At 70.2% G+C, this 57,671-nt stretch carries 40 protein-coding genes and 3 pseudogenes (1 of these 43 running past the window's edge); 22 read left to right on the top strand and 21 right to left on the bottom strand.

Annotation, left to right across the window (positions count from 1 at the left end; translation table 11 throughout):
• A protein-coding gene (locus ACTWQC_RS18835) for an SDR family NAD(P)-dependent oxidoreductase (RefSeq protein WP_443316885.1) crosses the window boundary here: on the bottom strand, positions 1-3,278 show its 5' portion. 2,185 nt of this gene lie to the left of the window's left edge; only the first 3,278 of its 5,463 coding nucleotides appear in the window; its start codon is at positions 3,276-3,278; its stop codon lies off the left edge, out of view.
• Between the two features lie 315 nt (positions 3,279-3,593).
• On the opposite strand from ACTWQC_RS18835, the gene ACTWQC_RS18830 reads away from it, so the two are divergent.
• From ACTWQC_RS18830 to ACTWQC_RS18820, 3 genes are all read left to right on the top strand, one after another.
• Positions 3,594-3,974, top strand: a complete 381-nt coding sequence (locus ACTWQC_RS18830) for a YybH family protein (RefSeq protein ID WP_443316884.1) — start codon at positions 3,594-3,596, stop codon at positions 3,972-3,974.
• 143 nt (positions 3,975-4,117) lie between these two features.
• Positions 4,118-5,293, top strand: a complete 1,176-nt coding sequence (locus ACTWQC_RS18825; RefSeq protein ID WP_443316883.1) for an acyl-CoA dehydrogenase family protein — start codon at positions 4,118-4,120, stop codon at positions 5,291-5,293.
• Positions 5,294-5,761: 468 nt separating this feature from the next.
• Positions 5,762-7,186: a flavin monoamine oxidase family protein gene (locus ACTWQC_RS18820; RefSeq protein ID WP_443316882.1), complete on the top strand. Its 1,425-nt coding sequence runs from the start codon at positions 5,762-5,764 to the stop codon at positions 7,184-7,186.
• A 158-nt stretch (positions 7,187-7,344) separates the two neighbouring features.
• On the opposite strand, the gene ACTWQC_RS18815 is transcribed toward ACTWQC_RS18820, so the two are convergent.
• Positions 7,345-8,217 carry an NAD(P)-dependent oxidoreductase gene (locus ACTWQC_RS18815; protein WP_443316881.1) on the bottom strand — a complete coding sequence of 291 codons (873 nt, stop codon included), beginning with the start codon at positions 8,215-8,217 and terminating at the stop codon, positions 7,345-7,347.
• Positions 8,218-8,358: 141 nt separating this feature from the next.
• On the opposite strand from ACTWQC_RS18815, the gene ACTWQC_RS18810 reads away from it, so the two are divergent.
• From ACTWQC_RS18810 to ACTWQC_RS18795, 4 genes are all read left to right on the top strand, one after another.
• Positions 8,359-8,988 carry a TetR/AcrR family transcriptional regulator gene (locus ACTWQC_RS18810; RefSeq protein WP_443316880.1) on the top strand — a complete coding sequence of 210 codons (630 nt, stop codon included), beginning with the start codon at positions 8,359-8,361 and terminating at the stop codon, positions 8,986-8,988.
• A gap of 64 nt (positions 8,989-9,052) precedes the next feature.
• Positions 9,053-9,406: an MmcQ/YjbR family DNA-binding protein gene (locus tag ACTWQC_RS18805; protein WP_443316879.1), complete on the top strand. Its 354-nt coding sequence runs from the start codon at positions 9,053-9,055 to the stop codon at positions 9,404-9,406.
• A 286-nt stretch (positions 9,407-9,692) separates the two neighbouring features.
• On the top strand, positions 9,693-10,103 hold the full coding sequence (locus ACTWQC_RS18800; protein ID WP_443316878.1) for a YybH family protein: 411 nt from the start codon (positions 9,693-9,695) through the stop codon (positions 10,101-10,103).
• 366 nt (positions 10,104-10,469) lie between these two features.
• Entirely contained in the window at positions 10,470-10,769 is a 300-nt protein-coding gene (locus tag ACTWQC_RS18795; protein ID WP_443316975.1) for a winged helix-turn-helix transcriptional regulator, read from the top strand.
• A 261-nt stretch (positions 10,770-11,030) separates the two neighbouring features.
• On the opposite strand, the gene ACTWQC_RS18790 is transcribed toward ACTWQC_RS18795, so the two are convergent.
• Positions 11,031-12,641, bottom strand: a complete 1,611-nt coding sequence (locus tag ACTWQC_RS18790) for an aspartate aminotransferase family protein (protein WP_443316877.1) — start codon at positions 12,639-12,641, stop codon at positions 11,031-11,033.
• A gap of 218 nt (positions 12,642-12,859) precedes the next feature.
• On the opposite strand from ACTWQC_RS18790, the gene ACTWQC_RS18785 reads away from it, so the two are divergent.
• Both ACTWQC_RS18785 and ACTWQC_RS18780 read left to right on the top strand, forming a co-directional pair.
• A complete protein-coding gene (locus ACTWQC_RS18785; protein WP_443316876.1) occupies positions 12,860-13,405 on the top strand; it encodes a flavin reductase family protein in 546 nt (181 codons plus the stop codon).
• Entirely contained in the window at positions 13,405-14,139 is a 735-nt protein-coding gene (locus ACTWQC_RS18780; protein ID WP_443316874.1) for a hypothetical protein, read from the top strand. Before ACTWQC_RS18785 ends, ACTWQC_RS18780 begins: the two co-directional genes overlap by 1 nt.
• 123 nt (positions 14,140-14,262) lie before the next feature.
• Here ACTWQC_RS18780 and ACTWQC_RS18775 read toward each other — a convergent pair whose 3' ends face one another.
• The 3 genes and pseudogenes from ACTWQC_RS18775 to ACTWQC_RS18765 all read right to left on the bottom strand — a co-directional run.
• Positions 14,263-15,033: a thioesterase II family protein gene (locus tag ACTWQC_RS18775; protein WP_443316873.1), complete on the bottom strand. Its 771-nt coding sequence runs from the start codon at positions 15,031-15,033 to the stop codon at positions 14,263-14,265.
• 62 nt (positions 15,034-15,095) lie between these two features.
• Complete coding sequence (locus ACTWQC_RS18770) at positions 15,096-29,021, bottom strand: SDR family NAD(P)-dependent oxidoreductase (RefSeq protein ID WP_443316872.1); 13,926 nt, start codon at positions 29,019-29,021, stop codon at positions 15,096-15,098.
• A gap of 794 nt (positions 29,022-29,815) precedes the next feature.
• Positions 29,816-30,012 (bottom strand): annotated as a pseudogene (locus tag ACTWQC_RS18765) (transposase); the annotation flags it as partial.
• A gap of 621 nt (positions 30,013-30,633) precedes the next feature.
• Here ACTWQC_RS18765 and ACTWQC_RS18760 point away from each other — a divergent pair.
• The 3 genes from ACTWQC_RS18760 to ACTWQC_RS18750 all read left to right on the top strand — a co-directional run bounded on the left by ACTWQC_RS18760 (position 30,634) and on the right by ACTWQC_RS18750 (position 34,340).
• On the top strand, positions 30,634-32,379 hold the full coding sequence (locus ACTWQC_RS18760) for a protein kinase domain-containing protein (protein WP_443316871.1): 1,746 nt from the start codon (positions 30,634-30,636) through the stop codon (positions 32,377-32,379).
• A gap of 316 nt (positions 32,380-32,695) precedes the next feature.
• Complete coding sequence (locus ACTWQC_RS18755) at positions 32,696-33,286, top strand: hypothetical protein (protein WP_443316870.1); 591 nt, start codon at positions 32,696-32,698, stop codon at positions 33,284-33,286.
• Entirely contained in the window at positions 33,243-34,340 is a 1,098-nt protein-coding gene (locus ACTWQC_RS18750; protein ID WP_443316869.1) for a tyrosinase family protein, read from the top strand. The genes ACTWQC_RS18755 and ACTWQC_RS18750 overlap by 44 nt, the downstream gene beginning before the upstream one ends.
• Before the next feature lie 278 nt (positions 34,341-34,618).
• Here the strand turns inward: ACTWQC_RS18750 and ACTWQC_RS18745 are convergent, their stop codons facing one another.
• A complete protein-coding gene (locus ACTWQC_RS18745) occupies positions 34,619-35,608 on the bottom strand; it encodes a hypothetical protein (RefSeq protein ID WP_443316868.1) in 990 nt (329 codons plus the stop codon).
• Positions 35,609-35,798: 190 nt separating this feature from the next.
• On the opposite strand from ACTWQC_RS18745, the gene ACTWQC_RS18740 reads away from it, so the two are divergent.
• Positions 35,799-36,083: a heavy-metal-associated domain-containing protein gene (locus ACTWQC_RS18740; RefSeq protein ID WP_443316867.1), complete on the top strand. Its 285-nt coding sequence runs from the start codon at positions 35,799-35,801 to the stop codon at positions 36,081-36,083.
• 75 nt (positions 36,084-36,158) lie between these two features.
• Positions 36,159-38,420 carry a heavy metal translocating P-type ATPase gene (locus ACTWQC_RS18735; RefSeq protein ID WP_443316866.1) on the top strand — a complete coding sequence of 754 codons (2,262 nt, stop codon included), beginning with the start codon at positions 36,159-36,161 and terminating at the stop codon, positions 38,418-38,420.
• A 105-nt stretch (positions 38,421-38,525) separates the two neighbouring features.
• Here ACTWQC_RS18735 and ACTWQC_RS18730 read toward each other — a convergent pair whose 3' ends face one another.
• The 3 genes from ACTWQC_RS18730 to ACTWQC_RS18720 form a co-directional block, all read right to left on the bottom strand.
• The gene (locus tag ACTWQC_RS18730; RefSeq protein ID WP_443316974.1) at positions 38,526-39,824 is read right to left on the bottom strand and encodes an MFS transporter; all 1,299 of its coding nucleotides are present in this window, start codon (positions 39,822-39,824) and stop codon (positions 38,526-38,528) included.
• Between the two features lie 17 nt (positions 39,825-39,841).
• Positions 39,842-40,963: a PLP-dependent cysteine synthase family protein gene (locus ACTWQC_RS18725; protein ID WP_443316973.1), complete on the bottom strand. Its 1,122-nt coding sequence runs from the start codon at positions 40,961-40,963 to the stop codon at positions 39,842-39,844.
• Positions 40,964-41,847: 884 nt separating this feature from the next.
• Positions 41,848-42,315, bottom strand: coding sequence for a DUF6153 family protein (locus ACTWQC_RS18720; protein WP_443316865.1), 468 nt, complete (start codon positions 42,313-42,315; stop codon positions 41,848-41,850).
• A 460-nt stretch (positions 42,316-42,775) separates the two neighbouring features.
• Here ACTWQC_RS18720 and ACTWQC_RS18715 point away from each other — a divergent pair.
• Positions 42,776-43,566 (top strand): annotated as a pseudogene (locus ACTWQC_RS18715) (IS5 family transposase).
• 182 nt (positions 43,567-43,748) lie between these two features.
• Here ACTWQC_RS18715 and ACTWQC_RS18710 read toward each other — a convergent pair.
• Entirely contained in the window at positions 43,749-44,231 is a 483-nt protein-coding gene (locus ACTWQC_RS18710; RefSeq protein WP_443316864.1) for a hypothetical protein, read from the bottom strand.
• 315 nt (positions 44,232-44,546) lie between these two features.
• Between ACTWQC_RS18710 and ACTWQC_RS18705 the strand changes: the two genes are divergently transcribed.
• The 4 genes from ACTWQC_RS18705 to ACTWQC_RS18690 all read left to right on the top strand — a co-directional run bounded on the left by ACTWQC_RS18705 (position 44,547) and on the right by ACTWQC_RS18690 (position 48,010).
• Positions 44,547-44,810 carry a proton-conducting transporter transmembrane domain-containing protein gene (locus ACTWQC_RS18705; RefSeq protein ID WP_443316863.1) on the top strand — a complete coding sequence of 88 codons (264 nt, stop codon included), beginning with the start codon at positions 44,547-44,549 and terminating at the stop codon, positions 44,808-44,810.
• 379 nt (positions 44,811-45,189) lie between these two features.
• Positions 45,190-45,921, top strand: coding sequence for a hypothetical protein (locus ACTWQC_RS18700; protein WP_443316862.1), 732 nt, complete (start codon positions 45,190-45,192; stop codon positions 45,919-45,921).
• A 659-nt stretch (positions 45,922-46,580) separates the two neighbouring features.
• Complete coding sequence (locus ACTWQC_RS18695) at positions 46,581-47,744, top strand: urease accessory protein UreH domain-containing protein (protein ID WP_443316861.1); 1,164 nt, start codon at positions 46,581-46,583, stop codon at positions 47,742-47,744.
• Positions 47,741-48,010 (top strand): heavy-metal-associated domain-containing protein, encoded by a 270-nt coding sequence (locus ACTWQC_RS18690; protein ID WP_443316860.1) that lies wholly within the window; start codon positions 47,741-47,743, stop codon positions 48,008-48,010. Before ACTWQC_RS18695 ends, ACTWQC_RS18690 begins: the two co-directional genes overlap by 4 nt.
• A gap of 236 nt (positions 48,011-48,246) precedes the next feature.
• Here ACTWQC_RS18690 and ACTWQC_RS18685 read toward each other — a convergent pair whose 3' ends face one another.
• The 4 genes from ACTWQC_RS18685 to ACTWQC_RS18670 all read right to left on the bottom strand — a co-directional run bounded on the left by ACTWQC_RS18685 (position 48,247) and on the right by ACTWQC_RS18670 (position 51,239).
• Positions 48,247-48,411 carry a hypothetical protein gene (locus tag ACTWQC_RS18685; RefSeq protein WP_443316859.1) on the bottom strand — a complete coding sequence of 55 codons (165 nt, stop codon included), beginning with the start codon at positions 48,409-48,411 and terminating at the stop codon, positions 48,247-48,249.
• 73 nt (positions 48,412-48,484) lie between these two features.
• Positions 48,485-50,767: a heavy metal translocating P-type ATPase gene (locus ACTWQC_RS18680; protein ID WP_443316972.1), complete on the bottom strand. Its 2,283-nt coding sequence runs from the start codon at positions 50,765-50,767 to the stop codon at positions 48,485-48,487.
• Positions 50,768-50,814: 47 nt separating this feature from the next.
• A complete protein-coding gene (locus tag ACTWQC_RS18675) occupies positions 50,815-51,021 on the bottom strand; it encodes a hypothetical protein (RefSeq protein ID WP_443316858.1) in 207 nt (68 codons plus the stop codon).
• Positions 51,018-51,239: a heavy-metal-associated domain-containing protein gene (locus ACTWQC_RS18670; protein WP_443316857.1), complete on the bottom strand. Its 222-nt coding sequence runs from the start codon at positions 51,237-51,239 to the stop codon at positions 51,018-51,020. The genes ACTWQC_RS18675 and ACTWQC_RS18670 overlap by 4 nt, the downstream gene beginning before the upstream one ends.
• 266 nt (positions 51,240-51,505) lie before the next feature.
• Between ACTWQC_RS18670 and ACTWQC_RS18665 the strand changes: the two genes are divergently transcribed.
• A complete protein-coding gene (locus ACTWQC_RS18665; protein WP_443316856.1) occupies positions 51,506-51,787 on the top strand; it encodes a metal-sensitive transcriptional regulator in 282 nt (93 codons plus the stop codon).
• A gap of 523 nt (positions 51,788-52,310) precedes the next feature.
• Positions 52,311-52,847: a DUF4396 domain-containing protein gene (locus ACTWQC_RS18660; RefSeq protein ID WP_443316855.1), complete on the top strand. Its 537-nt coding sequence runs from the start codon at positions 52,311-52,313 to the stop codon at positions 52,845-52,847.
• A gap of 41 nt (positions 52,848-52,888) precedes the next feature.
• Here ACTWQC_RS18660 and ACTWQC_RS18655 read toward each other — a convergent pair.
• From ACTWQC_RS18655 to ACTWQC_RS18640, 4 genes and pseudogenes are all read right to left on the bottom strand, one after another.
• A pseudogene (locus tag ACTWQC_RS18655) lies at positions 52,889-53,115 on the bottom strand (thioredoxin-disulfide reductase); the annotation flags it as partial.
• Positions 53,116-53,335: 220 nt separating this feature from the next.
• A complete protein-coding gene (locus ACTWQC_RS18650) occupies positions 53,336-54,070 on the bottom strand; it encodes a hypothetical protein (RefSeq protein WP_443316854.1) in 735 nt (244 codons plus the stop codon).
• Positions 54,071-54,425: 355 nt separating this feature from the next.
• Positions 54,426-54,968 (bottom strand): hypothetical protein, encoded by a 543-nt coding sequence (locus tag ACTWQC_RS18645; RefSeq protein WP_443316853.1) that lies wholly within the window; start codon positions 54,966-54,968, stop codon positions 54,426-54,428.
• 6 nt (positions 54,969-54,974) lie between these two features.
• Positions 54,975-55,244 carry a hypothetical protein gene (locus ACTWQC_RS18640; RefSeq protein ID WP_443316852.1) on the bottom strand — a complete coding sequence of 90 codons (270 nt, stop codon included), beginning with the start codon at positions 55,242-55,244 and terminating at the stop codon, positions 54,975-54,977.
• Between the two features lie 124 nt (positions 55,245-55,368).
• On the opposite strand from ACTWQC_RS18640, the gene ACTWQC_RS18635 reads away from it, so the two are divergent.
• Positions 55,369-55,944, top strand: a complete 576-nt coding sequence (locus tag ACTWQC_RS18635) for a TetR/AcrR family transcriptional regulator (protein ID WP_443316851.1) — start codon at positions 55,369-55,371, stop codon at positions 55,942-55,944.
• A gap of 155 nt (positions 55,945-56,099) precedes the next feature.
• On the opposite strand, the gene ACTWQC_RS18630 is transcribed toward ACTWQC_RS18635, so the two are convergent.
• On the bottom strand, positions 56,100-56,573 hold the full coding sequence (locus ACTWQC_RS18630; RefSeq protein ID WP_443316850.1) for a GNAT family N-acetyltransferase: 474 nt from the start codon (positions 56,571-56,573) through the stop codon (positions 56,100-56,102).
• Positions 56,574-56,625: 52 nt separating this feature from the next.
• Positions 56,626-57,500 (bottom strand): IS5 family transposase gene (locus ACTWQC_RS18625; protein WP_443316849.1). Its coding sequence is split into 2 segments (ribosomal slippage): positions 56,626-57,119 and positions 57,119-57,500, totalling 876 coding nucleotides; the frame shifts between segments, so codons are not numbered across the junction.
• Positions 57,501-57,671: the final 171 nt, after the last annotated feature.

Raw genomic sequence — 57,671 nt, 5'->3', positions numbered from 1 at the left:
GCGTCCAGAAGCGCGGGGTGCAGGCCATACCGTGCAGCGTCTTCCCGGAGAGCCTCGGGCAGGACCACCTCGGCCGAGTCTCCGGATCCGTCCGTCTCCACCTCCAGCCCGGCGTGCCCGCTGCCGGCGCCGAGAAGCCCCCGTGCGTGGAGCGTCCAGGGCATGTCTTCGGTGGCCGGCCGGACGTGGATGGTGAACTCCCTTCTCGACGACGGATCGGGCGCGCCCACGCCTACCTGGATCTGTACGCCGCCGTGCTCGGGCAGAACCACGGGCCGGTCCAGGGAGAGTTCGTCCAGCGCGGTGCAGCCGAACGCGTCACCGGCTCGGATCGCCAGCTCCACCAGCGCGGAGGCCGGTAGAACGGCCTGGCCCAGCACGGTGTGGTCGGCCAGCCATGGGTGGTCCTGAGCCGATACATGGCTGGTGAAGAGCACCTGTTCGGTGCCGGCGGCGCTGACCGCGGCGCCGAGCAGCGGATGGTCCGAGGTGCCCGTACCGGTGCGCAGGGTTTCGGCGGCGGGCCTGGTTTCCAGCCAGTGGCGTTGGTGTTGGAAGGCGTAGGTGGGCAGGTCGGTACGGTGTGCTCCGCTGCCCGCGAAGAAGCCGGCCCAGTCCACCGGAACTCCCCGCACATGCAACCGCCCCAGCGCCGTGACCGCACCCTCGACCTCATCCCGGCCACGCGAGAGCACCGGAACCGCCGCAACACCCCCCGGATCCCGCACTCCACCGGCGACCAGGGCCGACAACACCCCCTCCGGACCCAACTCCAGGACCGTATCCACCCCCTGGTCCTCCAACGTGCGCACCGCATCGAAGAACCGCACCGGCCGCCGCACCTGACCAACCCAGTACTCCGCCGACCCCAACTCCTCCCCCGAAGCCAACCGGCCACTGACCGTCGACACCACCGGAATCCGCGCCGCCCGGAACGAAACCCCCTCCGCCACCCGACGGAACTCCTCCAGCATCGGATCCATATGCGCCGAGTGAAAAGCATGCGAGACCGCCAACCGCTTGGCCACCACACCCCCAGCCGCCAACCGCGACACCACCTCCCCCACCACACCCTCATCCCCCGAAAGCACCACCGCCGACGGACCATTGACCGCCGCCACCGACACCCCATCACCCAACCCCGCCAACAGCGGAACAACCTCCCCCTCCGGCGCCCCCACCGCCACCATCACCCCACCACCGGGCAACGCCGCCATCAAACCCGCCCGCGCAGCCACCAAACGCACCGCATCCGACAGCGACATCACCCCCGCCACATACGCCGCCACCAACTCCCCCAACGAATGCCCCGCCACAAAATCCGGCCGCACCCCCCAGGACTCCACCAACCGAAACAGCGCCACCTCCACCGCGAACAACCCCGGCTGCGCAAACCCCGTACCCTCCAACACCCCCGCATCCACCGAACCTGCAGCCGCAAACACCACCGACTTCAACGACCTGCCCAACAACGGCTCGAACTCCGCACACACCTCATCAAACGCACCCGCAAACACCGGGAACGACGCATACAACTCCCGCCCCATCCCCACACGCTGCGCACCCTGACCGGTAAACACCACACCCAACAAACCCCGGCCCCGCACCCCCCGCACCACACCCGGACCCACCCCACCCGAGGCCACCGAACGCAACCCCGCCACCAACTCCCCCCGATCACGCCCCACCACCACCGCACGCTCCTCCAACGCAGCACGCCCCGTCGCCAGCGAAAACCCCACATCCGCCACCGACGGCCCATCCACCCCCTCCACAGCCGAGACCAACCGCCCCGCCTGACCCGCCAAACCCTCCACCGACCGAGCCGACACCACCCACGGCACCACCGAAAGACCCGCCCCCACCACCTCCACAGACGACTCCCCCACCACCGGAGCCCCCTCCACAATCACGTGAGCATTCGTACCGCCGAAGCCGAAGGAGGACACGGCGGCACGGCGGGGCCGGTGGTCCGTCTCGGGCCATGCCCTGGGCTCACGCAGCAGTTCCACTGCGCCCGAGGACCAGTCGACCATCGGGGTCGGCTCGTTCACATGCAACGTCTGCGGCAACACCCCGTGCCGCATCGCCTCGATCATCTTGATCACGCCACCGACGCCCGCCGCGGCCTGGGCATGCCCGATGTTGGACTTCAGCGAACCGAGATACAACGGCCGGTCCACCGGCCGGTCCTGGCCATACGTCGCCAGCAACGCCTGCGCCTCGATCGGATCGCCCAACGACGTACCCGTCCCATGCGCCTCCACCACATCAACCTCAGCCGCCGACAACCCCGCATCCACCAACGCCTGCCGGATCACCCGCTCCTGCGACGGACCATTCGGCGCCGTCAACCCATTCGACGCACCATCCTGATTCACCGCAGAACCCCGCAACACCGCCAACACCCGATGCCCACGACGCCGCGCATCCGACAACCGCTCCACCAACAACAACCCCACACCCTCCGACCACGACGTCCCATCCGCCCCAGCCGCAAACGACTTACACCGACCATCCACCGCCAACCCACGCAACCGCGAGAATTCGATGAAGGCGACCGGGGTGGACATCACCGTCACCCCACCGGCCAGCGCCAGGTCGCACTCACCCCGGCGGAGCGCGTTGGCGGCCAGGTGCAGCGCCACCAGCGACGACGAACAGGCCGTGTCGACGGCGACGGCAGGCCCCTCCAGGCCGTACGTGTACGCCAACCGTCCCGAGGCGATGCTGCCCGCGCTGCCGCTGAACAGGTAGCCCTCGTGTCCATCGGCGGGAAGGTTCGGCCGTGAGCCGTAGTCGTTGTACATGACGCCCGTGAACACGCCGGTTCGGCTGCCCCTCAACGACGACGGGTCCAGGCCGGCACGCTCGAACGCCTCCCAGGCGGCCTCCAGCAGCAGCCGCTGCTGCGGATCCATCGACAGCGCCTCGCGCGGGGAGATACCGAAGAGCCCGGAGTCGAACAGGTCGGCGTCGTGCAGGAACCCGCCCTCGCGGGCGTACGACGTTCCGGTCCTGTCGGGGTCCGGGTCGTACAACGTCTCCAGATCCCAACCGCGGTTGGCAGGAAACTCCGAAACCGCGTCCACGCCGTCCGAGACCAGCTGCCACAGATCCTCCGGCGAGCGCACCCCGCCCGGAAAACGGCAGGCCATTCCGACGACGGCGACCGGCTCGTGCTGCTTCTCCTCCGCCTCGCGCAGGCGCTTGCGGGCATCGCGGGCATCGGCAATGGCCCGCTTGAGGTAATCACGGAGTTGTTCTTCGTCGGCCACGTGAACTCAGCTCTCCCGGTCGGGTGGACAGTTGGGGTGCGGTGCTCAATTTCTGCCGGCTGTTTCCGGCATCGAATTCCTACGATCCGCCCCCCGACGATCCTAAGGACGGCCGCCCAACCGAGCCCCAACCGCCAGTCACAGCGCGGTAACCGCTCCGCCGCGCCGATTCATGAACGGCCCGTTACTCGGCGGTGAGCCGCTGCAGGAAGAGGCCGGATATGTTCAGCGCACAACGGATCAGGAACACCACATGCATGGCCGATGTCGGCCCCTGAAGAAATCCGCACTGAAGAAAACGGGAGCAGTATCAACATGACGCAGCTCACCAGCGAAGTGGACGAGCACACCGCCCTTTATGTCAAGGCTTTCAACGCCGGTGACGCCGACGCGGTCAACGCGATGTACACCCCGGACGCCGTCGCCGTCTGGGAGCCGGGGGTGCCCCTCACCGGTCAGGCCCGGATCGATTCCGTCCGGGATTTCCTGGCCCGCGGGCCGAAGATGACGGCCAAGCCGCGGCAGTCCTTCGTGACCGGTGACACAGCGCTGCTGATCGTGGACTGGAGCATCGACACCACGAGCGAGAACGGCGAGCCGGAGCACCTGGAGGGCGTTGGCGTGGACGTTCTGCGGCTCGGTCCGGACGGTAATTGGCGCTACGCCATCGACGACCCGTACGGCGAGAAGCAGTAGCGGACTTGGGGAGCTTGGAAACCGTGCGCTCCTACCGGCCCGCCCGACCGGGGGCGTCGGCGGGAGCGCACGACCCGCCGGGGCCTTGCCCCCGGCAGCTTGAACCGGTGATCGGGTGACGGAAACAGCGAAGGAAGGACTTCATGAGCGCGTCTGAGAGTTCCTACACCGATGTCCTGGAGGCAGTCCGGGGCATCTCTCCCGTACTGCAGGGCAACGCCTCCCTGGCCGAGGAGCGGCGGTGGATAGCAGAGGAGAACATCGAACTACTGGAAAAGGCCGGTGTCTTCCGTATCGCCGTCCCGCAGCGGTTCGGAGGCCTCGACCTCCCGGTGGCGCAGCAGGCGAAGATCCTGACCGAGATCGCCCGTAGCTGTGGATCGACGAGCTGGACCTCCATGGTGTGGATTTCCACGGCCTGGATTGCGAGCCTTTACCCGGACAAGGCGCAGGAGGAAGTCTTCTCGGAAGGCTCTGTGCGGATCTCGGGTGGGTTCACGCCATCCGGAACCCTGGTGCCCACCGAGGGCGGCTACATCCTCAACGGCACCTGGCGCTTCAACACCGGTGTGCGAGGTGCACAGTGGAACGTCTGCGCGGCGATTCTGGAGCGGCCGGACGGAACACACGAGGAACTGTTCCCGATGGTGCCGATCGAGGACGTCGAGGTGGGCGACGACTGGGACGTCTTCGGCGCCGCCGGCACCGGCAGTGCGACCTCCACGGTCAAGGACGTCTTCGTGCCCGCCCACCGGGTTGTCGACGCCTCGGTGTACGACGCTTCGACGCGGGACCGGTGGAACGCCGACCTTCCCGGCCGCAACTACAACTTGACCAGCTACATCCTGGCGACGTGCGCCCCCGTCTACATCGGGCTGGCGGCGAGCGCGCTGGAGCTGTTCGTGAAGCGCCTGCCCGGCAAGGGCATCACCTACACGAGCTGGGCCGAGCAGCGTGAGCACCCCTACACGCAGGTGCAGTTGGCCGTCGCGGCCAACAAGATCGCGTCCTGCGAAGCGCTGGAGCAGACCTGGCTGGCGACCATTCAGGACCGGGAGGACAACGGCGAGAAGCTGACGCTTGAGGAGAAGGCAACGATCCGCGGCCAGGTCGGCTATGTCGTACAGACCACGAAAGAGGCGGTGGAGACGCTGTACAACATCAGTTCCGCCTCGACGATCATGCGCAACACCCCCTTTCAGCGGGTCTTCCGGGACATCGCGGCCCTGTCCCTGCATGGCCTGCTGACACCCGTCAGCTCCCTGGAGGCGCAGGGGCGTGTGATGGTCGGTCTGGAGCCGGGGACGGACTACATCTGACCGAACGACTCGCTTCGCCGGAGCCGGGGTCCCCCCGGCTCCTCTTCTTTTCCACGGCAAGCATGGCCGGAAAGCCACCTTCCGGGCCTCAGTGAGCACTCGAGGACCGCGCGGTGACCGGATCGAGGAAAGGTGCCGCTGCCGGACCGCTATGGTCTTTGCCGAAGCCAAGGAGCGGCAAGGCACTTTCGGGCCGAAGCTCTTTGCGGAGGAGCGGAATTCAGATCCATAGCGCGCCGAGTGTTCAGTGAAAACTTTGCAGAGCGCGTCATGTCCGCACATGCCGCGCAAGGGCCCTTCCCGTCGGCGTCGGCCGATGCAGGCGCACTCCTGACCTTCGGAATTCGCTTCCGTACCGGCTGGACGCCGTATGCCCGATGATGCTGCATATGGCTCCGGTCCCATCGAACAGCACGCTGGGCAGACAGCGGGCTGGTACGCACTCAGTAAGGGAACCAGGACGCACCCATGTCTCGTCATGCCAAGAATTCTTCGTCATCCGGCCGCACCTTCACCAGGCGTCGCCTCATCAAATCCGCGGGTGCCGCTGCCGCCGCAGCGTCGGTCGGCGCGGTCGCGCTCAGCAGGGCACAGGCCGCCCAAGAGGCGGTACCGGCGGACGCCATCATCATCGGAGCTGGTTACGCGGGTGCCACGGTGGCACGCGAGTTGGCCGAACGTGGACTGAAGCCGGTGGTACTCGAGGCACGTGACCGTGTCGGCGGGCGGGTCTGGACCAACACCTGGGCCGGAGAGGAGATTGAGATCGGCGGGAGCTGGCTCGGCCCGCAACAGGAACTCGCGCACGCCGAACTCAGCCGCTACAACATCGGAACGTTCCAGGACGTCGCTGCCGAGCGGGTGGTGATGCCCGGCAACAACGGCCTCGTGACAGTGAGCCCCGCGGACGCCGCGGCCACCGTGGACCCTCTGTGGGAGTCCTTCTACGAGGGGTCCGCGCAGTACTTCGAGCGCCCGCACGAGCCGCTGTACCGATCGGACCTGCTCGCCGACGTCGATCCGCTTTCGCTCCAGGACCGCTTGGACCAGTTGTCACTCTCGCCCACGGAGCTGGAGATCCTGAACGGCGAGACTTCCATCTACTCGGGCGGGCCAAGCACGATCGGCTCGCTGACAGGGATGGCGCAGTGGATCCAGCTTGCCGGAGGTACCTACCAGGATTACCTCACCACCATGAGCCTGCGGCCCGAGGGCGGGATGATCGCGATCCTGAACGCCATGCTGGACGAGGCACAGGCCAACGTCCGGCTCAACACGGCCGTAACCGGCATCACCGAGCAGAACGGGAAGGTCACCGTCACATGCAGCGGCGGTGGACAGTTCACCGCGCCGGTGGTGGTGGTTGCCGTACCCGTCAATACCTGGAAATCCATCACCTTCAATCCCGGTCTTCCCACAGCCCATGCCCGGGCCTCCTCGGAAGGCATCGGGGTACCGCACGCCACGAAGGTCTGGCTGCAGATCAAGGGCAATGTGCCCGCCACCCAGGGCATGGCCCGTGAGGGGACACCGCTGCCCATGCTCATACCCCAGCAGCAGACCGCGGAGGGGAGGCTCATGATCGGGTTCGCCGGCCCGTCCCTCAACGTCAACGACGCCTCAGCCGTGCAGGACGCCGTGCGCACATACCTGCCGAACGCGACCCTCGTCCGCTATCGCGCCATGGAGTGGGCCAAGCAGCAGTACACCAAGGGTGGGTGGGGCCTACGCAGGCCCAACCAATTGCTGAGTCTGTTCCCCGCCATCGAGGAACCCCACGGACGTATCGTCTTCGCCGGCGCCGACATCGCTCGAGGGTGGCACGGCGCCTTCATCGAAGGAGCCATCGAGTCCGGTCTGCGCGCGGCCGGTCAGGCGGCAGAACTCGCCTGACCGGGCCGCCTTGAGCATGCCCCGGACCCGAGCCGGACTGCTCGTCGCGCCGCACGGCCGGCCCGCCGGGTCGGCCCGGCGGGCCCTGCGACTCCCATGACGGGCGCGGTGCACGCCCACCGCACGGCAGGGCCCGGCAGCCCGCTGGCTGACCGCCGTCAGTCAGCGGGCTTCTTCAGGACCTCGATCAGGCTGGAGAAGCTGTTGTCGGCGAAGCCCGCACTCACACCCTTGTGGAAGATCTGAGAGACCAGGGCGGGCAGAGCGGTGTTGACGCCGGCGTCCTTGTGCGTGTGGAGGACGTGGTCGACGCTGGCCACGCCCATGGAGAGCCTGTCCACGTCACCGGGGTACTCGCCTGCGTCGACGTGCTGGGCGTAGAGCTCCAGGAAGTGCGGCATCATCGACGTCATCATGGACGCGTACGGCAGCAGCTCCTTGGCCGTCACGCCGTTCGCCTGACCGAGGGCCAACGTCTGGTAGTAGCTCAGCATCGTGGTCCAGAAGATGGTCATCTGGGCCTGGTAGTACATCGCGGCCAGCCCCGGGTCCTCACCGCGGAAGTCAGTTCCCGTCAGAACCCTCAGAGTGGCCTCGTGGGCGTCGAAGGCGTCCTTGGGGCCGCTGTAGTAGGTGGAGGACTCCGGCTTGCCGATCATGGGCGGGGGAACCTGCACACCGCCCGTGATGTGCGTGGCGCCGTGCTCCGCCGCCCACTTGGCCGCAGCGCGAGCCCGTTCGGGCGTGTCCGAGCTCAGGTTGGCGATGACCTTCCCCGCCAGCGCGTCCGCCACCGGCTCCAGGATGGCGTACACCGCGTCATAGTCGGTGAGGCTGAGGACCACCAGCTCATTGGCCGCGAGGCCGTCACGCACCGTGGGGGCAAGCTTGGCGCCCTTGGCGACCAGTGCTTCCGCCTTGCTCGCGGTCCTGTTCCACACGGTTACGTCGTGCCCGTTCTCCAGGAAGGCACCCACCATCGCCTGGCCCATGGGGCCCAGACCGATGACCGTCACCGCTTGCTTGCCCATCGCTTCTCCTTGGATTGTCCGGCTGCCCCGCACCACCAGGGGGTGGCCAGAGGGAGTGTCGGCTGACACGTCTAGAAAGAACGCTCTAATTAGAGAGTAGCAGAAGCCTGGAACGATCGCTCTATCCAGTACTCTGGGCCCATGCCTCACAAGTTGCAGCTCGCAGACGGCACCGAGACGGATCCCGGTGGAACCCGCGAGCGCATCGTCCGTTCCGCTTCACGGCTCCTGCAGCGCCAGGGGTACGAAGGCACGGGGATCAAGCTGATCGCCCAGCAGGCGGGGGCCACGCTCGGCTCCGTCTACCACTTCTTCCCGGGCGGAAAGCAGCAGCTGGCCGTTGCCGCCATCCAGCACGGGAATCGGGAGTTCGCCGACATGCTCAGCCTCAGCCTGGAGGGAGAGGACAGCGTCGCGCGGGCAATGGAGAACTGCGGCCGCCGTCTCGCCGCGGCCCTGCGGGACTCCGACTGGGCCGACGGCTGCCCGGTCTCCGTCACGGCCCTGGAAACAGCCGGCCGGATACCCGTCATCGAGGAGGCGTGCGTCCAGGCCCTCGGCCACTGGCAGGACTTGGTCGCGGCCCGGCTCCGCCGGGCGGGTTTCGGCGACACCGAGGCCGCGGAACTGGCCTCCACCGTCCTCAGCACGCTGGAGGGCGCGGAGACCCTGAGCCAGGTGCAGCGCAGCGAGCAGCCGCTGTTGACCGCGGGACGCCATCTGGCCGCCCTGATCGAGTGCCGAATGCCCAAGTCGCGGGCCGACCGCTGAGCGGAGCCGCAGAAACGACGAAACGACAAGGCTCCTCGGGGCCGTCGTGTCGTACGGTCTGGCCATGATCACATCCGAGGACGTCCGGAGGACCGCGCTGTCCCTCCCGGAGACGACCGAGAAGACCGCCTGGGACATGCCCACGTTCCGGGTGGCCGGGAAGATGTTCGCCACGCTGCCCGAGGACGAGACCTCGATGGCCGTCAGATGTCCCAAGCTGGAGCGGGACGAACTGGTACTCGCGGAGCCGGACAAGTTCTGGGTCGCCGCGCACGAGGCCGACTTCGCATGGGTCCGCGTGCGCCTGGCGGCGCTGGACGACATGGACGAACTGAGCGACATCCTCACTGACTCGTGGCGGCAGGCCGCACCCCCGAGGCTGGCCGGCACCGAGCCGGGAACACCCCGCTCGGCCTGATTCCGTGCCATGCCCGACCACCGGCGCCCTGGCGCCTCAACTGTGGTGGCTTCCCGGCTTCATGCAGCACCGCGATGGGTGTCCGACCGTTTTGCCGGTGACCAACTGCTCCGGCCCCGCGGAATGGGCCCGCGGTGACCCGGCGGTGGGCGATCAGTGTCATGGCTGCGATTAGCGTGCGGATGGGCAGCCGTAATCACGGAACAGCATGTACCGGCTGCCCCGGCGAATTCCGGATCAAGCCACCGCCAAAGACCAGAGAAAGTGGGGCTGTTACTCCATGCCCATGACCGTGGACATCGACTTCGACAACCCGGACCTGACAGACGACACCGACATGCAGAATGAGATATTTCTGCAGGTCTTCAACTCCGGCGACGGGGAGCTGTTCGACCGACTGTACCGCGAGGACGCGATCTCGAACTTCTCGGGCGCTCCCCTCACCGGCGAGAAGCGGCGAGAGTTCTTCAAGGAGTTCCTGGCGACGAAGCCTGTCCTGCAGGCCAGCGTCACTCACTCGTACGTCGCCGGTGATGTGGCGCTGATCGGCGTGGAGTACTCCATCGACGGCACCGGGCCCGACGGCGGGCCCATGCACCTCGAAGGCCGGTGCACCGACGTCCTGCGGCGCGGTGAGGACGGGCGGTGGCTCATGGCCGTCGACCGCCCGGTCGCGGGTTCCCTCGTGGCCGAGTAGACCATGTCCGGCCGATCGTGAAAGCCCGGTGGCCGCCCGCCGCGCACCCCTTTGCGCAGGCGGACGGCCCGGGTGCCGCACGGCGCCGGGCACAACTCGGCGCCGAGCGGGGAGCGTTACTCGGCGACGGACCGACAGTACTCTTACCACCCGAGGTTGGAGCCGGCCTGCCTTCCGTCCTCTGTCACCCTCGGTGACCGGCCGGATCAGGCCGTGTTGCGCGCGGGCCTCGATGCCCCCCACGCCGCATGCCGTACTTTTTGCTGTACTCGCCGGTACTCGCCTGAGAGTGCGAGTACCGGCCCACTCGACAGCGAGGAGAGGGCTTTGGCACAGCGCACATACATCTGCGGTCTGGACGCCGCGATGGACGTGGTCGGAGGCAAGTGGAAGGCCCTGATCCTCTGGGAGCTGCGCGACCGGGCACACCGCTTCGGGCAGTTACGGCAGGCGCTGCCGGGGGTGAGCGAGAAGGTGCTCATCCAGCAGTTGCGGGAGCTGGAAACGGACGGGATCGTCCACCGCGAGGTCTACCAACAGGTTCCGCCCAAGGTGGAGTACTCGCTTACCGAACTCGGCCGGGCGCTCGGCGAGAACCTGCAGCCGCTCGCCATGTGGGGCGAGGCATACGTGGCACACATCGAGGCCACCCACTTGCCGGCGTAGCGGCGAAGCCGACGACCGCGGGCGTGCGCAGCGAAGCCGCGGCCCCGGACCGTTGAACGGACCAGGACCGCCGTAGAGCACGCCTGTCACAGCGTCGGGCTAGCCGGACGGCGCCGCGCCCTCGTCGGTCCGGCCCGCGCAAGCCGATACGAACGCGGTCAGGCCTGGATCTTTCATGTGACGCAGCAGCAGACCGGCCAAACCGGCGACCTGCGATCGCTGCGGCCGTCACGAGCGGACGATCCGCGATCGCTGCGCCTGTCACAACCGGACCAGGCCCCGCCCGTCCGGCTCCCTCAGCACCGAGCACACGCCCCTGAGCGCGGACTCCAACTGCGCGATCTCCGCGTCGCTCAGGTGGACCGACGGCTCGAAGCGCAGAGTGTTCACCGCACTTGCGGTGGGGAAAGTGCGGATGCGGTGCTCGCGCAGCAGATACCCGGCGACCGCATAGCCGAGAACCGGGGCGTGCTCGCGGATGGCGGCCGAGGCGGCCCGGGACTGGTCGTGGAACTCCAGTCCGAGCAGAAGACCCTTGCCGCGTACGTCCTTGACCACGTCCGGGAAATCGGCCCGGACCGAGTGGAGCATGTCCTTGAGCCGGCCACCGCGCTCGGTGGCGAGCCGGTACGCCCTGCCGCCGTCGGCTTCCAGCATCTCCAGCACCCTCAGGGCGATGAGGCACGAGAAGGCGTCCTTGGCGAAGGTCGAGCTGTGCAGAAGTTCGAACTCCTTGCGGTAGCGGGCCCGGCTGACGAGCATGACGGCGGCCTTGGCGAGCCCGCCCCCCAGACTCTTGGCCAGCGTGTAGTAGTCGCCCCGCAGGCCGATGTGGGAGCTGGCCAGGAAGGCCCCGGAACGGCCCATGCCGCTCTGCACCTCGTCCACCACGACCGGGCAGCCGATGGCCGCGCACGCCCGCTGGATGTCCCCCGCGAATTCGGGTGTGATCACATTGACGCCGCCCTCGCCCTGGATCGGCTCGAGGACGAACGCGCAGAAGACCGGGGCATCTCGTTCGACGACGTGAACGGCGCCGTCGTCGGTCACCACGTCGAGCAGGCTTGACCGTGCGCTCTCGATGATCTCCCGGAGCACGTCCGGCCGCCCGGGAGGCACGAACCGCGCTTGCGCGGCCAGCGCCCTGAACGGTGTCCGGTAGCCCTCGTTGTGCGTGAGCTGGACGCTGCCCACCAGCTTGCCGTGGAATCCCCCTTCCAGCGTGAGGAACAGCGGCGGCCTGGCCAGCACGGCCGCGTTCCTGCGCCGTATCTCCGCTGCCAGGTCCTCCCATCCGCCGGAGGCGCTGCTGCCCTCGGCCAAGCCCAGCAGCGTACGGGCGCTGCCGGAGATCTCCACATCACCGCGCAGGACCGCCGAGTGCACATCCTCGATGTGCACCTCGACCTCGTCGGCGAGCGCTCGTAACCGCATGCTCCGGTCGAGTTCGGCGTGCTTGAGCGCGGCTTCGACCGCTTCGGCACCGCTGTTGGCGAAGACCGCGGCGTAGGACTCGCCAGTTCCCAGCTCGCGCTGGATGATCACGTTCAGGGCCCTGGCCACGTCGTTGGCATAGGGATGCCGCGAGAACTGGGCGTGCACCGGGACCTGAGAGTCCAGGAGCTTCTGCGCGTACGCGACGATCTCCGGGTTGTTGTGTCCGAAAATCAAGGACCCGTAGCCGCCCGCGAAGTCCACGACAGGCACTTCTCGACGATTCTCGTCCAGAGCGTAGAGAGTGTTTCCCTCGGCGCGCACATACTCCACGTCGAGCCCGACTGAGGCGAGCCATTCGAGCAGATGAGGTTCGGCCAGACCCGGCTCTGCCGATCCCGCACTCGCGGGTCCCGATTCTGCGGACAAGGAATTCATGTCGTCCCCTTTCGACTGCGGCAACGGATGGCCCCCGCACGTGGTTCGACCACGGCTCGATACGCATCGACGACTTTACCGACCGGCGGAAATACTCGGTCACAGCGCGGTAACCGGCTGCTCCGGGAAAGGTGCCGAGCGGCCGGTTACCCGGCAGTGAGCAATCGGTAGGAATGCGCCGCCTACCTTTTCAGCATGGGAAAAACAAAGGCTACGACATGAATTCCGCGTCCGCCCAGGCCACCGCTGGTTCCTCGCAGTTGACGGCCTCCTCCACCCTGCGCGAGGTCATGTCCCGGTTCGCCACGGGGGTCACAGTGATCACCGTCGGCGGGGAACACGTTCACGGCATGACCGCCAACGCCTTCAGCTCGGTGTCGCTGGATCCGCCGTCGGTGCTGTGCTGTGTCGCCCGCAGCGCGGTGATGCACCAGGCCATCACCTCCAGCGGGCACTTCGCCGTGTCCATCATGGGAGCCGTGCAGGAGGAGCTGGCGCGCTTCTTCGCGGACAAGCAACGGCCCCTGGGCCCCACGCAGTTCCGCGGGATCGACTGGCGGCCAGGCCCCCGCACCGGCGCTCCGCTGCTGGCGGGCTCGCTGGCATGGCTGGAGTGCGAGGTGGCCGAGGCATACGGCTTCGGCGATCACTCGATCTTCGTCGGCAACGTCCTCGGCGCGAGCTGCGGCTCAGCCCGTGAAGGACTGCTGTTCTTCGGTGGCGCGTTCCAGCGGGTCGCCCCTCACACCCCACAAGACTCGTGATGGATACCTCCGTCGTCACCAGAAAGACGCAGGACACACCCCCGGCACAGGCCCCGCCCCTGGCAGCCGCAATCGGCGAAGCCTTCGCCAGGGCCCTCAGCGAGGGCCTCAGCCGTGCGGCCGGCGGGCGCTCGAGGACGATGGCCCGGGCCCGGACCGAGACCCTCAGCCGTGCGGCCCGCGAGCGCCCGAGGACGGCGGCGGCCCCGAACACCGGCCGCGAACCGCAGGCGTCCCCGGCCGCCCGGAGGCTGCTGAGGCTCCATGCCGCCTCGATCGAGCGCCGCTTCGCGTCCTCACTGCCGACGATCCTCGATCCGCCGGACGGCCCCGACACGAGCCTGCGAACGGCTCTGATCGCCCGTACCCGCCGCATCGTCACCGCCGCGACGGCGGCGGACGGGCAGCCTGCGCCTCGGGCACCCGCTGCCGAGGGCATACGCATCGGCCCGTACCGGGCTGCGGCCTCCACGTTGCTGATGGAGTGCGTCATGCTCCAGTTCCTGGAGAGCGGCGGGCACGGCGCCGCAGCGGCACGCTTGCAGGCGGAAGCGGTACGGGCGGTGGGGCATTCCGTACGGCGAGCCGACGCCACCGTCCCAGCGGCGGGGAGCCACGCCAACTGCTGTTGGCAGGAGAGTCACGGCGTCGTCCGTGACCTGCATGACCACCTCGGCCGGACACTCGGCACCGCCGCCCGGCTCCTGGAACCGAGCGCGCAAACCGACTCGTGAGCCAGGACGGATGGCAAGAGTTACTCCCCCCGGACTGAGTCCGGGGGGAGTAACTCTTGCACCCTTGCCACAGCCTCCCTGATGGGGCGGCGACTCGCCGCCGCCGCGCCATGAAGGGGCCCGTCACATCAGGTTCTTGACCTGGCGTGAGATCAGTGCCGCGATCTCTTCCTCGTGCCCGTTCAGGTAGAAGTGGCCTCCGGGGAAGATTCTCAGCTCGAAGTCACCTCCGGTGTGTTCGTCCCAGGCGCGGGCGTCGTCGATCGTGGTGACCGGATCGGCGTCCCCGACCAGGGCGGTGACGGGGCAGCGCAACGGTCGTGCGTCCGCCGGGAATCTGTAGGCCGCGAGTGCGGCGTAGTCGGCCCGGATCGCGGGCATGATCATGGCGAGGAGCTCCTCGTCGCCGAGCAGCCTGGAATCGGTTCCGCTCAACGACCTCATCTCGGCGAGCAGTCCGGCGTCGTCCTTCAGATGCACCGTCTCGGGGCGGGGACGCGACGGCGCCCGCCGCCCCGAAACGAAGAGGGCGCCGGGCGTCACGCCGACCCGGTCCTCCATCCGCCGTGCGACCTCGAAGGCGACCAATGCGCCCATGCTGTGTCCGAAGAGGACCACCGGTCGGCCGGTCCACGGCTCCAGTGCTCCGTAGACCTCGTCCGCGAGCTCGGTGATGCTGCCGATCGGTGCCTCGGAGCGCCGGTCCTGGCGGCCGGGATACTGCACGGCCAGCGTCTCGGTGTCCGCCGCCAGGGCCGCGGACAGCGGGAAGTAGGAACTCGCCGAGCCTCCCGCGTGCGGAAGGCAGACCAGCCTCACCCTGTCGCCCGTCCCGGGCGCAGCCGAATGGAAGCGGCGGATCCATGCGCCGTCCGATGCGGAGGTGTACGCCATGGTGCTGGGTGTTCCTTTCTGGACCGTCGACCGGCGGGGAGCCGGTCGATACCGGGCCGGTGTCAGTCGAGTTCGTCGATGAGGGCGAACAGCTCCTCGTCCGTCGCGGAGTCGAGGTCCTGACCGGGGGCGGCGTCCTCCTCAGTGCCGCTGTAGGCAGCGTGTGCGATCTCCAGCAGTTCCCGCAGTCGCAGCGTGATCCGCTCGTGCGTCCCGTGAGCGCTTGCGTCCGAGACGGCGGACCGCAGGGCGGCCTCAAGCCGGTCCAGGTCCGCAAGGACGGCCGAGTCGGCGGGCGAGTGGTCCGCGTCCTGGGCGAGCCGCCCGACGAGGTAACCCGTGAGGGCGGCTGGGGTGGGGTGGTCGAAGGCGAGGGTGGTGGGCAGGCGCAGGCCGGTGGCGGTGCCCAGATGGTTGCGCAGCTCGACGACGGTGAGGGAGTCGAAGCCCATCTCCTGCAACGGCCGGTCGTCCTCGACCCCACCCGGATCCGCGATCCCGAGCACGCCGGCCACGTGGGTACGTACCAGATCCGCCAGCGCCCGCTCCCGCTCCTCCGGGGACAGGCCGGACAGCCGCTGGGCCGGCGACGCCTCCGCGGACCGCGCACCGGCCGTGCCGTGAGCGGCCGAACGGCGCTGAGACACGGGCACCAGACCGCGCAGCAGCGGGGGCGGCGCAGTCTGCGCCCGGAGCGCGGAGGTGTCCAGCCTGGTGACGGCGAACACGGCCTCGTCCGTCGCGAGGGCCGCATCGAACAGTTCCATCGCGTCGCCGGAGGGCAGCGGCCGCAGCCCCATGCGGGCCAGTCGGCGCAGGTCCGCCTCGGACAGATGACCGGACAGCTCGCTCGCCTGCTCCCACAGGCCCCAGGCCAGGGAGGTGCCGGGCAGCCCGTGGGCGCGGCGGTGGGCGGCCAGGGCGTCCAGGAAGGCGTTGCCCGCCGCGTAGTTGGCCTGCCCGGCGGTACCCAGCAGACCCGCGACGGACGAGTACAGAACGAAGGCGGACAGGTCGCGGTCGCGCGTCAGCTCATGCAGATTCCACGCCGCGTCCACCTTGGGCCGCAGCACCCGGTCCAGCTGCTCCGGCGTCATCGCTGCGGTCACACCGTCGTCGAGTACGCCGGCGGTGTGCACGACGGCGGTCAGCGGATACTCGGCCGGAACCGCGGCCAGCACCGCGGCCAGCGCCTCCCGGTCCGCCGCGTCACACGCCGCGAACGACACGTGGGCCCCCAGCTCGACCAGTTCGTCGTGTAGCCGTGCCGCCCCTGGGGCGTCCGCACCCCGGCGGCTGAGCAGCAGCAGACGACGCGCTCCCCGTTCGGTCACCAGATGCCGGGCCAGTACGCCGCCCAGCGCGCCCGTCGCGCCGGTCACCAGCACGGTGCCGCCGTCCCACGACGGCTCCTCACGCCCGGCGGCCGGGACCGACCGGACCAGCCCCGGCACCCGCAGCTCACCTTCCCGCACGGCCACTTGGGGCTCCCCGCAGGCGACCGCCTCGGCGAGCAGCTCGCCGGAGGTGTCCAGGTCCACCAGCACGAACCGACCGGGGTGCTCGGTCTGCGCCGACCGCACCAGCCCCCACACGCCTGCGTGTGCCAGATCGGCCACGTCCTCGGCGCCGGCGGCCACCGCACCGCGCGTCACCACCACCAGCCGCGAACCGGCGAACCGCTCCTCGGCCAGCCACTCCCGCACCAGCCCCAACGCCTCCGCCACGGCGGTACGCGCGTCCCCGGCCGCGTCGAGCAACGGCACGACCACTGTGCCGGGAACCTCCTCCGGCACCGCGCCCAGATCCGCACAGACCCGTACGGAGGGACCGAGCCCCAGGGTGTCCTCGCCCACCACAGCCCAATCCGCGCCGCTGTCCCCGGACTCGCCCGTCGGCAGGCTCGTCCAGCGGACGGGGAACAGGCCGTCGCGTACGACGGATGCGGTGTCCCGTAGCGCGCCCCGGGACAGCGGCCGCAGCGCCAGCTCGTCCACCGACGCCACCGGGGCGCCCGTTCCGTCGGCAACCGTCAGCGACACCGACTCCGGGCCGGTCGTCGTGAGCCTGACGCGCAGCGTGGTCGCCCCGACGGCGACGACATTCGCCCCCGACCATGCGAACGGCAGCACGGCCGGTGCCGCGTCGTCGGCCACGCCGGGCAGCAGGCTGTGCAGCGCGGCATCCAACAGGGCCGGATGCAGGGCGAAGCGTGCCGCGTCCGCACGCTGCTCCTCTCCCAGCGCCACCTCGGCGTACAGCTCCCTTTCGGCCTTCCACACGCGGCGCAGCCCTTGGAAGGCGGGCCCGTAGGCGTAACCGCGCTCGGCCAGCCGCTCGTACACCTCCTCAAGCCCCACCTCGACCGCTCCGGCAGGCGGCCACACCATGAGGCCCAACGCGGAGTCAGGGTCGGTGAAGGTGTCCGGGGCCAGCAGGCCGGTGGCATGGGTGGTCCACGGCCGCTCGCCGTCGCCCGCGTCATCGGGCCGCCCGTACACCTCCAGCCTGCGGCGGCCGTCCTCGTCCGGTTCGCCCACGACGATCTGCACCCGCGTCCCTGCGCGCTCGGGCACCACCAGCGGCACGGCGAGCGTCAGCTCCTCCACCCGCGCGCAGCCGACCTCCTCGCCGGCCCGGACGGCGAGTTCCAGCAGGCCTGTCGCGGGCAGGAGCACGGTGTCCTGTACCCGGTGGTCGGCCAGCCAGGGGTGGGTGTGACGGGCCAGCCTGCCGGTGAACAGGTAAGCGTCGCGGTCGGCCAGGGCGACGGCGGTGCCGAGCAGCGGGTGGTCGGCGGCGCTCAGGCCGAGCCCTGCGGCGTCGCCGGAGGTGGCCGGGGCCGGGAGCCAGTACCGCTGGTGCTGGAAGGCGTAGGTGGGCAGGTCGACGCGGCGGGCGCCGGGGAACAGCGCGGCCAAGTCCAGCCGTCCGCCGCCCAGGTGGGTACGGGCGAGCGCGGCGGCGAGGGTTGCCGTCTCCGGACGCCCGGCGCGCAGGAGGGGGGCCAGGGTCGCGCCGTCCCCGGTCCCGGTCTCCGTCTCCGTGAGGCATTCCTGGGCCATGGCCGTGAGCACGCCGTCGGGGCCCAGCTCCAGGTATTCGGTGACGCCGGCGGCCTGGAGGGTCCTTACGCCGTCCTGGAAGCGGACGGCTTCGCGGATGTGGCGGGCCCAGTAGTCGGGTGAGCGCAGCTGTTCGGCGGTGGCCGGTTCCCCGGTGACGTTGGAGACGACCGGGATGCGCGGCTCGTGGAAGGTGAGGTCGGACAGGGCCGTACGGAAGTCGTCGAGGACGTCGTCCATGTGTGGGGAGTGGAAGGCGTGACTGACCGGAAGGCGCGTGGTCTTCCTGCCGCGGGAGCGCCACAGGTCGGCGATCTCGTCCACGGCGCGGGCGTCACCGGAGACCACGGTGGCCCGCGGGCCGTTGACGCCCGCGACGGCGACCGTGTCGCCGTACGCCGCGAGCGTCTCGCGGACTTCGTCCTCGGACGCCTGGAGCGCGGCCATCGCCCCGCCCTCGCGGGCGGCTTGCATGAGCCTGCCACGGGCGATGACGACCGAGCAGGCGTCGGCCAGATCCCACACACCGGCCAGGTGCGCCGCGGTGACCTCGCCGATGGAGTGGCCCAGCAGGTAGTCCGGGACCACACCGTAGTGCTCGATCAGCCGGTACAGGGCGGTCTCGACGGTGAACAGCGCGGCCTGGGTGAAGGCGGTCTGGTCCAGCAGCGCCGAGTCCGCGGAGTCGGCCGGGGCGAACAGGACGGTTTTCAGCGGGCGGGGCAGCGCGGGGTCGAGGTGCCCGCACACCGCGTCCAGGGCGGCGGCAAACACCGGTGAATTCTCGTACAGTTCGCGGCCCATGCCCAGGCGCTGGCTGCCCTGCCCCGTGAGCAGGAACGCCGTCCGGCCGCGGCCCGCGCGGTCTCCTCCGCCGCGCAGCACGTTCGGTGCGCCCTCGCCGCGGTCGAGGGCGGTGAGCCCTGCCAGCAGCTCGTCGCGGCCGGTGCCGACGACGGCCGCGCGGTGCTCCAGGGCGGCGCGAGTGGTGGCCAGCGAGTAGCCGACGTCGACCGGGGATATCCCGGGCCGCTCGGCGAGGTGGCGGTGCAGCCGTTCGGCCTGGGCGCGCAGCGCCGCTTCGTCGCGGCCGGAGAGGAACCACGGCACGGGGATCGCCGCGCCGGCGGTGACCGGGGCCGGTGACGGACCGGAGTCCGGTCCGAGATCCGGGTCGGGGTCGCCCTGCTCGACGATCACGTGGGCGTTGGTGCCGCTGATGCCGAAGGAGGAGACACCCGCCCGGCGCGGGCGGCCCGCGTCCGGCCAGGGCCGGGCCTCGGTCAGCAGGGCGACCGCCCCGGCGTCCCAGTCGACGTGCGGCGACGGCTCCTTGACGTGCAGCGTGGGCGGCAGGGAGCCGTGCCGCATCGCCTCGATCATCTTGATGACGCCGCCGACGCCGGCCGCGGCCTGCGCGTGGCCGATGTTGGACTTCAGCGAGCCCAGCCACACCGGCCGGTCCTCGGGCCGGTCCTGTCCGTACGTCGCGATCAGCGCCTGGGCTTCGATGGGGTCGCCGAGCGTGGTGCCGGTGCCGTGTGCCTCGACCGCGTCCACGTCGGAGGGCGGCAGTCCCGCGTTGGCGAGCGCCTGCCGGATGACCCGCTCCTGCGACGGGCCGTTGGGCGCGGTCAGGCCGTTGGACGCGCCGTCCTGGTTGACCGCCGACCCGCGGACGACGGCCAGCACCCGGTGGCCGTTGCGCCGCGCGTCCGACAGCCGTTCCACCAGCAGCAGACCCACGCCCTCGGCCCAGCCCGTGCCGTCCGCCGCTGCGGAGAAGGACTTGCAGCGGCCGTCCGCCGACAGGCCGCGCTGGCGGGAGAACTCCACGAAGGTGTTCGGCCCGGACATCACGGTGACGCCACCGGCCAGCGCCAGGTCGCACTCCCCGCCGCGCAGCGCGCTCGCGGCGAGATGCAGGGCGACCAGGGATGACGAGCAGGCGGTGTCGACCGTGACGGCCGGGCCCTCCAGACCGTAGGTGTAGGCCAGGCGGCCGGAGACGACACTGGAGAGGTTGCCCGCCAGCAGGAAGCCCTCGAACTCCTCGGGGGTCTTCGGCAGCCGGGAGGCGTAGTCGTCGTACATGGCCCCCGCGAAGACACCGGTGTTGGAGCCGCGCACGGTGGCCGGGTCGATACCGGCGCTCTCGAACGTCTCCCAGGCGGCCTCCATCAGCAGCCGGTGCTGCGGGTCGGTGGCGACGGCTTCGCGCGGGGACATGCCGAAGAAACCCGGATCGAACAGGTCCGCATCGTGCAGGAATCCGCCATGCCGGGTGTACGAGGTACCGGTGTGCTCCGGGTCGGGGTCGTACAGCCCCTCCAGGTCCCAGCCGCGGTTCGCCGGGAACTCGCTCACCGCGTCGACGCCGTCGGCGACCAGCCGCCACAGGTCCTCGGGCGACGCCACGCCGCCGGGGAAACGGCATGCCATGCCCACGATCGCGACCGGCTCGTCCGCCGCGGCCGTCCGTACGGCGGCCACGGCCGCGGGCGCTGCGCCCGAGACCCGCTCGTGCACGTACTCCGCCAGCGCGGCGGGCGAGGGGTGGTCGAACACGGCGGTGGCGGGCAGCCTCAGCTCCGTGGCGGCGCCCAGCCGGTTGCGCAGTTCCACACCGCCCAGGGAGTCCAGGCCGATGTCCCTGAAGGACCGGTCGGGGTCGACGCCGCCCGCGCCCGAGTGTCCCAGCACGCCTGCGGTCACAGTGCGTACCAGGTCGAGCACCGCGCCCGGCCGTTCGTCCTCGGGGAGCGCGGCGATCCGCCGCGCCCAGTCCCCGTCGTCCCGGGCGGACGCGTCGTCGGCGGCCGCCGCACGGCGTGTACGAAGGCGGGGAGCGGAGCCGGCCACGTCGCGCAGGATCGCGGGAACCGTGCCGGTCCCGGCGCGGGGCCCGGCCGGTGTCAGCAGCGCCGGTACGAGCAGGCTGTCGAGGGCGCCGCCGCCCGCCAGCGCGAGGTCGAACAGAGCCAGGCCCTGCTCCGGCGCGAGCGGCGCGATCCCGGCGCGGGACCAGCGGGCGAGGTCGGACTCGCCCAGCGTGCCGCCCATGCCGTGGGTGCCGTCCCACAGGCCCCAGGCCAGGGAGACGGCGGCCAGCCCGTGGGCGCGGCGGTGGGCGGCGAGGGCATCGAGGCCGGTGTTGGCGGCGGCGTAGTTGGCCTGCCCTGCCGTGCCGGTGAGGCCGGACACCGAGGAGAACAGGACGAACGCCGCCAGTGGCTGATTTTTCGTCAGCTCGTGGAGGTGCCAGGCCGCGTCCGTCTTGGGCCGCAGGACGTCCCGGAGCCGCTCGGGGGTGAGGGATTCGACGGTACCGTCGTCGAGCACGCCCGCGGTGTGAAGGACCGCGGTCAGCGGGTGCTCGGCAGGCACGCGGGCCAGCAGGGCGGCGACGGAGTCGCGGTCGGCGGCGTCGGCGGCCGCCACGGTCACCTCGGCGCCCAGCGCCGCCAGTTCGCCCGCGAGGTCGGCGGCGCCGGGGGCATCCGGCCCCCGGCGGCTGCTGAGCAGCAGGTGACGCACGCCGTGAGCGGTGACGAGGTGCCGGGCGAACAAGGCGCCGAGCCCGCCGGTGCCACCGGTGATCAGCACCGTGCCGTCAGGGTCCAGGCCAGGTGGGGTGGTAGCCCCTGGCCCGTCCCCGGCTTCCGGCGCCGCCGGGCCCTCCGGCACGGCCCCGGCCTCGGCCCGCGCCCCGGCCTCCGGTACCGCTCCGGCCCCCGACGAATGCCGGGTCCCCGGCCGGGGCGCGGGCGCCGCACCGCCCGCCTCCGGCCGGGGCGCCCGCACCAGTCGCGGCACGCGCAATTGCCCGTCCCGCACCGCGATCTGGGGTTCCCCGCCGGCCACCGCGGCGGCCAGCAGCGCGTCCGCGTCCTCGGCGTCCCGGTCACCGTGGTCGAGGTCGACCAGTGTCACCCGCCCCGGGTGCTCGGACTGCACCGAGCGAAGCAGGCCCCATACGGGCGCGGCGGCGGGTGCGGTCACGTCCTCGCCGGGCAGGACGGCGACCGCCCGTGTGGTGACGACCACCAGCCGGTGGTCGGTCAGGCGCTCGTCCGCCAGCCATTCCTGCACCAGCCGCAGGATGCGCGCCGCCGGCTGGTGCGCGTCCCCGGCCACGGCATGACCGCCGTCGTCCGCCGGATCACCGATGCGTACGACGGCGGTCATGCCGGCGCCGTCGTCGCCGTACGCCGTGGTCAGGTCGGTCGGATCCTCGGCGCTGAGCTCGGCCCACCGGGGCGCGCCGCCTTCGGGAGCGGGGACGGCCGGCCACCGCAGGACCCACAGGGCAGCGTCGGTCCCGGTGGCCGGTGCGAGCCGCTCCCGGGCGACCGGGCGCAGCGTCAGGGATGCGACGGTGGCGACGGGCTCGCCGACGGGGTCGGCGAGAGTCAGCGAGGCGGAGCCGCTGCCGGTGGCGGAGATGCGTACGCGCAGCTGAGTGGCTCCGGCGGCGTGCACGGTCAGGCCGCTCCACGCGAACGGAAGGTGGATCTCGCCGGGTGCCGCCCCGTCCGCCGCGTGCAGCACCAGCGGGTGGAGTACGGCGTCGAAGAGGGCAGGGTGCAGGGCGAACCGGGCGGCGGCCTCCCGCTGGTCCTCGGGCAGCCCTACCTCGGCGTACAGATCTCCGTCGGCGCCGCGCCACAGGGCGTGCAGGCCCTGGAAGGCGGGCCCGTAGTCGTAGCCGAGGGTGGCGAGCCGGTCGTAGACGTCGGCGAGCGGCTCCGGCCGGGCGCCGGCGGGCGGCCACTGGCGCAGGTCCCCGGTCGCGGCAGGGGCTGTGGTGCCGAGCGCGCCGGACGCGTGCCGGGTCCACTCCCCCGGCTCGCCTTCGCCGGCGTCGGGCCGGGCATGCACCGTGAACGGGCGGCTGCCGGAGGCGTCCGGCGCGCCGACCACGATCTGCACCCGTACGGCCTGACGCTCTGTCAGAGACAGTGGCGCCTCCAGCGTCAGCTCCTCCACCAGCGGCGCGCCCGCCCGGTCGCCCGCCGCGACGGCCAGTTCCAGGAAGGCGGTGGCCGGTACGAGGACCCCGCCGCCGACCGCGTGGTCGGCCAGCCAGGGGTGGCCGCTCAGCGTGAGCCGGCTGGTGAGCACCAGTTCCTCACGATCCGCGAGTTCGACCGCGGCGCTGAGCAGCGGGTTCCCGGAGGCGTCCAGGCCCAGGCGGCGCGGGTCGCCGCCGGCCTCGGGCACCAGCCAGTAGTGCTCGCGCTGGAAGGCGTAGGTGGGCAGGTCGACGGGAGTGGCGTCGTCGGAGAAGAAGGAGGCCGTGTCGAGTCGGGAGCCCGCCGCGTAGGCCTGGGCAAGCCCGGTGACCAGGGTGCCGGCCTCGGGGCGGTCGCGGCGCAGCAGCGGTACGACGGTGGCCGGTTGGCCGTCGGCGGGGGAGGCGAGGGACGCGTCGGCCATGGCGGACAGGACCGCGTCGGGCCCGACCTCCACGAACACCGTGGCGCCCTGCGCCCGCAGGGTGCGTGCGGCGTCGGCGAAGCGCACGGCCTCGCGGATCTGCCGCGTCCAGTACTCCGGGGACCGCAGTTCGCCTTCGGTGGCGAGCTCTCCGGTCAAGGTCGACACGAGCGGGATCGCCGGCGCGTGGTAGGTCACCGCGGCGGCAGTCTCCCGGAAGTCGTCCAGCACATCGTCCATGTGCGGGGAGTGGAAGGCGTGGCTGACGGTGAGTGCGCGGTGCCTGCGGCCGCGGGCCTGCCAGTGCGCCGCGACGGCGGCCACGGCATCCGCGTCACCGGAGATCACCACGGAGTCGGGACCGTTGACGGCGGCGATGGCGACCTCGCCGCCGCGGCCCGCCAGGGTGGGTGCGATCTCCTCCTCGCTCGCCTGGATCGCGGCCATGGCGCCGCCGGCCCGCGCCGACTGCATCAGACGGCCCCGGGCGGCGACCAGCCGGGCGGCGTCCGCAAGCGACCACACGCCTGCGACGTGGGCCGCGGCCAGCTCTCCGATGGAGTGGCCCGCGACCAGGTCCGGGGTCAGACCGTGATGCTCCAGCAGCCGGTACAGGGCGACCTCGACAGCGAACAGCGCGGGTTGGGTGTAGGCCGTGCGGTCCAGCAGGTCCGCGTCCCCGCCGTCCCCGCCCTCCCCGTCGGCGAACATCACCGCGCGCAGCGACCGGTCCAGGTACGGGTCCAGCTCCGCGCACACGGCGTCCAGGGCCTCGGCGAAGACCGGGAACGCCTCGTACAACTCCCGGCCCATACCGGGGCGCTGCGCCCCCTGCCCGGTGAACAGCAGCGCCGTGCGGCCGGCGCGGGCCGCGCTGCCGCGCACCAGGCGCGGGTCGTCCTGCCCGCGTGCGAGGGCGTCGAGCCCGGCCAGCAGGTCCGCGGTGCGGGTGCCGGTCACCACCGCCCGCTCCTCGAAGGCCGTACGAGTCGTGGCCAGCGAGAGCCCGAGGTCGGCCGGGCCCGGCCCGGGGTGGTGGCGCAGGTGGTCGCCCAGCCGCGCGGCCTGGGCGCGCAGCGCCGCCTCGTCCCGTCCGGAGACCACCCACGGCACGGGGGCGGCCGCCTCGGCGGCGGCCGGTTCCGGGGCGGGGTCGCCCTGCTCGACGATCACGTGTGCGTTGGTGCCGCTGATGCCGAACGAGGACACGGCCGCGCGGCGCGGGCGGCCGGTCACCGGCCACGGCCGGGCCTGGGAGAGCAGTTCGGCGGCGCCGGATGACCAGTCGACGTGCGGGGTGGGTTCGTCGGCGTGCAGGGTACGCGGGAGGGCACCGTGCCGTATCGCCTCCACCATCTTGATCAGCCCGCCCACGCCCGCGGCGGCCTGCGCGTGCCCGATGTTCGACTTGAGCGAGCCCAGGAACACCGGCTCGGCGCCGTCGCGGTCCTGCCCGTACGTGGCCAGGATCGCCTCGGCCTCGATCGGGTCGCCGAGGGCGGTGCCGGTGCCGTGCGCCTCCACCGCGTCGACATCCCGGGCGTCCAGGCGGGCGTCGGCGAGCGCCTGGCGGATCACTCGCTCCTGCGACGGGCCGTTCGGTGCGGTCAGGCCGTTGGACGCGCCGTCCTGGTTGACCGCAGAACCGCGGACGACCGCAAGCACCCGGTGCCCGTTGCGCCGCGCGTCCGACAGCCGCTCCACCAGCAGCAGACCCACGCCCTCGGCCCAGGAGGTGCCGTCGGCGGACGCCGCGAAGGACTTGCTGCGGCCGTCGGCGGCGAGCCCGCGCTGCCGGGAGAACTCCACGAACATCCCCGGCCCGGACATCACCGTCACACCGCCCGCCAGGGCCAGCGACGACTCGCCCGAGCGCAGTGACCGTACTGCCATGTGCAGGGCCACCAGCGACGACGAGCACGCGGTGTCCACGGTGACGGCAGGGCCGACCAGGCCCAGCTGGTAGGCGATACGGCCGGACATCACGCTGGCGGTGGTGCCGGTCAGCACGTGGCCCTCCACGCCGTGGCCCGTCTCGTGCATGCGCGGCCCGTAGTCCAGCGCGGTGCCGCCGACGAACACGCCCGTACGGCTGCCGTGCAGCGACCGCGGATCGAGACCGGCGCGCTCGACGGCCTCCCAGGCGGTCTCCAGCAGCAGCCGCTGCTGCGGATCCATGGCGAGTGCCTCGCGCGGCGAGACGCCGAAGAACGCGGCGTCGAACTCCCCTGCGCCGTGCAGGAATCCGCCCTGGTCGACATAGCTTCCGCCGGAGCGGTCGGGATCCGGGTCGTACAGGCCCTCGTCCCAGCCGCGGTCGGCCGGGAACGCGGAGATCGCGTCCACGCCGCCGTCGACCAGCCGCCACAGGTCCTCCGGCGACGCCACCGCTCCGGGGTACCGGCAGGCCATGCCGACGATCGCGATCGGCTCGCCGTCCCCGGCGCCCCGTGCCGAGGCGGCGTCCGCCGCACCGCCGTCGTCCGTGCCCATCAGCCGCGCCAGCAGGTGGTCGACGAGGGCGGCGGGGGTGGGCCGGTCGAAGAGCAGGCCGCTGGGCAGCCGCAGCCCGGTGGCCGCCGACAGACCGTTGCGCAGCTCGACCGCCATCAACGAGTCGACGCCCAGGTCCTTGAAGGTGATGTCGGACCCGACCTCCTGCTCCGCCCGGTCCGCGTCGTGGCCGAGGACGGCGGCGGTGTGCGCAAGGACGGTGTCGGCCACGGCGCGGCGGCGCTCGGCCTCGGGCAGGGCGGCCAGCCGCTCGCCCGGACCGTCGAGCGGTGCGGTGGTCTCCTCCTGCGCAGGCTCGGGTGCGGCACCCGGCAGCGGTACGGGGCCACGGGCGCCGCTGTCGATCCAGTACCGCCTGCGCTGGAACGCGTACGTGGGCAGGTCGGTACGGCGCGCGCCGGTGCCCTCGTACGCCGCCGTGAAGTCCACCCGGCCGCCCCGTACGAAGACCGTGGCGAGCGCGGCCACCAGGGTCTGCGGTTCGGGTCGGCCCACCCGCAGGGCGGGCACCGAGGCGGCGGCGCCGGGGTCGCGCACGGAGGCGTCCACCATCGCCGAGCACACGCCGTCCGGGCCGAGTTCGAGGTACGTGCTGACGCCCTCGTCCTCCAGGGTCCGGGCCGCGTCCAGGAACCGCACCGGCCTGCGCACCTGCTCCACCCAGTAGTCGGGAGAGCGCAGTTCTCCGGCGGTCGCGGGCCTTCCGGTGACGGAGGAGACGACGGGGATACGCGGCTCGTGGAAATCCAGTTCCCGCGCCACCGCGTGGAAATCGGCCAGCATCGGCTCCATCAGCGGGGAGTGGAAGGCGTGTGAGACCTGCAGACGCTTGGTCCTGCGCCCCCGGGAGGCCAGTTCGCCGGTGATGTCCGCGAGCGCGTCCGCCGCTCCGGAGATCACTACGGCCGTGGGGCCGTTGACGGCGGCGAGGCCCGCCTCCTCCTCGCGTCCGACCAGCAGCGCGGCCACTTCCTCCTCGGTGGCCTCCACCGCGACCATGGCGCCTGCGGCGGGCAGGGCCTGCATGAGACGCCCCCGGGCGGCGACCAGCCGCGCGGCGTCGGCCGACGAGAGCACGCCCGCCACATGCGCCGCGGCGATCTCGCCGACGGAGTGCCCGGCGAGCCGGTCGGGCACCACTCCCCACGACTCGGCCAACCGGTACAGGGCGACCTCGACGGCGAACAGCGCGGGCTGGGTGAAGCCGGTGTCGTCCAGCCCCTCACCGGAGGCGATCACCTCCCGCAGCGGCCGCGGCAGCAGCGGGTCCAGATGGGCGCACATCTCGTCGAACGCCTCGGCGAACCGCGGGAACTCCTCGTACAACTCCAGACCCATGCCGGCCCGCTGACTGCCCTGTCCGGTGAAGACGACGCCGAGGCCGCCGGGCCGCGCGGTGCCGGATACCACGCCCGGCGCGGGCCGCCCCGCGGCCAGCGCGCGCAGGCCGTTCAGCAGCCCGTCACGCCCCTCGGTCCGGTCGGCGAACACGACCGCCCGGTCGCTGAACACCGAGCGAGTGGTCGCCAGGGACCAGCCGATGTCGGCCGGGTCGGGCGCGGCCACGGAGGCCCCGCCGTCCGCTGTGGCCGCCGGGGCCGCGGAGGCCCCGGCGGTCACGAAGCCGTGCAACCGCTCGGCCTGCGCGCGCAGGGCGTCCCCGCCGCGCCCGGAGAGCACCCACGGCAGGACGGTGGGGGGTGGGGATGTCCTGCGGGGGGTCTCCGGCGCGGCGGGGACGGTCTTGGGGGACTGGGCCACCACGACATGGCAGTTGGTGCCGCCCATGCCGAAGGAGCTCACGCCCGCGAGCAGCGAGCGGTCCGGGTGGGGCCAGGGGGTCAGTTCGCGCTGTACCGACAGACCCACGTCGGCGAGCGGGATCCGCGGGTTGGGGGTGGCGAAGTTACGGCTGGGCGGCAGCATGCGCCGGTCCAGGGCGAGCAGCACCTTCAGCAGCCCGACGATGCCCGACGCGCCCTCCAGGTGCCCGATGTTGGTTTTGGCCGAGCCGATCAGCAGCGGATCTCCGCCGTCGCGCCCGGCGCCGAGGACGTCGCCGAGCGCCGCCGCCTCGATCGGGTCGCCGACCGGGGTGCCGGTGCCGTGGGCCTCCACGTACTGCACCGTGCGCGGGTCCACCCCGGCGCGCTCGTACGCCTGGCGGATCACCTGCTCCTGTGCCGTGCCACTGGGCACGGTCAGGCCTGGCGTGGAACCGTCGTTGTTGACCGCGCTGCCGCGGATCACGCCGTGGACGCGGTCACCGTCGGCCAGGGCCCGCTCCAGGGGTTTGAGGATCACCACGCCGCCGCCCTCGCCGGGTACGAACCCGTTCGCGCGGGCGTCGAAGGCGTAGCTCTCGCCGTCCGGTGACAGCGCCCCGAACCGCTCCTCGGTGACCGTGTTCTCCGCGAGGATGTTCAGGTTCACCCCGGCGGCGATCGCCGCGTCGGCCTCCCCGGTCCGCAGGCTCTCACACGCCAGGTGGACGGCGACCAGCGACGACGACTGCGCGGCGTCGACGGTCAGGCTCGGGCCGCGCAGATCCAGGTGGTACGACACCCGGTTGGCGATGATCCCCCGGTTCAGGCCCGTCATCGTGTGCTGGGTGATCGCCTCGGTGCCGTGCTGGTAGAGCAGGCTCGTGTAGTCGTCCCGGAGCGTGCCCACGAACACCGCCGTACGGCTGCCCCGCAGAGTCTCCGGCACGATGCCCGCGTCCTCCAGCGCCTCCCAGGCCAGCTCCAGGACGAGCCGCTGCTGCGGGTCCATGGTGGCCGCCTCACGCGGCGAGACACCGAAAAAGGCTGCGTCGAAGTCCCCGACCCCGTCGAGAAAACCACCGCGCCTGCCGTGCGGTCCCTCGGTGAGTGCGCTCGCACCGGTGCTGAGCAGATCCCAGAATTCCTCCGGGCTGGACGCCATCGGCAGTCGGCAGGACATCCCGACGACAGCGATTTCCTTCATTACCGACCCCCAAAGACCAAGAACCAACGACCGAAGACCTGTAAAGCGCGTAACCCCTGAGGAAAGCGAGTGATCAACAGTCTGCTTGAAGCGACCCCAACGCCCGGTCACACTCCGGTAATCCTCTTTTCGGGACCCGGGGGTGAGCCCGGCGTTGCCCGGCGATGAGAGCGCGGTTGAGCCACACGGCCCAGTGCGGCCGGGCCCCACATCCCGGCCCGCCCCCCCCCGCCGCGGCTCGGGAGAAAATCACAAGTGGCAGCGGCGCACAGCGCTTACCGCGGCATGACCGGACATTGGGCACCCGGACCACACAACACCTGTGGCATCGCCCCGACGGATCGAGAACACTGCCGTTCTCGACCAGGCGGCATGGTCACGGAAACCGCAGATGGGACCGGCATGAATTTCCCGTCACCGGATCACCGGAGCCCGGATCGCTGATGCGGAAATGGCTTTACCCGGTTCTGCGCCCGGACTTCGGGGACCAGAACGAATCGCGTTCTCCGGTCCCGCACCGTCCCGCCGGCCCAGCTGCCTCCTGGATCGCGCTCTGGGCGCCGATTGACCGATACCCGCATGTCCCGCCCGGCGGCCGCGCATTACCTGACATGCGGTATGCGCAGAGTGGCGGACCAGCCTCCGCGTTTCAGTTCGATGCTGCTGAGCTGGGTTGATTGCACTGACGGTGGTTGTCGGTCATGCGGCGGCAGGTGGGCATGGCGAGGGCCCGGCGCGCCGACCGGGTGCTCCGTGGTCCCTCGGTCGTGGGCGGACGGGGTCAGTGTTGCTGGTCAGGTGGCTGGCCTCGGCAGCGTCGCGAGGCGGGCGAATGCACGGTCAGTTCCTGGCGCCTGGGCCAGGTGGCGGCGATCCGCAGGCGTAGGCGGCGCCCGCCGCGGGTGATGCGGGCTGCCGCATGCGGCAGCCGGTAGCGGAGCTTCTTCGGCTCAGCGGTGGCCAACTCGCCGTCCAGCACCAGTGTTCGGCTCTAAGGGATGTCCTACGTTTCAGACGTGGGTCTGAGCCGGCATTCGTACGATCGGAGGCCCGGGGGCTCCGGGTATGGCTGTAAGCAGTCGCTCAACCAGAGTGCACGCCGGGCGGCCTGGCGGATGATCCGCCGAGAGGAGAACATCGACGACGACGCGGCCTGACGCGCCCGGCCCGCCAGCCCCTCCTGACCGGCCGCTCCGCCTGGTCAACCGCCGCGGCGGAACGGAGGGCCGCGATCACGGGCGGGCCGTGGATGGGGTGGGACCGGACGGGTGCTTCCGCCTCGGCACCGATGCAGACGGGAACGGCTCCATAGCCGCCCAGCGGCCAGGAGAACCATTACCTCACCGACTCGGTCGAAGCCCTGAGCACCCTGATCACCGCCATCAAGGCGGGGGCAAAGCCGACCACCCGCTATAGCTCTGCGGCCCAACGCCACCAGGGTGCGCCTCTCAGCGGGACCACATGGCCACGCGAACACCTGGAGTTGGCCCGCGGCCGGCGGGCGCTCGGCAATCATGGAGTGCCGCGGAAGTCTGTGGCTCGGCGGGATGGCCCGCCAACCCGGACCGCGGCGAACGCAGATCAGCGCGAACGACGGGACGGGGCAGAACGCGTGGCGCAGGCACGGAGGATCGGCGACCACGGCCGTTATGAGCTAATCGAGGAGATCGAGTCCGGCGGCATGGGCACGGTCTGGCGGGGTTACGACGCCGTCCTCGACCGGGAGATCGCGGTCAAGCTCATCCGGTCCGACGCTGTCGCCTCGCCCGCACAGGCGAAGGAGTTCGCCAGCCGCTTCCAACGTGAGGCGCGCGTCACCGCGCGAATCGGGCACCACGGGGTGCCGCAGGTCTTCGACGCGGTGCTCGACGAGGCGTCGTACGACCGGCTGTACCTGGTGATGGAGTACGTGCGCGGTACGTCCCTGCGCAGAGTTCTCGCGGGCACGGGCGAGGAGGGCGGAACGGCGGCGCTGCTCCCGGTGAGCTGGGCCGCCTCGATCGCCGCACAGATCTGTACGGTCCTGTCATACGCCCACGCGATTCCGGTAGTGCACCGCGACCTGAAACCGGACAACGTCCTGATCGCCGCCGACGGCACGGTCAAGGTGCTGGACTTCGGAATCGCGAAGCTGCTGCGCACGGACGTCACCCGGCTGACCGCCACCGGCAGCCCGATCGGCACCAGCCGCTACATGTCGCCCGAACAGATCGACGGCGCTCAGATCACACCGCTCAGCGACCTCTACGCGCTCGGTTGCGTGCTGCACGAACTCCTCGCCGGGCAGCCGGTCTTCAACGGTGACAGCGACTACCGGCTCATGCGCCAGCACATGGACGAGCTGCCGGCCCGGCTGCGCACGTTACGGCCCGAGGTGCCGGAGGCACTGGAGGCACTGACCCTGGAGTTGTTGGCCAAGGCGCCCGAGCAGCGCCCGGCCGACGCGTACGCGGTGTACGAGCGGCTGCTGCCGCACCTGCCGCTGCCCGGAACCCTGCCCGGCAGCGGCGGCCCTGCGGCCTACACCGACGGCGGCGCCGCGCCGACCGGGGTTCCCGACCCGACGGTGGTCTACCGGCAGCCGAACGCGCCCCTGCGGCGGGCCCCGGCGCCCGTGCCCTCATCCGAGCCGACGGCTCCTGCGCCGGCCCCGATGCGCGCCGACACCGCGCTGCGGGACGCGATCCGGGACGCGTACGCCCGGTCCGCCGACCTCGCCGACGGCGGGCGGTTCACCCAGGCCGCGGACGTCCTCAAGGCGGCGATCGGCCCGGCCGCCACAGCGCTGGGCGCGCAGAACCCCCGTGTGCTCGGTCTGCGACGGCAGCGCGCGGCCGTCCTCATGGCCGGCGGGGACTTCCGCCGCGCCCTCCCGGAGTTCGACGCGCTGGCCGCCGCCTACGCCCGTACGGCGGGCCCGTCCGGCTGCGATGCCCTGGAGCGCCGTAGGCACGCCGCCCACTGCCGGGCCAACCTCGGCCAGGCCACCGCTGCACTGCGCGAGTTCCAGGACATCCTGGAAATCGAGGATGTCCGCCACCCGTACGTTCAGGAAGCTGGAGACGGTGTTGGGGTCCTCCGGTGTGCGCAGGACGACATCGGGTTTGTCGTCGGTGGGCCCGCCGCCTGGGTTCATGATGATCCAGCTGTTGGCGACCTTGACGATGCAGGGGTTCTCATCCAGCACCACCCGTCCACCCAGTACGTCGGCGTAGAACGCCCGCGAGCGAGGGACATCGCTGACCGTGAGGAAGTGCGTGAGTACCAGGCCCTCGGCCGGTGCAGGAAGGTCCTTGGCTGTGGCGCCGGCAGACGTGACGTCGGACATATGTCGAGCGTATGGCGCGCATGGCCGTGAGGCATTCTCAGCCGGTGCGCTTCTCCACCTGGGAAGCGCCTCCGGTTGGTCCGGGAACAAGGACCTCGCCGACCGACCGCCGGAATTGCTCTCAGAGCTCGCTTACCGAGGTGTCGGAGAACTCCGAGCCGGCTCGCGAGCGGGAAAAAGCCGGTTCAACTCGTCCAGCCCCCAGCACGGGTACCAATCCATGGGCGAATCCCGTACCTGTGATTCGGTCTCGCTCCCCCTCAGGATAAGGGGCAACTTGAGCACTGTCCCTCGTTCGGACGCGCCGGTTCGCACATCCGCTCAGCGATCGAGACGCTGAAGAAGCGTGGCCGATCACGGCCCCGGGCACACCAAGGCCTGGCACAAGCCTCGAACCGGAAGAGCCCTCATGACCACAGCTGCATCCAGCACCACAACGATCGTGCTGACCAAGGGCGGAGCCTCACTGGTCGACCTGCTCATCGACACCCCGGAGCTTAGGATCATCGTCACCGGGCCTCGGATGCTTTTCGACCACCTGAACCTGCTCACCACCCTCTCCCCTTTCGAAGGCTGTACCGCCCCACGCCTCAAAGATCTCGCCGACAGCCTGGAGGGGACCATTCACTGCGGCCTCATCGGTGTACAGCAGGCCCAGATCGGGGTCAACAAGTACCGCTCCGGCGGAATCCTCCAGATCGGTCTCGGCCCCGCGGCCATGTACCAGAGCGAGCTGGTGCTGCGTACCAGAACCGGAGAGACCTTCCGTGCGTTGATCAGCCGACTGCTCCCCAGCGATCCCTCGCGCCCCTTCTTCGCCGGCCTGCATGGCGTGCCGGCCACAGGCCACCTCGAACACCATCATCGGCCCGGCGGCGGACACCACGACAACCATGACCACCACCACGGTGAAGGGGGCGGCCATGGACGTCCGTAAGAGCGCGATCGATCTCTCCGACCAGGAGCGTGACAAGTTCCTCGAGGCCATCATTCGCCTCAAGCACCGCCCCGCCCCGGCCGGTCCCGCCGGAGTCAGCGTCTATGACCAGTTCGTCGTCTTGCACGGAGCCGTCTTTGCTGTCGTCGCGCCGGGGCTTCCCCCGGGCGAGACGGTCAACTTCGGTCACTGGGACATCGGCTTCCTGGCATGGCACCGCAAGTACGTCAGAGTGTTCGAGAAGGCTCTCCAGGCGGAGGTCGCCGGGGTCACGGTCCCGTACTGGGAGTGGACCGACCATGTGGGCGCGGTCAACAAGCTGTTCACCAAGGATTTTCTCGGTTCCCTGCGCTCGGGGACGCCCGGCCCCGTGATCGATGGCGTGCTGCGAAACCCTGTCCCCCCGGCGGACCGGCCGACATGGTGGCCGACCGACCTGCCCGGGGTGGAGGGGTACGCGATCCACCCGCTCTTGGAGGACACATTCGGCACCACCCTGGCCAGGGGGAGCGACGGGGTCGCGTGGCCTCCCACTGCAGCGCACGTCACTCAGCTCGAGCAGCTCGTGCTCCAGCTGCCCAGCACCCACCCCCTGTGGTTCTTCTGGACGGTCCTGGAGCATGGCGACACCGCGATCACACCACGCACCCACGACACGGGTCACAATTTCGTCGGGGGCCATATGTCCGGAGGCTTCTCCCCCAACGACCCCATCTTCTGGCTCCACCACTCCAACGTGGACCGGCTGTGGGCCAACTGGCAGGCACGGCGCCTCAATGACGTCCCCGGTTCCAAACCCGAGGACCACTATCCGCCGGCACATGAGCTCTCCCCTTTCACTCTCACGGAGGCGCCCCCGGGACACCGTCTGGACGATCAGATGTGGCCCTGGGTGGGGGGCGCGCCGGGGTTCGACACGGCGGCCCTGGACCCCCAGGTGAAGCCGCTCCTGCCGGACTTCTCCAGTGACCCGGCAATGACCGTGAGAGAGACGCTCGAGACGGAGACCATCGACGCGGAGGGCTACCGCTACGCACCTCCGGGATCACCATGACGGATGGAGAAGGCCGGGTACGCCCTCACCTGGGCATCCCCGGCCTCTGCTGCCCCCTCCAGCGGGCGTACCTTTCGAACTCGCCGCCGAAGCGGCCACCGTCCTACGCACCAGCGGCTCCGCCTCCACGTCCCCCGAGCTCTCCTCGCCGCCCCTGTCCCGGGGCACGCCACTCGTAGCGCGCTTGGCCGTGCGGGCGCCTCGACGGCCCGCTGTGCAGCGCATGCTGTTGAACGCCCTTTGGCAGCGGCGCCGATGCCGGCCCTCCGGGGGCATGGTCAGTGCTGGTGCCCGCCAGTTCCCTCGCTCTCACTCGCCTTCCCCTCTCGGCCGTCCACGTCTCCGGTGTCGCCCGCCACGACGGTGAAGGCTGCCGTACGGACCTCTCCCTCGTGCTTGAAGTCCAGAAAGAGGCGGTAGGAGCCGGAGCTGGGTGCGGTGGCGGTGAAAGAGATCTCCGGTCCGGGCTCGGTCGTGCCGTCGCCGGGGGCGCCGTTGGGGTGAACGTGGAGGTACGCCAGGTCGCCGGAGCGGAGGGCCACCAGGTGCCCGTACGCCTCCAGATAGGGCTCAAGATCGGTGACCGGGCGGCCGTCCTTGGACACCGTGAGCTTCAGTTCCCGGGCCACACCGGGGCGCAGTTCACCATCGACGGTGACGGTGTAGCCGTCGACGGCGACGGTGCGGGAAGCCTTGGGGAGACCGACTGGCTCATAGTTGCCGGAGGCGGCGAGATCAGCGCCGAGCGTGAGGTTCGAGGCACCCTTCGCACCAGGGGTGAAGTCGGCGAAGACCCGGTAGTCCCCCGCCTTCGGCAAGTCCACCGGTGTGGACCACGTGCCGTCCGCGGCGCGGGTGGGGTGCAGGTGCCGGTACGTGGACAGGTCACGTCCGGCGAGGATCAGATGGAGTTCCTTGCCGTGCGCCCGCTTGAAGGCCGTGACCTGGCGGCCGTCCTTGTCGAGGATGCCGAAGCGCAGCTCGGTGGGGCGATCGGCCTCGATCCGCGGAGTCTTCAGGTTGAGGGTGTAGCCGCTCTCGGAGACCTCGAGGCCGCCGGCCGGGGACGCTTCATGTCCGCCGGCCTCGTGGCCTGCTTCCTGGTGGCCGTCGCCTCCCTCCGGCGATGATTCCGTTGCGTGGCCCGCATGGGCCGCAGGCTCGGGGCCCGACGCCACGGGGTCGAGTCCGCGCCCGACCCCGTAGGCGGTGCCGAAGGAGGCCGTGAGTGCGGCGGCGAATGCGGTGATCTTCAGTCCGGTGTTCATGGCATGTCCCTTCACAGGAGGCCGATTCGGAGCGACACAACAGCCTCCGACTATACCCCTAGGGGGTATAGTCGCAAGCCTGAACGGAACCTTGCACCAAATACGGGGAGGGGGTATACAGGGGTCACACGGCCAGGATACCCCTGAGGGGTATAGGCCGGATCAGCCGACCACTCTCCAGGAGGAACCCATGTCGTCCTGCTGTACTCCCGACGGCAGCTGCTCCACCGGCGCGACCGGCGAGTCCATCGCCGTCGCCGATGGCCACACCACCGTCTACAACGTCTCCGGCATGACCTGCGGGCACTGCAAGTCCACGCTCACCAAGGTGATCGGCGAGCTGGACGCCGTGATCGGCGTCGAGGTCGACCTCTCCGCCGAGCAGGTCACCGTGGTCTCCGGGGGCGAGCCCGACGACGCGCTCATCGCGAAGGTCGTCGACGACGCCGGATACGAAGTCACCGGCCGGGCCTGACCCGCAGCGAATCAGGCGCCGGTGCCCGGCCAGGCCGGGCACCGGCGCCCCCATCCACAAGCTCGAGGAGCAGTGATGACTACCACGGTCCCCGAAACAGCCGAGGTCGAGCTCGCCATCGGCGGGATGACCTGCGCCTCGTGCGCCGCCCGTATCGAGAAGAAGCTCAATCGCATGGAGGGTGTGGAAGCCACCGTCAACTACGCGACCGAGAAGGCCAAGGTCACTTATCGCGGCGGCATCGTCGTGGACGACCTGATCGCCACGGTGGAGGCCACCGGCTACACAGCCGCTCCGCCCGCCCCCTCCAAGAGCCCGGGCAGCGCTGGCGCCACATCCGATACCGAAGCCGACGAAGCCGACGAGCTCAGGCCCTTGCGCCATCGACTGATCACCGCCGTGACCCTCGCAGTCCCGGTGGTCGCCATGGCCATGGTCCCCGCCTGGCAGTTCGAGTACTGGCAGTGGCTTTCCCTCACCCTCGCCGCGCCCGTCGTCACGTACGCGGCCTGGCCGTTCCACCGGGCCGCCTTCACCAACGCACGGCACGGCGCCGCCACGATGGACACCCTGATCTCGGTCGGGACCAGCGCCGCGTTCATCTGGTCATTGTGGGCGCTGTTCTTCGGCACCGCCGGCATGCCCGGCATGACCCACGGCTTCGAGCTGACCATCGCCCGCACCGACGGCGCCGGGAACATCTACCTCGAAGCCGCAGCCGGCGTGACGGCCTTCATCCTCGCCGGGCGCTACTTCGAAGCCCGCTCCAAGCGCAAGGCCGGGGCGGCCCTCAAGGCGCTCCTGGAACTCGGCGCCAAGGAAGTCACGGTCCTCCGCGGTGGCCGCCAAGAGTTGATCCGCACCGAGGACCTCGCCGTCGGAGACCGGTTCGTCGTGCGCCCCGGAGAGAAGATTGCCACCGATGGCACCGTCGTCGAGGGTTCCTCGGCCGTGGACGCCTCGATGCTCACCGGCGAGTCCGTCCCCGTCGAGGTCGTGGTCGGCGACACCGTCACGGGCGCGACGCTCAACGCTGGTGGGCGGCTGGTCGTGGAGGCCACCCGAGTCGGCGCCGACACCCAACTGGCCCGGATGGCCAAGCTGGTGGAGGATGCGCAGAACGGCAAGGCGGCGGCTCAGCGACTCGCCGACCGCATCTCCGCGGTCTTCGTCCCCGTCGTGATCGCCCTTGCGCTCGGCACGCTCGGCTTCTGGCTCGGCAACGGCGCGGGGCTGACTGCGGCGTTCACCGCCGCCGTCGCCGTACTGATCATCGCCTGCCCCTGCGCCCTCGGCCTGGCCACCCCGACCGCCCTCATGGTGGGCACGGGCCGTGGCGCCCAACTCGGCATCCTCATCAAGGGCCCCGAGGTTCTGGAGACCACGCGCAAGGCCGACACCATCGTCCTCGACAAGACCGGCACCGTCACCACCGGCAGGATGACCCTGCTCGAAGTCCACACCGCCGACGGCGTCGACAGGAGCGACGTGCTGCGACTGGCGGGTGCGCTGGAAAACGCCTCCGAGCACCCGATCGCCCAGGCCGTGGCGAAGGGCGCGGAGGAGAAGGTCGGCACCCTGCCCGTGCCGGAGGATTTCGCGAACATTCCGGGCCTCGGCGTCCAGGGCATCGTCGAGGGCCACGCCGTGCTCGTCGGCCGCGAAAAGCTTCTGGCCGAGTGGGCGATGGACCTGCCCGTCGCTCTGGAGCGCGCCAAGGCCGAGACCGAGGCAGCGGGACGAACGGCGATAGCGGTCGCCTGGGACGGCGAGGCACGGGCCGTGCTCGAAGTCGCCGACGCGGTCAAGGAGACCAGCGCCGAAGCCATCAAGCGACTGCGCGGCCTCGGCCTGACGCCCATCCTGCTCACCGGGGACAATAAGGCGGTCGCGGAGTCCGTCGCGGCCGAAGTCGGTATCGACCGGGTGATCGCCGAGGTCATGCCTCAGGACAAGGTCGATGTCGTCAAGGGGCTCCAGGCCGAGGGGCGTTCGGTCGCCATGGTCGGCGACGGTGTCAACGACGCGGCAGCCCTGGCCCAGGCCGATCTGGGCCTGGCGATGGGCACTGGCACGGATGCCGCCATCGAGGCCGGTGACCTGACCCTCGTACGGGGAGACCTGCGGGCCGCCGCGGATGCGATCCGCCTCTCCCGCCGCACCCTGGCCACCATCAAGTCCAACCTCTTCTGGGCTTTCGCCTACAACGTGGCCGCTCTCCCGCTCGCCGCATCCGGCCTGCTCAACCCCATGATCGCCGGAGCCGCGATGGCGTTCTCCTCGGTCTTCGTGGTCGGCAACAGTCTGCGCCTGCGCGGCTTCCGGGCCGCCGACTGAGCCGAGACCGAAGGGGCGGGGCGGCCACCCGACCGCCCCGCCCCTTCGCCGGCGCATCGTCCCCTCAGGCAGCTCGCCCGCCCCTCGACGCCGGGGCCGGTTGTGTCAGGCCGTAGCCCGCTCCGGCTCGGGCTGTGCCTTGACCGCGGGCGGCGCCAGGCGGCCGGTGCGGTGCAGCCCGTACAGGGCGGCCGCGCAGGCAATCCCCAGACCGGACAACGCGATCCACGGAATCGCCGACATCCCCGCTGCCCGGGCTGCGTCCAAGGCGGCGCCGGTGAGCAGATTGCCGAGGGTGATGCCGACTCCGCAGATGGTGTTGTACAACCCGTAGTGCGTAGCGACGAGGCGGTCGCCGGAGAGCCGGACGATCGTGTCCATCTCGAAGGGATAGGCGATCATCGTGCCCGCCGCGAGCAGCAGGGCGGCGAGTGTGGGGGGAACCGCCGCGAGCAACCACAAGCCGACTCCCCCGTCCGGCACGGGTACGGCCGTGGCCGCCAGCAGGGGTACGAAGCCCACGCCCATCGTGAGCAGCCCCCAGGTCAGCGCACGCCCTGGCTCCATACGGGCCTTGCACCACGCCGTCACCTTGGTCTGGAACAGGATCGTGCTCAGGCCCGAGACGGCGAAGAGCACCGCCACCGTCGCCGTACCGAAGGCGCCTTCGCCGCCGACGCGCCGTACCTCGAGCGGCAGGGCGAGATACACCTGGAACTGCATGACGTAGAAGCCGATCATGGCCACGGAGAACAGCAGGAACGGCCGGTTGGCCACGATGCCGCGCCACTGGGCCAGCACGCCATCCCGCTTCCCGGCGTTCGTGCCCCCGGAGTCCTGCGCGTCGTTGCCCCGGCGGGCGGGCAGGGCGCGGATCTGCACGATGCTCAGCAGCGCGAAGATCCCGGCCGAGACCAGGCAGGTGACGCGGAAGTCGACCCCGGTCAGCACCATGCCCACCAGCGGGCCAAGCAGGATCCCGGCCTGGTAAAAGACATTGAACAGAGCGAACGCCTCCACCCGGCGCTCCCCCGCATCAGCGGCGAGGTACGCCCGGACCGCCGGGTTGAACAGCGCCCCGGCGAGACCCGTGGCCGCGGAGGCCGCCAGCAGAGCGGGCAGCGAGTTCACCAGCCCAAGGGTGGCGAAGCCGACGGTACGCAGGACGCATCCGGCGACGATCATCGGCTTGTAACCGAACCGGTCGGCCAGGGTGCCGCCGAAGAGGAACATGCCCTGCTGGCTGAAGTTCCGTACGCCCAGGATGAGACCGACCAGCCACCCGGCAAGCCCCAAGGTGCCGGAGAGGTGAGCAGCCAGGTACGGCATCAGCATGTAAAAGCCGAGGTTGATGGTGAACTGGTTCACCATCAACAGCTGGACGCTGCGATCATAGGAGCGCATCTGCACGAAGATGCTCTTCACTTGGCCTCCTCGGCACCGGACTCGGCGAGACCCGCAGCCGCCTCGGCTTCGTCGATCAGATCGACCACGCCTGCCTCCTCCGGCTCTCCGGCGAAGGTGAGCGGGTCGACGACGCTGCTGCAGCGCGTCCAGCGGGTGACGTCCTTCTCGTCCGGGCGCCCGATCACCTCCGGTTCGAGGGCCGGTGGTGCGTCGAGCAGGCCATGGGCTGCGCAGTAGTCGTCGTCGTAGACCGTGCCGAGGTAGCGCTGCGGGCCGTCGGGGAAGATCGCCGCGATCCGGGTGTCCGCGGGCAACGTGCGGGCCAGCCATCCGGCGACCAGAGCGACCGCGCCCACGCTCCACCCGCCGGTGGCGTAGTGGGACGCCGCGAGCTGCCGGCACGTCCACACTGCCTCGGAGGGGGCCACCCAGTGCACTTCGGAGAAGTTGTCGTACGCGACGTTGCGCGGATAGATGCTGGAACCCAGCCCGCGCATCAAGCGCGTACGGGCGGGCTGCCCGAAGATCGTCGAGCCGATGGTGTCCACCCCGATGAGCTTCAGCTCCGGGTAGAACTGCTGCAGGGTTCGAGAGACCCCCGCGGAATGCCCTCCGGTGCCCACGCTGCACACCAGGACATCGATGTGGCCCAGCTCGGAGGCCAGCTCCAGTGCGAGCGGGGTGTACGCGGCCACGTTGTCGGGGTTGTTGTACTGATCCGGGCACCAGGAGCCAGGGTGTTGCGCCATCAGCTGCGTCACCCGGTCGCGGCGCGCCTGCTGCCAGCCGCCGGTGGGGTGCGGCTCGGAGACGACGTTGACCTGCGCCCCGTACGCGGTCAGCAGCTGGGTCATGGACCGCTCCATGCCGGGGTCGGTGACCAGGGTGACGGGGTGCCCGTAGACCATGCCGGCGAGGGAGAGCCCCAGGCCGAGGGTGCCGCTGGTGGACTCGATGATCCGGCCGCCAGGGCGCAAGTTGCCGCGGGCGCGGGCGCGTTCGACCATGTGGAGGCCGGGACGGTCCTTTATGCCACCGGGGTTGAAACCCTCCAGCTTGGCCCAGAAGCCGCGCCCGGCGGGGGCGAGCGGCTCGGACACCCGCAGGAGCGGGGTGTTCCCTACCAGGCCGGACATGCCGTGGCCGGTCTGCGTGGACGGCGTGGACCCGGCCACGGCGGCCCCGCAGCGGTGCGTGCGGGCAGGGGAGGTTGTGGGGGAAAGTGACTGCATCATTCGCTCTCGATCGTCTGTACGGGTGCGGGTGCGGATGGTCATCTCGCGTGGCCGCAAATCTGCGGTCTCACCGACGAGGCCTATATCCGCCACCGGCAGATGCGCACGAGCCGTTCCTGAGCTGTGGACCGCGTCCGCGGTCTCTCCCGGACGTCCAGTCCCTGTCGCGAACGTGGCAGGACGGTCGCGAGCGCGACGGTGAGGGCCGCGAGAGGCGAGCCGGTGAGAGCAAGTGGCTGCGGGGCCGCACTCACGCGGCTCCCGGCAGGGAGCCGGCAAGCGGCACCGTGATGCGGGACGGGAGCGTCCGAGGGCTCCACCTCGGCGGGGGATCCCAAGGAGTGGCTGGCCACTGCTCGGGGTGTGGTGTGGGGGTGCTCAGCGCCGTACGCCGACAGCGGGCAGCTGAACGCCAGCAGCAGGAGACCGCCCAGGACGATTCCGGGCAGGCAGAGGAGCCGTCGAACCCGGGAGGCGGATGGCCGGGGCAATGGAGCTCTCATGCCCGCCGGTAGGCGGGCCAGGCGCATTAGGGCAGGAAGAAGGGGGGTGTACGTCACCGATGCTCCGTACGACAGCCGCGGGCGTAGAGGTTCGGCGCGCGGCAGGGCAGGTCAGGCGGACAGCGGGAAGGTGCCGGGGAAGGACCGTTCGCCCTGCGTCACGGGAACATGGGGATGCGGCCCAACAGGCACCGGAACTGGCTGTACTCGATCAGCAGCCGAGAGTGGCAGCGAGCGGCTGCCGTCGACTCAGCTCCTGGCCAGTTCGGATGCACCAGGCTTCTAAACCTGCAGAATCGCAGGATCTCTCTGTGGTGGCGATGGCGCCGACCCGCTCACGACCGCCGGCTCGAGTGCCCGGGTCTCAGTGGGCGCCGCGAGTGGCACGACATCCGTCGGCGTAGTGCAGGGCTCCGGCAGGTCAACTCCCTGCTGCGGCTTCCCGGACAGGCAACTTGGCCCCGCGTGACCGGCCTCGTCGTCGTGATCGGCGGGAGCGGGCTCGTGATGGCCGTCGGAGTGTTCGGCAGGCGTCCCGCCGCCCGCCGGGTGCACCTCAGCAGCATGCGAGGAGGCATGGGCAGATGCTGCGGTCGAGCCGGTGGACATGTGCGCCGCGGCGCTCTCGCCACTGACGCCGTGCGTATAGAGCAGGCCCAGCAGCAGCGCAGCCAGCCACGACACGCGCAACAGACCCGCCCACGTGAGGCGGGTCCGCGGCAGGCTGGATGTCGGCCGGACCGTGACCATGCCGTGATCCTAACGGCATGCGGAGCCCGGCTCGCGCACTGATCCTCTGAACGATGTGTGAATTGGCCAACGTGAACCGAGGTCGAGTCGTTGCCGTGTCGCAACCGTCCTGCGCCGCCGCGCCGCCTTCGGGCCGCGGGCATATCAACCTCTGCCGCGCTGGGCACCGGCGTTGCGCTCGCCGGTGGCCCCCATGCTCCAATTCGAGGCCCACGAGCGCGCCGTGCAAGAAAGCGGCCTCCTGATGCCCGTGGCTATGGCCGGCCGCTCGGACGTCGCGCAGCAGCCCCTTGCTCTTCTGCCTGGCCGGCTACGCGGTCACGAACCCTGGCACCTTCGCCGTGGTCTGCGCCCTGCTAAAGGCCCGTAGAGCGCGTAACAGGATCTTGTCGAAGTGCCCTGGCGGGCGTGACTGTTGTGACGATCTGACCGTTCGGTGGGGGTGACGACTCGGCCGTGGATCGTGGACGATGACTTGTGGGCAGTGATCGAACCGCTGCTGCCGCCCTGGCCCGAGCGGTCGCCGGGGCCTAAACCGGTGCCCGACCGGTTGTGCCTGCAGGGCATCCTGTAGGTCCTGCACCAGGACATCACCTGGCAACTCCTGCCCCTGGAGCTGGGGTTCGGCTCCGGACAGACCTGCTGGCGACGCCTGGACCGCTGGCAACAGGCAGGAGTCTTCGACCAGTTGCACCGCATCCTGCTCGCGAAACTGAACGCGGCTGGCGAACTCGACTGGTCCCGCGCATGCGTGGACGGTTCCCACATCCGCGCGAAAAGGGGGGAGCCGCGACCGGCCCGTCGCCGGTCGACCGGCGCAAGACAGGCAGCAAACACCACCTGATCTGCGACGGGAAGGGCACCCCGCTCAAGGTCATCACCACCGCAGCGAACGTCAACGACATCACGCAGACCCTCGCCCTGGTCGACGGCATCCCACCGGTCGCCGGGCGTCCGGGCCATCCCCGCCGACGCCCCGACGCCGTGCTGGGCGACAAGGCGTACGACTCCCGGGCCGTCCGTCGTGAACTGCGAAAACGCCGGATCATGCCGGTGATCTCCCGCAAAGGCGCCCCGAACATCAAGGGCCTGGGCAAGCTCCGCTACGTCGTCGAGCAGACCTTCGCCCTGCTCCACCAATTCAAACGCCTCGCCTTCCGATGGGAACGACGCCTCGAACTCCACGACGCCTTCCTCTCGTTGGCCTGCGGCCTGATCTGCTGGAGGCGCCTCAAGAAGGCCGACTCATGAACCTGGTACGAGCTCTTAGCAGCTCGGAAACTGCCACGGTTCCAGGGTCGCCGGGCCGCTCCCGCTAGCCGCGACAAGCCCTGCACCCGCAGGCCAGCGTGCTAACCGGACAGTTAGGCAGCCCGGACACACCTTGCCGGGAGACGGGGCCCCAGTCTCCGCGTCGAATCCTCACCCCAGGATTACGAGCCGACCTCAGCTCCCCCATCCGGGCAGCGTGGGCCGATGGCCGCACGCCGCTGTCTCGCCGAGTAGAGCGCCATCCAGACCGCCGCCACCAGGAAGAGCAGTGTGAACGCTCCTGACAGCACCGCAAATACCAAGGCGCCGCCGCCCCCGACGTCCTCTTCACGGGCGACCGTCAGCGGATCATCCGCCTGATAGCGCACCGTCCATTCGGTCCCGACCGCGTTCTTCCCGCCGCCGCTGCCCACCGGCAGATCTGCCACGATGGTCCGACCGTCCGCCTCGAATGTGACCTGACAGTGCCCGGCCATGCACGAGCCACTCTTGTGCAACGTTGCTTGAGCACGCTCGCCGTCCTGGAGCGAGCGCAGATGCAGGGCCGCAGGAAACATCACAAGCCCCGACAACGCCCCGAGCAGCACCGCGATCACCAGCGACATCGCCACTGCCGCACGCGGCGACAAACCGTTCGGTGCCATGGCCTGCTGGTAGACGCTAGGGGTATCAGCGCTCGATCTGCCGTCCTCATCTCTTGCCATCAGGTTCCGTTCGGTCCGAAATGGTTTCTCGTGTCACACGCGAGACCGGTGTTGCCGACCAGGGTAAGTACCGCGAGAAGCCCGCAGAATGCCGGGGTGCGGACACGTCGGGCCGGGCCTGACTGCCTGGCACCGGCAACCGGTGCCGGACCACGCGAGAGGCCTGGACCTTCATCCCTCGCCTGCGAGGCCTTCGGTGATGCCCTTCGTCGCGCATGAATCGGGCGGAGGGCGCGGGAGAGCTCGTACAGGACCATGAGTCACGCCCGACCAGGACACTTCGACAAGATCCTGTTACACGCTCGTAGCATCGACGACTACCGCGGATTGGCGCGGCAACGACCTGATCTCGCCGCCGCCTTGGTGATCTGCCAGCTGGGCCTGGTCGGCACCCCGCCGACCGCGGTCTTCCGGGGCAAGCTGGAGGTGTTCAGCGCCGTCATCGACGGCGGTTACGCCCGGCTGGCCGTCCTCGACGTGGCCAACACGGTCACATCGCTCTTCTACTACTTCAGCTGAACTGCCCCCGGCGGTCCCCAGCCGAACGCAGGACCACGCGTTCCCGGTCTCCGAGGCAGCGGCTGCGACCGCGTACTACGCCGCAGCCGCCTCTATCGCCCTGGGCCTGACCAGGGGCCCTGTCCTCTCCGTGCTCGACGGCCCACTCGGCACATAGAGGAGCTCACAGAGCACTTGTCAGCGACGGCTGCGAGCGTCAGCTCTTTGGCACGTCGACTGCCTCCCGTGTTCCGTGCCTGCGCGCGCGAAGCTGGCCTTCCCCCAAGAGCAAGGCGAAGGATTCCGTGGCCATGAATTCGCCGTCCGTCGTCGCCGCTTAGTCTGGATATGGGCATTTGTCTAAAATGTGCCCGGATCTGGAGCGCCAGGATGTGCCGCCATGTCCCATAAGCCCGGCAGAGAGCCATCCGAAGGCCGCCGAGCCCGCGCCGCCGCGCTGCGCGAGCAGGAGGCCCGGCTCGAGCGCCGCCGCCGTCTGCTGGTCGTCTTCGTGGCGGGTGTGGCGGTGCTCGGGATCGTGATCGCGGTCGCGGTCGCGGTGCTCTCGAACCAGGGCGGCGGTCCGTCCTCGCCCCAGGCTCCGACCGAGGCCAGCATCCCGGCCACTCCCATGAAGACAGCGGAGGGCCGTACGACCGACCCCCCGTGGAACGCACCCGGTGACCCCGCCGCACGGGTACAAGCCGCCGGGCTGCCGATGCTCGGGGAGGAGGGAAACGTGGAGCACATCCACGCCCATCTGGACGTCGTCGTGGACGGCAAGCCGGTCTCCGTTCCCGCGGACATCGGGATCGACCAGCGGGACCAGCAGATCAGCCCGCTGCACACGCATGAGGCGAATGGCGTGATCCACATCGAGTCCCCGGTCAAGGCCACCTTTTCTCTCGGCCAGTTCATGACCGAGTGGGATGTCGCCCTCACCCAGGATTCGATCGGTGGGCTGAAGGCCGGTGACGGCAACAGCTTCCGCGCCTACGTCAACGGCAAGCCGTACGCGGGCAACCCCGCCGCCATCGAATTCAAGGCGCACGACGAGATCGCAATCGTGTACGGGCCGGCGGATCAGAAGGTCGACGTACCCAGCAGTTACGACTGGCCGGAGGGCGAGTAGCCCACCCCGTCCGCGCTCCACCAGGCCGCTGAGCTGGTGCGACGGGCTTGAACGGCGGCATCTTCGGCCCACGGCGAGTGCGGTGCCTTAGCATGGCGCGCATGTCGCGACGCGTGCTGATGCCGCTCCGGGCGTGGTCCGGGGCGCTTCTCGTGTGCGCCCTTATGTTCTGCCTGACGGGACTGGCCCGACCCGCGATGGCGATGCCCGCTTCGATGACTCCGATGGAGATGTCCGTGCCGGCCGCGGGCAGCGGCCACGCTTCCGGTCACACGCCCGCAGCCGCAGCCGGACGAGCGGCGCTGACTCCGACGGCGACCGATGCGGCCGGCCATGGTGCGCACTGCCCGATGGTCGAACAGCAGTGCGCGGCGCCGAAGGCCACCCTCGGCCACGACGTCCAGCCGGGCCCTGCACTGACCGGTCTGCCGGAAGCTATGGGCTGCTCCCCTGCGGCCGTGGTGGCGCAACCCAACGCGCCGCCTCCGGCGCTGCCCCCTCCTGATCTTCACCGGTTGTGCGTGTCGAGGACGTGAAGGCTCGGGCCCGTGAGGCTGTTACCGCCTCGCGGGACGCCGACATCCTTCACGTCCGCCTCGGCACGCCCGTAACCCCATACCTGTGCGCGTGCCGTCGTATCCGAACAGGAGTAACGACGGATGCCATCGTCCATCACCTTGCTCATCACCGGTGTGAGCACCGGTCTGCTCGCCGGTGGCGCCTCGTGCGCCGCCGTTCAAGGGGGCCTGCTGGCCGGCGCGGTCGCCCGCCGCGACCCCGCCACGGCCCCCGCTCGTACGTCGCCTACGTCTTCCAAGTCCCCATCCAAGCGACCGCCCTCCGCGCGAAGGGCGTCCGCCGCGTCCCTGGAACTGACCGCCGGGCACCTGGCCCCGGTCGGCGCGTTCCTCACCGGGAAGCTGCTCTCCCACACCCTCCTCGGCGCCCTGCTCGGGGTCTTCGGCGCCGCGATCCAGCCCAGCCCTCGTACACAGGCGGTGCTGCTGCTGGCCGCCGGGGCGTTGATGGTGCTGTTCGCGCTGGACCTCTTCGGGGTCAAGGCGGTGGGGCGGCTGGTGCCCCGTCCCCCGGCCTCGTTCGGGCGGCTGCTGCGACGCAGCGCAAAGACGGACTCGGTCGCCACCCCGGCCTTGATCGGGTTCGCCTCGGTGCTGGTGCCCTGCGGGGTGACACTTTCCATGGAGCTGGTCGCGATCACTTCCGGATCCGCCGTGTCCGGAGCCGCGGTGATGGCAGGGTTCGTGGTCGGCACCGCGCCGCTGTTCGCTGCGCTCGGCTACCTGTTCCGCCGTACGAGCCGGGTGCTGTCCGGCCGGCTGGCCGCGCTCACTGGTGTGGTGGTACTGACCCTCGCGGTATGGACGATGGGGTCCGCGCTGCAGGCCGGAGGTTGGGTCTCCTTCACCGCTCAGGACCAGCCCGCTGCGGCGAGTGAACCGTTCACCGTTGAGGGCGGATCCGGAGGCGGTGGGTCCAGGGGCGGGCAGACGTCGGAGCCCGGTGCACCCGTACGCCTCGACGCCTCCGGCAAGCAGATCATCACCTTGACCGTGACGGACTTCTACGTCCCCACCCAGTTCACCGCGAAGGCGGGCGTGCCCACCACGCTGGTCCTGCACGGCAAGGACTCCGGCGGCTGTGCCCGCGCCTTCACCATCCCCGAACTCGGCGTCCAGGAGATCGTCAAACGCGACGGCGACACCAAGGTCGACCTGGGCACCCGAAAGCCCGGCACGCTCCGCTTCTCCTGCGCCATGGGCATGCAGACCGGCACCATCACCTTCCAGGGAGACAAAGCATGAGGCTCTTCAACCGCAAGACGGAGACGGCCTCCGAGCCCGGGACCGGCCCGCGGGTGGTACTGCTTGTCGAGGGCATGCACTGCTCCAGTTGTGGCCTGCTCATCGACGACGAGTTGGAGGACCTCCCCGGAGTCCGGTCATCCACCACCGACGTGAAGGCGGGACGCACGACCGTGCGCTTGGAGGAGGGGGCGGCCGTGAACACCGCGGAACTGATCGCCGCGGTGGAGCAGGCCGGGGACTACACGGCCCGGCCCGCCGACTGACACACCACCCGCCCTCGCCCCCGCCCCGGCATGCGCGGTATCGCTGTTCGGCCGGGAAACGCTCCCGCCGGGCTGCTCTCCAGGGGCTCCCTGCGAAGACCGAGGAGGAGGCCATCGCGGCCCCGGCGAACGGGGGTTCAGCGGTCCGGGCGGCGGCCGGAGGAGGGCGGCGACCCTGTAGGCGAAGGCCTGGGGGAACTGGTTCACCTTGATCGTGCTTACCTGTCCTCCCAGGCTCAGCGATGCACGGCGCCGGGAGTCGGACAGCCGCATCGATGCGCGGCTGCGGCGGAGCTCGGCCGCTCGAGCCGGGCCGCGGCTGCCTGGAGCAGGGTCGCGGCCACCAGCCGGACCTCGGGGTTGGCCGCGGCTCGTCGCAGGAAGTCCATGGACCGGTTCATTGCTGACTCCTCTCTCAGACGTTCGGTTGCCCTGCCCGGTGAGAGGAAGGGCAGCCGGAATGTGAGGGGGTGATCAGGCCGCCGCGGCGCCGGTGGGGATCCGTTGTTCGTCGGCGGCCGCCTCCACGGCCTCCGCGCGGTTCTCCGCCAGGGCCCGGAATCCGCGCAGGCGGAGGCTGTTGGAGACCACGAAGACCGAGGAGAAGGCCATCGCAGCGCCCGCGATCATCGGGTTGAGCATCCCGGCCGCGGCCAGGGGCAGCGCGGCCACGTTGTAGGCGAAGGCCCAGAACAGGTTGCCCTTGATCGTCGTGAGGGTCCGCCTGGCGAGGCGGATGGCGTCCGCCGCGACCCTCAGGTCACCGCGTACGAGCGTAAGGTCACTGGCCTCGATGGCGACGTCGGTGCCGGTCCCCATTGCCAGGCCCAGGTCGGCCTGGGCCAGTGCCGCGGCGTCGTTCACCCCGTCGCCGACCATGGCCACCTTCAGCCCCTCGTCCTGCAACCGCCGAACCGTACCGACCTTGTCGGCGGGCATCACTTCGGCGATCACATCGTCCGCAGCGATGCCGACCTGGTCGGCGACGGTACGGGCGGCCGTGGCATTGTCGCCGGTCAGCAGGATCGGGCGCAGCCCCAGCTCGCGGAACTGGCGGATCGCCGCCGCGCTCGTCGGCTTGATCGTGTCCGAGACCACCAGCACGCCCCGGGCTTCGCCGTCCCAGGCGACCGCCACAGCCGTACGGCCGTGACGCTCGGCCTCGGCCATCGCCTCCGCCAGCTCCTCGGGCAGCGGAATGACCCACTCCTCGAGCAGTCGGTGGCGGCCCACGACGACCGCGTGGCCATCGACAACGCCCTGCACGCCCATGCCCTCGGAGTTGGCGAAGTCCTCCACGCCCGGCAGGTCCCCGCCGGTCTCCGCAGCGGCTCCCGCGGCGATGGCCTGCGCGATCGGGTGCTCGGAGGCGGCCTCGACCGCTCCGGCCAGCCGCAGTAGCTTCTCCCGGTCGACCCCGGAGGCTGGGAGCGCCTGCACCAGGCTCATCCGGCCGGTGGTCACCGTGCCGGTCTTGTCGAGCACCACGGTGTCCACGCGCCGGGTCGACTCCAGGACCTCGGGCCCCTTGATCAGGATGCCCAGTTGGGCCCCGCGGCCGGTGCCGACCATCAGCGCGGTGGGAGTGGCAAGGCCGAGCGCGCACGGGCAGGCCACGATGAGGACGGCCACCGCCGCGGTGAAGCCCTCGGACCAGCTGCCGTTGGCGCCGAGCCAGAAGCCGAGCGTGCCAAGCGCCAGGGCGATCACGACCGGGACGAAGACGCCGGAGATCCGGTCGGCCAGGCGCTGGACCTCGGCCTTGCCGTTCTGGGCCTCCTCGACCAGCCTGGCCATCTGCGCCAGTTGGGTGTCGGAACCCACCCGCCTGGCGCGCACCAGCAGGCGGCCGCCGGCGTTGACCGTGGCCCCGACGACCTCGTCGCCCGGCCCGACCTCGACCGGCACCGACTCGCCGGTCAGCATGGACGCGTCCACCGCTGAGGTCCCCTCCGTCACCACGCCGTCCGTCGCGACCTTCTCCCCGGGCCGTACGACGAAGACATCGCCGACGGCGAGCTGCCCGACGGGGATCCGCTCCTCGCGCCCTCCGCGCAGCACGACCACGTCTTTGGCCCCCAGATCCATCAGGGCACGCAAAGCCGCGCCCGCCCGGCGCTTGGAGCGCGCCTCGAAGTAGCGTCCGGCCAGGATGAACGTCGTGACGCCGGCCGCGACCTCGAGGTAGATGCTGTCCGCCCCGTCGGTCCGGCTGATGGTGAGCTCGAAGGGGTGGCGCATCCCCGGCATGCCCGCATCACCGAAGAACAGCGCGTACAGCGACCAGGCGAACGCCGCCAGGGTGCCCAGCGAGATCAGCGTGTCCATGGTGGCCGCGCCGTGGCGCAGGTTCGTGAACGCTGCCTTGTGGAACGGCCACGCACCGTACGCCACGACCGGCGCGGCCAGCGTCAGCGATGCCCACTGCCAGTTGTCGAACTGCGCCGAGGGCACCATCGCCAGGATGATCACCGGGATCGACAGCGCCATGGAGATCAGCAAGCGTTCCCGCAGCGAGCGCGTCGGATCCGCCTCCGCGGCCGCCGCCTCTTCCCCATCGGCCGGCTCCTCGCGCGGCGGGGCGGGCGGCTGCGCGGTGTACCCGGCCTTCTCGACCTCCGCGACGAGGTCGTCGGGGGTGTACGAGTCCGGGTAGTGGATCTGCGCCTTCTCCATGGCGTAGTTGACCGTGGCGGTGACGCCGTCCAGGCGGTTCAGCCGCTTCTCGATACGAGCCGCGCACGAGGCACACGTCATGCCCCCGATGGACAGCTCGACCGAACCGAGCTCGTGCCCGACCGTACTCACTGCGCATCCTCTCCGGTCAGCACGGAGGCGCGTGCCCCGAGCCCCATGCTCCTGTGGTCCGCGTGCTCGTCGACTCGCATCTCATGGCCTCCCGTGCCGCCGTCCCCGCCGATCGGTCCGATGAGCCAGCCCACACCGAAGGCCACCAGGAACGCCGCGGCGAGTGCCGCAGCGTAGACGCCCAGCCTGACCGCCGTGCTCATCGCTCGTCGCGGGAGACCAGCTCGTAGCCCGCCTCGTCGACAGCCGCGGCCACCTGGTCGAAGTCGAGGCGCTCCACACTGGTGACAGCCACCCGGCCCGATGCCAGATCCACCTCGACATCCTTCACGCCGTCCAGGCCACCGACCTCGGCCTGCACCGCGCTCACACAGTGGCCGCAGGTCATGCCCTTTACGGTGTAGACGTCCTGAGTCGTCATGGCATTCTCCTCGCGATCATCAGCATGGGGCTCCACAAGCCGAGTGAAAGGGGCGTCAAGACAACCAGGTACCCCCACCCGGTATTCCGATACTAACCCGGCTGACTCGCTGCATACCCCCGTGGGTATCCGAGGGGGCTGGATCCGCCCGGCGCTAGCCTTCGGCCTTCCCGGCGACCACAGCCTGGTTCATACGGTCAGGGGGTATCTTCGAGATGAGCTCGAAGCATGCGGGCGGCCGGCGAGGGGGAAGGAAAGACGAAGCCATGGCGGGTCAGAAGAAGCACAAAGACGACGTGATCGTGCGGCTGCGCCGCATCGAGGGCCAGGTACGCGGCTTGCAGCGGCTGGTCGAGGAGGACACGTACTGCATCGACGTCCTCACCCAGGTCTCGGCAGTCACCCGCGCACTCCAGTCGTTCGCCTTGCAGATGCTCGAGGAGCACATGGCCACCTGCGTGAGCGATGCGGTCGCCGAGGGTGGCGAGGAGAAGGAGCAGAAGCTGAAGGAGGCATCCGACGCGATCGCACGGCTCGTGCGCTCCTGAGCACAGCCTGCGAAGGCGCTTACGCGCCGCGATCGGTCAGCCCGGCCTCGGTGCGGCGAGGTAGCGCGTCCCGGGCTCGACGTCGGCGAGCTGCGGTGACGACGGCCGCAGCTGGGACAAGCGCGCACAGCTATCGCTGCTCGACCTCACCGTGCATCCCAAGAGCCCCGAGCAGTGGGCGGCCACCAGCACTGGGCCTTGATCACAGCATCGACGCGCACGCACCTTCCGTGCCGTCCCCCGGTGTTCCCGCCCCGGGCACCGTCGAGTAGCCCGAGCTGGGGCCGCATATCGCGCTGGCTGCGGACGGCCGGGTGGCGCCCCTGACCGCCCGGCGTCCCGCTGGCCGCCGACGGCACCGAGACCGCCTGCGAATCGCCGATGCCGCCAGCCGCACCCGGACGGTGCGGTTGCGGCCGGACGCAACCGCGAAACGCTACAGGAATACCCCCTGGGGGTAACTGGTTCTGATGTGCAACCCGCAGAACCGGGGCCACACTGGACGGGAATGGGGAGACACGCCATGGACCACACCTCCGACCACACCGGCACCGCGCACCACGACGGCCTCCACGAAGGCCAGCGCGGTCACGCTGACCACGCGGCACTCCACGGCGGGCACGCGGGAGCGTCCTGGGGAACAGCAGCGAAGGCGACCCTGCACTGCCTGACCGGATGCGCCATCGGCGAGATCCTCGGCATGGCCATCGGCACCGCCCTGCTATGGCGCAACGCGCCAACCATGGCCCTGGCGATCGTGCTCGCATTCCTGTTCGGCTACTCCTTCACGATGTTCGCCGTCCTTCGGGCCGGCCTGGACTTCAAGACCGCCATCAAAGTCGCGCTCGCCGCCGACACCGTCTCGATCGCCGTGATGGAACTGGTCGACAACGTCATCATCGCCCTCACTCCGGGCGCGATGGACGCCCACCTGTCCGAGGGACTGTTCTGGTCGGCCCTCCTGGGCGGCTTCGCGGTCGCCTTCCTGATCACCACCCCGGTCAACAAGTGGATGATCGGCCGCGGCAAGGGCCACGCCGTGGTCCACGCCTACCACTGACGTGGGGATGCAGATGGCACGCGCCCGCGGTAACCCGGCTCTCAGTGGCACCGCGGGGCGGGGACGGCGGCGGGTTCTTGCTCGGGTTCGGCCGCCTTGCGGGCGGCGAGGTAGCGTTCGGCGTCCGAACCGCGGCCGCGCCGGTGCCGGCGGCGGTGATGGCCTGGAGGTCGGTGTGGTCGACGACGTCTCCCGCGGCGAATACCCCGGCCAGGCTCGTACGGGTCGACGGCGCCGTGACCTTGATGCAGCCCTCGGCGTCGAGGTCGTGCCGACTGGCTCCACGGCCGCAAGACCACCGGCGATCATCGGCTTGGGGCCGATCCGGTCGCTTGGCGTTCGGCCACTGGCTGCTGTCTGCGCCGTGATCCCACACAGGTGTCGGTGGCAGGCCTCGACGCGGTTTCACTTCACCTGCCGAACGGCGCCGACGGGTCAGCTAGTCATTCTTGGGTGAGACCACGGCGACCACTGGCGCACCGATCGGTTCAAAGGTCGCGCCGCCCGTGCTCACGTACTCCGGTGACGAGCACTCCGGCGGCGAAAACCAGGACGAGGATGAAGATGACGATACCGAGGACGCCCTGGAGCCCACTGGCCAAGCCGCTGTAGCCCACGTCGACTCCGAAGATCACAGAGCACACACCCGCAACAAGCGCCGTCCAGCCCAGCCAGCCAGCGACCCGGCGACTGGCGAGAATCGCGGTCCCGAAGAGCGCGAGGGTCAGCCCAAGCAGGATGCGGAAGTAGCTCTGGAATCCCCATTCCAGCCAGCGCACGGTCTCGGCGTTGGCAAAGCGGATCGTCTTCTCCGCGCCCGACGTGCTGACCCATGAGTCGACGGCCTGCTTCAGCCCCACGCCGTCCAGCCCCTGCAAGACAGCCCAGACCGCGGCGGTCGCAACAGCTGCCGCGGCTGCGAGCTGCGCAACCAGGGAAGACCCGTCGGCACCGCGCAGGACGCGGTACAGCACGAGCAGACCGCTCAGCGTCACCAGGACGCCAATGAACTGACCGAGATGAACGGCGATCCAGGTGCCGCTGTCTGCATACTCGGTGAAGATCGCCGGGTGGTCGTCTTCCTCCCCCGAAGGATGAAGTGCGGCAGTCAAGATGACATTGAGAAGGAAGCCCCCGACCATGAGCCCGCCGGCGAGCGTCATCCTGCGCCGTCGGGAGTCGGCTGTATCCGCCCCTTCGCCAACGTGCGTGTCCGGACTCATGAGCAGACCCCAGTCCTCTCGTTGTCACCGACCGACGTAGTTGAGGATCACCAGATGCAGCCGCTGTCTCAGGTCACGCAGCACCGCCTCACCCGAATGAGGTCTGGTCGCGGCCGATCGCGCAGCGCCGGGGATCACGCCCGCAGCAGACGAGCGGATCCAGCCGAGGACCGGATGCCGTGATCGGGCGCGGTTCACGGAACCGGGCGCAAGTCCGTCCAGGGTGACATCGACGAGCCGGCGGCGGCTTTCGAGGGCAGGCCCACCGCAGAGGGGTACAGCGCGCGCAGCACCGATAAGGCCGCCGATCACTGGCAGAAGACGGGTTCGGCTGCCCGGGCAGGAGTCGCAGCGTCTACCGCACGGAGGCCGTCCGCTGCTCCCGCTGATTGCGCCGCAGGTCGTGCTGCTTACGGTGCCCGTACGGGGTCATGCCCCGCGGCTTGAAGACCGCCAACACCATGGCTACGAACAGCACCAGCAAGGCAAGCATGGCGTGGAAAACGGGCGATGAGTTGCGCACCACGTCGAGATCGGCACGGGGATCGGCCGCCACGTCGGCCATGTAGCGGAACGTCTCCATGTACAGCAGCAGGACGACGGTGGCAACCACGGTGATCAGAAGTTTGAACACGACCCAGTAGTGCCGGAACAAGCCCCACGGGGTGCCCAGGGACTGGACAATCCCCGTCAGCAGCGAGGCGAAGGCCAATGGGACGAGGACGAACCAGGCGGCCGGCTCCATCACGAGATAGGCGCCGCGCACCGTCTGGGCATCCTCGCTGGTCACGCCGATGACGGCGAGAGCCAGGAAAACGAGGACCGCGCCGAGCCAGCCGACCGTGCTCGCAACGTGCGCGATGAGCGCGATCTTGCGGGGGTGGGGTGTCATGGTCATCGGGGGTCATCCTCGGGGTGAGGTGGCTATTGAGGCCACCGCCAGAGGTGCGAGGCCGGCTGTGATGCTCGCAGGCGGTGCTTGGCCGTCAAAGTGGCGAGCCGGGCCATGTCCCCCCGGCCCCTTGGTGAGGAGCAGGATCACCAACAGCACGACCACGACGAGGGCGATGAGCCCGAACACCTTCACCCAGCGTGGCATCCCGGGAGTCGATCCCCGGTCAGGTCCCATGCCGGTGTCGTCGCCGGTGTCGGGGCCGCTCGGCGGGTCAGCCATGACCGCCTCCTGTCTCCTGATGTGGTGCGTAGGGGGTACGGGTCTCACGACGGCCAGCTTTGCGAGACAATCTGTCTCTGTCAAGTCAAGGTGATATGACCTCGTCGCCACGTATAGTGGGGTGGTGCCGAAGCTGTGGAACGAGACGATCGAGGCACACCGCCATGCGGTGCGTGAGGCCATCCTGGACACCACGTGGGCGCTGGTGACCGAGCACGGACTGACATCGGTGACGATGTCGAAGATCGCCGAGAAGACCGGCATCGGACGGGCGACGCTGTACAAGTACTTCCCCGACGTCGAAGCGATCCTGGCCGCCTGGCACCAACGTCACGTCACCGGCCACCTCGAACATCTCGCCCAACTCCGGGACCAGGCCGGCGATGCCGCCGAGCGGCTCGAAGCGGTGCTCACCGCCTATGCGCTCATCTCCTACCACCGTGAGCGCCACGGCCCTGAACTCGGGGCGCTCCTGCACCGAGGCGAGCATGTCACCCAGGCCCAACAGCAGCTCATCAACTTGATCCAAGACCTGCTGACCGAGGTCGCGGCAACAGGCAAGCTCCGGGATGATGTCGCGCCGGACGAGCTGGCGCGCTACTGCCTCCACGCCCTCACAGCAGCGGGCACCCTGTCCTCCGAGGCCGCAGTCCGTCGACTGGTCAAGGTCACCCTGGCCGGGCTGCACCCCGCGCGCTGAGAGAAGCGCACGAGGGGCGGCAGAGGCCCACCACGGGGGTGGGGCTATGCTCCCCGGCGTGATTGTGTCCCGGCCGATCCTCAGCGTGCTGCGGCCCCGCTCGCGGGCGGCGGGTTCATCGAGGCTGCTAGGCCGTGTATCGGAAGTGGATCTCATCAGGTGTCGAGCGGCAGTTCCAACAGTTCTTGTGGGGGCTGGAAACCGGACTGTTGCCAGAGGGGGCTGCTGCGCTCTGACGGCCAGACGATCAGAGTGTCGAAGCCGGAGCTGCGTGAGTGGTGTTTCAGCGCCTCCAGGAGCGCGGAGCCTGCTCCCTTGTTGCGTTGCGACGGCGTGACGTAGAAGTTCGTGACGTAGCCGACCGGGGTGTTGTCGGTGTACGGGTCCGGCATCCTCTCCACCAGGCAGAGGAAGACGTGGCCGCAGATTTCGCCTCCAGTCTCCGCGACCCAGGCCAGCCATTTGCCATCGCTGAGCCGGTCGCGCATCCAGTGTTCGGCCTCTTCCAGGGGTCGGGCCGGTGCTGGTGGCTGCCCTTCGTGGTCCTCCTGCTTGAACGTCCAGCGCATTTCGGCCAGGGGCCGGGCATCGGCGGGTCGGGCCGGGCGCACGGTGAAGTCTGTGGTCATGAGGTGAGTTTCGCCTCCGTGCCCTGGTGAGGTGAATTGATTTCCGTACTGGTCACAGCCATTCGTTGATGGCCGCAACGAGGACAGTGGCTTCGTAGCGGACGGCAAGTTTCTCGTAGCGGGTGGCCACTGCTCGGTTTCTCTTGATGCGGTTGATGCCGCACTCCACAGCGTGGCGCTGGCGGTAGTCGACCTTGTCGAATTTCGGTGGGCGGCCACCGCGGGCACCGAGCTTCTTCCGGTGGCGGATGTAGTCGGCCTTGTCCGGGATGGTGCAGCGGATCCCGCGCTTGCGCAGGTAGGCGCGGTTCTTGCGGGAGGCGTACGCCTTGTCGGCCCGCACCCGGTCAGGGCGGGTGCGGGGCCTGCCAAGCCCCAGACGACGAACCTGGATCTGCTTCAGCACGGCCTCGAACTGTGGGGAGTCCCCGCGCTGCCCGGCTGTGATCACGATCGACATCGGCTTCTGGCCCTGTTCGACGGCCAGGTGCGGCTTGGTGGTCAGGCCGCCGCGCGAGCGTCCAAGCCCATGGTCGGCCCGCTCGATGTCGATACCGCCGGGCGGCTCGACCTGCACATCCCCCTTTTCCGCGCCTCGGCGGCGTGCTGTTGGGCCCGGTACACCGTGGAGTCGACGTTGATGTCCCATGTGATCAGACGCTTTGCGTCGGCCTGGGCCTGCAGCTCAGCGAAGATGTGTTTCCAGGTGCCGTTCCGCTGCCAGCGGCGGAATAGGTCGTACACCCGCCCCCAGGGCCCATACCGTTCCGGCACATCCCGCCATGGCGCCCCAGTCCGTGTCCGCCACCGTATGCCGTCGATCAGCTGCCGCCGGGTCCATATCGGCGGCCGTCCAGGCTTCTTGCCGGTCGGCAACAAGGGCTCCAGCCGGGCCCATTGCGCATCGGTCAGGTCTCCACGCGACACGAAGCGAGATCATGGCACCTGAAGATCCACTTCCGATACAAGCCCTAGACGAGTAGTTCCGATTGCGGGGTTCACGGACGCGGGGAGGGTGTCCAACATCGGGTTGTGACGACCGAGTTAGACACCCTCTTGACCGCACTGTACGTGCACATCGACGACCGCTTGAAGACC

This window comes from Streptomyces sp. 8N616 (assembly GCF_052246385.1).
In the GTDB taxonomy this organism is placed as follows: domain Bacteria; phylum Actinomycetota; class Actinomycetes; order Streptomycetales; family Streptomycetaceae; genus Streptomyces.
Note: the sequence above shows the minus strand (reverse complement) of the source record. Positions and strands in the feature narration are given on the sequence as shown.

Bases quoted from the DNA above. Each gene is read 5' to 3' on its own strand.
- ACTWQC_RS18710 (WP_443316864.1), bottom strand. From the start codon at position 44,231: ATGGCACCGAACGGTTTGTCGCCGCGTGCGGCAGTGGCGATGTCGCTG.
- ACTWQC_RS18785 (WP_443316876.1), top strand. From the start codon at position 12,860: ATGAATTCCGCGTCCGCCCAGGCCACCGCTGGTTCCTCGCAGTTGACG.
- ACTWQC_RS18805 (WP_443316879.1), top strand. From the start codon at position 9,053: ATGATCACATCCGAGGACGTCCGGAGGACCGCGCTGTCCCTCCCGGAG.
- ACTWQC_RS18750 (WP_443316869.1), top strand. From the start codon at position 33,243: ATGACCACCACCACGGTGAAGGGGGCGGCCATGGACGTCCGTAAGAGC.
- ACTWQC_RS18650 (WP_443316854.1), bottom strand. From the start codon at position 54,070: ATGAGTCCGGACACGCACGTTGGCGAAGGGGCGGATACAGCCGACTCC.
- ACTWQC_RS18725 (WP_443316973.1), bottom strand. From the start codon at position 40,963: ATGTCCGGCCTGGTAGGGAACACCCCGCTCCTGCGGGTGTCCGAGCCG.
- ACTWQC_RS18790 (WP_443316877.1), bottom strand. From the start codon at position 12,641: ATGAATTCCTTGTCCGCAGAATCGGGACCCGCGAGTGCGGGATCGGCA.
- ACTWQC_RS18830 (WP_443316884.1), top strand. From the start codon at position 3,594: ATGACGCAGCTCACCAGCGAAGTGGACGAGCACACCGCCCTTTATGTC.
- ACTWQC_RS18795 (WP_443316975.1), top strand. From the start codon at position 10,470: ATGGACGTGGTCGGAGGCAAGTGGAAGGCCCTGATCCTCTGGGAGCTG.
- ACTWQC_RS18730 (WP_443316974.1), bottom strand. From the start codon at position 39,824: ATGCGCTCCTATGATCGCAGCGTCCAGCTGTTGATGGTGAACCAGTTC.
- ACTWQC_RS18685 (WP_443316859.1), bottom strand. From the start codon at position 48,411: ATGAACCGGTCCATGGACTTCCTGCGACGAGCCGCGGCCAACCCCGAG.
- ACTWQC_RS18800 (WP_443316878.1), top strand. From the start codon at position 9,693: ATGACCGTGGACATCGACTTCGACAACCCGGACCTGACAGACGACACC.
- ACTWQC_RS18780 (WP_443316874.1), top strand. From the start codon at position 13,405: ATGGATACCTCCGTCGTCACCAGAAAGACGCAGGACACACCCCCGGCA.
- ACTWQC_RS18740 (WP_443316867.1), top strand. From the start codon at position 35,799: ATGTCGTCCTGCTGTACTCCCGACGGCAGCTGCTCCACCGGCGCGACC.
- ACTWQC_RS18810 (WP_443316880.1), top strand. From the start codon at position 8,359: ATGCCTCACAAGTTGCAGCTCGCAGACGGCACCGAGACGGATCCCGGT.
- ACTWQC_RS18645 (WP_443316853.1), bottom strand. From the start codon at position 54,968: ATGACCATGACACCCCACCCCCGCAAGATCGCGCTCATCGCGCACGTT.
- ACTWQC_RS18690 (WP_443316860.1), top strand. From the start codon at position 47,741: ATGAGGCTCTTCAACCGCAAGACGGAGACGGCCTCCGAGCCCGGGACC.
- ACTWQC_RS18770 (WP_443316872.1), bottom strand. From the start codon at position 29,021: ATGAAGGAAATCGCTGTCGTCGGGATGTCCTGCCGACTGCCGATGGCG.
- ACTWQC_RS18820 (WP_443316882.1), top strand. From the start codon at position 5,762: ATGTCTCGTCATGCCAAGAATTCTTCGTCATCCGGCCGCACCTTCACC.
- ACTWQC_RS18675 (WP_443316858.1), bottom strand. From the start codon at position 51,021: ATGAGCACGGCGGTCAGGCTGGGCGTCTACGCTGCGGCACTCGCCGCG.
- ACTWQC_RS18695 (WP_443316861.1), top strand. From the start codon at position 46,581: ATGCCATCGTCCATCACCTTGCTCATCACCGGTGTGAGCACCGGTCTG.
- ACTWQC_RS18680 (WP_443316972.1), bottom strand. From the start codon at position 50,767: ATGACGTGTGCCTCGTGCGCGGCTCGTATCGAGAAGCGGCTGAACCGC.
- ACTWQC_RS18630 (WP_443316850.1), bottom strand. From the start codon at position 56,573: ATGACCACAGACTTCACCGTGCGCCCGGCCCGACCCGCCGATGCCCGG.
- ACTWQC_RS18665 (WP_443316856.1), top strand. From the start codon at position 51,506: ATGGCGGGTCAGAAGAAGCACAAAGACGACGTGATCGTGCGGCTGCGC.
- ACTWQC_RS18720 (WP_443316865.1), bottom strand. From the start codon at position 42,315: ATGGTCACGGTCCGGCCGACATCCAGCCTGCCGCGGACCCGCCTCACG.
- ACTWQC_RS18775 (WP_443316873.1), bottom strand. From the start codon at position 15,033: ATGGCGTACACCTCCGCATCGGACGGCGCATGGATCCGCCGCTTCCAT.
- ACTWQC_RS18640 (WP_443316852.1), bottom strand. From the start codon at position 55,244: ATGGCTGACCCGCCGAGCGGCCCCGACACCGGCGACGACACCGGCATG.
- ACTWQC_RS18700 (WP_443316862.1), top strand. From the start codon at position 45,190: ATGTCCCATAAGCCCGGCAGAGAGCCATCCGAAGGCCGCCGAGCCCGC.
- ACTWQC_RS18660 (WP_443316855.1), top strand. From the start codon at position 52,311: ATGGACCACACCTCCGACCACACCGGCACCGCGCACCACGACGGCCTC.
- ACTWQC_RS18705 (WP_443316863.1), top strand. From the start codon at position 44,547: ATGAGTCACGCCCGACCAGGACACTTCGACAAGATCCTGTTACACGCT.
- ACTWQC_RS18670 (WP_443316857.1), bottom strand. From the start codon at position 51,239: ATGACGACTCAGGACGTCTACACCGTAAAGGGCATGACCTGCGGCCAC.
- ACTWQC_RS18745 (WP_443316868.1), bottom strand. From the start codon at position 35,608: ATGAACACCGGACTGAAGATCACCGCATTCGCCGCCGCACTCACGGCC.
- ACTWQC_RS18815 (WP_443316881.1), bottom strand. From the start codon at position 8,217: ATGGGCAAGCAAGCGGTGACGGTCATCGGTCTGGGCCCCATGGGCCAG.
- ACTWQC_RS18735 (WP_443316866.1), top strand. From the start codon at position 36,159: ATGACTACCACGGTCCCCGAAACAGCCGAGGTCGAGCTCGCCATCGGC.
- ACTWQC_RS18825 (WP_443316883.1), top strand. From the start codon at position 4,118: ATGAGCGCGTCTGAGAGTTCCTACACCGATGTCCTGGAGGCAGTCCGG.